General features: G+C 37.5%; 49 protein-coding genes (1 of these 49 running past the window's edge). 14 read left to right on the top strand and 35 right to left on the bottom strand.

Annotated elements, in window-relative coordinates:
• Together argJ and PVV59_RS03510 are read right to left on the bottom strand one after the other, a co-directional pair.
• A protein-coding gene (gene argJ / locus PVV59_RS03515; protein ID WP_273754595.1) for a bifunctional glutamate N-acetyltransferase/amino-acid acetyltransferase ArgJ crosses the window boundary here: on the bottom strand, positions 1-771 show its 5' portion. It extends 462 nt beyond the left edge of the window; 771 of the gene's 1,233 nt are visible here — the first part of the coding sequence; the start codon lies at positions 769-771; its stop codon lies beyond the left edge, outside the window.
• Between the two features lie 127 nt (positions 772-898).
• Positions 899-1,852 carry a peptidylprolyl isomerase gene (locus tag PVV59_RS03510; RefSeq protein WP_273754593.1) on the bottom strand — a complete coding sequence of 318 codons (954 nt, stop codon included), beginning with the start codon at positions 1,850-1,852 and terminating at the stop codon, positions 899-901.
• Positions 1,853-2,283: 431 nt separating this feature from the next.
• On the opposite strand from PVV59_RS03510, the gene secA reads away from it, so the two are divergent.
• From secA to prmC, 4 genes are all read left to right on the top strand, one after another.
• Positions 2,284-5,001, top strand: a complete 2,718-nt coding sequence (gene secA / locus PVV59_RS03505) for a preprotein translocase subunit SecA (protein WP_273754591.1) — start codon at positions 2,284-2,286, stop codon at positions 4,999-5,001.
• 15 nt (positions 5,002-5,016) lie between these two features.
• Entirely contained in the window at positions 5,017-5,436 is a 420-nt protein-coding gene (locus tag PVV59_RS03500) for a Fur family transcriptional regulator (RefSeq protein WP_273754589.1), read from the top strand.
• Between the two features lie 177 nt (positions 5,437-5,613).
• Complete coding sequence (gene prfA, locus PVV59_RS03495) at positions 5,614-6,693, top strand: peptide chain release factor 1 (protein WP_273754588.1); 1,080 nt, start codon at positions 5,614-5,616, stop codon at positions 6,691-6,693.
• Positions 6,690-7,556, top strand: a complete 867-nt coding sequence (prmC, locus tag PVV59_RS03490; RefSeq protein WP_273754587.1) for a peptide chain release factor N(5)-glutamine methyltransferase — start codon at positions 6,690-6,692, stop codon at positions 7,554-7,556. The genes prfA and prmC overlap by 4 nt, the downstream gene beginning before the upstream one ends.
• Here the strand turns inward: prmC and nrdF are convergent.
• From nrdF to nrdH, 4 genes are read right to left on the bottom strand one after another with little or no spacing between them, the layout of a single operon-like run.
• Complete coding sequence (gene nrdF / locus PVV59_RS03485; protein WP_273754586.1) at positions 7,553-8,527, bottom strand: class 1b ribonucleoside-diphosphate reductase subunit beta; 975 nt, start codon at positions 8,525-8,527, stop codon at positions 7,553-7,555. The two genes, prmC and nrdF, sit on opposite strands and share 4 nt — an antisense overlap.
• An 11-nt stretch (positions 8,528-8,538) precedes the next feature.
• Positions 8,539-10,689 carry a class 1b ribonucleoside-diphosphate reductase subunit alpha gene (nrdE, locus tag PVV59_RS03480; protein ID WP_273754585.1) on the bottom strand — a complete coding sequence of 717 codons (2,151 nt, stop codon included), beginning with the start codon at positions 10,687-10,689 and terminating at the stop codon, positions 8,539-8,541.
• Complete coding sequence (gene nrdI, locus PVV59_RS03475; protein WP_273754584.1) at positions 10,671-11,069, bottom strand: class Ib ribonucleoside-diphosphate reductase assembly flavoprotein NrdI; 399 nt, start codon at positions 11,067-11,069, stop codon at positions 10,671-10,673. Before nrdI ends, nrdE begins: the two co-directional genes overlap by 19 nt.
• Entirely contained in the window at positions 11,069-11,293 is a 225-nt protein-coding gene (gene nrdH / locus PVV59_RS03470; RefSeq protein WP_273754583.1) for a glutaredoxin-like protein NrdH, read from the bottom strand. Before nrdH ends, nrdI begins: the two co-directional genes overlap by 1 nt.
• A 688-nt stretch (positions 11,294-11,981) precedes the next feature.
• Here nrdH and PVV59_RS03465 point away from each other — a divergent pair.
• Genes PVV59_RS03465 through PVV59_RS03455 form a run of 3 tightly spaced genes read left to right on the top strand, consistent with a single transcriptional unit; the run spans position 11,982 to position 14,537 of the window.
• Positions 11,982-12,734 carry an ABC transporter ATP-binding protein gene (locus PVV59_RS03465; protein WP_273754582.1) on the top strand — a complete coding sequence of 251 codons (753 nt, stop codon included), beginning with the start codon at positions 11,982-11,984 and terminating at the stop codon, positions 12,732-12,734.
• A 3-nt stretch (positions 12,735-12,737) separates the two neighbouring features.
• Positions 12,738-13,607: a metal ABC transporter permease gene (locus PVV59_RS03460; protein ID WP_273754581.1), complete on the top strand. Its 870-nt coding sequence runs from the start codon at positions 12,738-12,740 to the stop codon at positions 13,605-13,607.
• A 9-nt stretch (positions 13,608-13,616) separates the two neighbouring features.
• Entirely contained in the window at positions 13,617-14,537 is a 921-nt protein-coding gene (locus tag PVV59_RS03455; RefSeq protein WP_273754580.1) for a metal ABC transporter solute-binding protein, Zn/Mn family, read from the top strand.
• Positions 14,538-15,406: 869 nt separating this feature from the next.
• Here the strand turns inward: PVV59_RS03455 and PVV59_RS03450 are convergent.
• From PVV59_RS03450 to PVV59_RS03420, 7 genes are all read right to left on the bottom strand, one after another.
• Complete coding sequence (locus tag PVV59_RS03450; protein WP_273754578.1) at positions 15,407-16,453, bottom strand: sn-glycerol-3-phosphate import ATP-binding protein UgpC; 1,047 nt, start codon at positions 16,451-16,453, stop codon at positions 15,407-15,409.
• Between the two features lie 2 nt (positions 16,454-16,455).
• Positions 16,456-17,307 (bottom strand): sn-glycerol-3-phosphate ABC transporter permease UgpE, encoded by an 852-nt coding sequence (gene ugpE, locus PVV59_RS03445; RefSeq protein ID WP_273754577.1) that lies wholly within the window; start codon positions 17,305-17,307, stop codon positions 16,456-16,458.
• A 24-nt stretch (positions 17,308-17,331) separates the two neighbouring features.
• The gene (ugpA, locus tag PVV59_RS03440; protein ID WP_273754576.1) at positions 17,332-18,216 is read right to left on the bottom strand and encodes a sn-glycerol-3-phosphate ABC transporter permease UgpA; all 885 of its coding nucleotides are present in this window, start codon (positions 18,214-18,216) and stop codon (positions 17,332-17,334) included.
• Between the two features lie 95 nt (positions 18,217-18,311).
• Complete coding sequence (gene ugpB / locus PVV59_RS03435) at positions 18,312-19,646, bottom strand: sn-glycerol-3-phosphate ABC transporter substrate-binding protein UgpB (RefSeq protein WP_273754574.1); 1,335 nt, start codon at positions 19,644-19,646, stop codon at positions 18,312-18,314.
• Positions 19,647-20,636: 990 nt separating this feature from the next.
• Positions 20,637-21,359: a glycerophosphodiester phosphodiesterase family protein gene (locus PVV59_RS03430; RefSeq protein WP_273754573.1), complete on the bottom strand. Its 723-nt coding sequence runs from the start codon at positions 21,357-21,359 to the stop codon at positions 20,637-20,639.
• A 196-nt stretch (positions 21,360-21,555) separates the two neighbouring features.
• The gene (guaA, locus tag PVV59_RS03425) at positions 21,556-23,112 is read right to left on the bottom strand and encodes a glutamine-hydrolyzing GMP synthase (RefSeq protein ID WP_273754571.1); all 1,557 of its coding nucleotides are present in this window, start codon (positions 23,110-23,112) and stop codon (positions 21,556-21,558) included.
• A 132-nt stretch (positions 23,113-23,244) separates the two neighbouring features.
• A complete protein-coding gene (locus tag PVV59_RS03420) occupies positions 23,245-24,531 on the bottom strand; it encodes an RsmB/NOP family class I SAM-dependent RNA methyltransferase (RefSeq protein ID WP_273754569.1) in 1,287 nt (428 codons plus the stop codon).
• Between the two features lie 383 nt (positions 24,532-24,914).
• Here PVV59_RS03420 and PVV59_RS03415 point away from each other — a divergent pair, with 383 nt between their 5' ends.
• Complete coding sequence (locus PVV59_RS03415; RefSeq protein ID WP_273754568.1) at positions 24,915-25,061, top strand: hypothetical protein; 147 nt, start codon at positions 24,915-24,917, stop codon at positions 25,059-25,061.
• A 179-nt stretch (positions 25,062-25,240) separates the two neighbouring features.
• Here the strand turns inward: PVV59_RS03415 and guaB are convergent, their stop codons facing one another.
• The 3 genes from guaB to PVV59_RS03400 form a co-directional block, all read right to left on the bottom strand.
• The gene (gene guaB / locus PVV59_RS03410; RefSeq protein WP_273754566.1) at positions 25,241-26,740 is read right to left on the bottom strand and encodes an IMP dehydrogenase; all 1,500 of its coding nucleotides are present in this window, start codon (positions 26,738-26,740) and stop codon (positions 25,241-25,243) included.
• A gap of 160 nt (positions 26,741-26,900) precedes the next feature.
• Positions 26,901-28,472, bottom strand: coding sequence for a phospholipase D family protein (locus tag PVV59_RS03405; RefSeq protein ID WP_273754565.1), 1,572 nt, complete (start codon positions 28,470-28,472; stop codon positions 26,901-26,903).
• A gap of 345 nt (positions 28,473-28,817) precedes the next feature.
• On the bottom strand, positions 28,818-30,203 hold the full coding sequence (locus tag PVV59_RS03400; RefSeq protein WP_273754564.1) for a sigma-54 dependent transcriptional regulator: 1,386 nt from the start codon (positions 30,201-30,203) through the stop codon (positions 28,818-28,820).
• A gap of 266 nt (positions 30,204-30,469) precedes the next feature.
• Here PVV59_RS03400 and PVV59_RS03395 point away from each other — a divergent pair, with 266 nt between their 5' ends.
• Positions 30,470-30,838, top strand: a complete 369-nt coding sequence (locus tag PVV59_RS03395) for a hypothetical protein (RefSeq protein ID WP_273754563.1) — start codon at positions 30,470-30,472, stop codon at positions 30,836-30,838.
• Between the two features lie 275 nt (positions 30,839-31,113).
• Here the strand turns inward: PVV59_RS03395 and PVV59_RS03390 are convergent, their stop codons facing one another.
• Positions 31,114-32,106 carry an SIS domain-containing protein gene (locus tag PVV59_RS03390; protein WP_273754561.1) on the bottom strand — a complete coding sequence of 331 codons (993 nt, stop codon included), beginning with the start codon at positions 32,104-32,106 and terminating at the stop codon, positions 31,114-31,116.
• A gap of 39 nt (positions 32,107-32,145) precedes the next feature.
• On the bottom strand, positions 32,146-33,036 hold the full coding sequence (locus PVV59_RS03385) for a UTP--glucose-1-phosphate uridylyltransferase (protein WP_273754560.1): 891 nt from the start codon (positions 33,034-33,036) through the stop codon (positions 32,146-32,148).
• 261 nt (positions 33,037-33,297) lie between these two features.
• On the opposite strand from PVV59_RS03385, the gene PVV59_RS03380 reads away from it, so the two are divergent.
• Together PVV59_RS03380 and PVV59_RS03375 are read left to right on the top strand one after the other, a co-directional pair.
• On the top strand, positions 33,298-34,554 hold the full coding sequence (locus PVV59_RS03380; RefSeq protein WP_273754559.1) for a lytic murein transglycosylase: 1,257 nt from the start codon (positions 33,298-33,300) through the stop codon (positions 34,552-34,554).
• Between the two features lie 15 nt (positions 34,555-34,569).
• Positions 34,570-35,646 (top strand): SGNH family hydrolase, encoded by a 1,077-nt coding sequence (locus tag PVV59_RS03375; RefSeq protein ID WP_273754558.1) that lies wholly within the window; start codon positions 34,570-34,572, stop codon positions 35,644-35,646.
• A gap of 164 nt (positions 35,647-35,810) precedes the next feature.
• Here the strand turns inward: PVV59_RS03375 and PVV59_RS03370 are convergent, their stop codons facing one another.
• Positions 35,811-37,835: a M3 family metallopeptidase gene (locus tag PVV59_RS03370; protein ID WP_273754556.1), complete on the bottom strand. Its 2,025-nt coding sequence runs from the start codon at positions 37,833-37,835 to the stop codon at positions 35,811-35,813.
• A gap of 653 nt (positions 37,836-38,488) precedes the next feature.
• Between PVV59_RS03370 and mgtE the strand changes: the two genes are divergently transcribed.
• The 3 genes from mgtE (at position 38,489) to ppa (ending at position 43,598) form a co-directional block, all read left to right on the top strand.
• Positions 38,489-39,865, top strand: a complete 1,377-nt coding sequence (gene mgtE, locus PVV59_RS03365; protein ID WP_273754555.1) for a magnesium transporter — start codon at positions 38,489-38,491, stop codon at positions 39,863-39,865.
• A 1,309-nt stretch (positions 39,866-41,174) separates the two neighbouring features.
• Positions 41,175-43,001: a translational GTPase TypA gene (gene typA, locus PVV59_RS03360; protein ID WP_273754553.1), complete on the top strand. Its 1,827-nt coding sequence runs from the start codon at positions 41,175-41,177 to the stop codon at positions 42,999-43,001.
• Positions 43,002-43,067: 66 nt separating this feature from the next.
• Entirely contained in the window at positions 43,068-43,598 is a 531-nt protein-coding gene (ppa, locus tag PVV59_RS03355; protein WP_273754552.1) for an inorganic diphosphatase, read from the top strand.
• Between the two features lie 52 nt (positions 43,599-43,650).
• On the opposite strand, the gene PVV59_RS03350 is transcribed toward ppa, so the two are convergent.
• The 16 genes from PVV59_RS03350 to PVV59_RS03275 form a co-directional block, all read right to left on the bottom strand.
• A complete protein-coding gene (locus PVV59_RS03350) occupies positions 43,651-43,965 on the bottom strand; it encodes a DUF167 domain-containing protein (RefSeq protein ID WP_273754551.1) in 315 nt (104 codons plus the stop codon).
• A 22-nt stretch (positions 43,966-43,987) separates the two neighbouring features.
• Positions 43,988-44,281 (bottom strand): YggT family protein, encoded by a 294-nt coding sequence (locus PVV59_RS03345; protein ID WP_273754549.1) that lies wholly within the window; start codon positions 44,279-44,281, stop codon positions 43,988-43,990.
• A gap of 327 nt (positions 44,282-44,608) precedes the next feature.
• A complete protein-coding gene (locus tag PVV59_RS03340; RefSeq protein WP_273754548.1) occupies positions 44,609-45,169 on the bottom strand; it encodes an invasion associated locus B family protein in 561 nt (186 codons plus the stop codon).
• A gap of 110 nt (positions 45,170-45,279) precedes the next feature.
• A complete protein-coding gene (locus PVV59_RS03335; RefSeq protein ID WP_273754547.1) occupies positions 45,280-45,801 on the bottom strand; it encodes an RNA pyrophosphohydrolase in 522 nt (173 codons plus the stop codon).
• 40 nt (positions 45,802-45,841) lie between these two features.
• Complete coding sequence (locus PVV59_RS03330; RefSeq protein WP_273754545.1) at positions 45,842-47,152, bottom strand: S41 family peptidase; 1,311 nt, start codon at positions 47,150-47,152, stop codon at positions 45,842-45,844.
• A complete protein-coding gene (locus PVV59_RS03325) occupies positions 47,142-48,422 on the bottom strand; it encodes a murein hydrolase activator EnvC (RefSeq protein ID WP_273754544.1) in 1,281 nt (426 codons plus the stop codon). The genes PVV59_RS03330 and PVV59_RS03325 overlap by 11 nt, the downstream gene beginning before the upstream one ends.
• 99 nt (positions 48,423-48,521) lie before the next feature.
• Complete coding sequence (rlmH, locus tag PVV59_RS03320) at positions 48,522-49,004, bottom strand: 23S rRNA (pseudouridine(1915)-N(3))-methyltransferase RlmH (protein ID WP_273754542.1); 483 nt, start codon at positions 49,002-49,004, stop codon at positions 48,522-48,524.
• Position 49,005: 1 nt separating this feature from the next.
• A complete protein-coding gene (gene rsfS, locus PVV59_RS03315; RefSeq protein ID WP_273754541.1) occupies positions 49,006-49,392 on the bottom strand; it encodes a ribosome silencing factor in 387 nt (128 codons plus the stop codon).
• 120 nt (positions 49,393-49,512) lie between these two features.
• Positions 49,513-50,106, bottom strand: a complete 594-nt coding sequence (locus PVV59_RS03310; protein ID WP_273754539.1) for a nicotinate-nucleotide adenylyltransferase — start codon at positions 50,104-50,106, stop codon at positions 49,513-49,515.
• Between the two features lie 29 nt (positions 50,107-50,135).
• The gene (locus tag PVV59_RS03305; protein WP_273754717.1) at positions 50,136-51,392 is read right to left on the bottom strand and encodes a glutamate-5-semialdehyde dehydrogenase; all 1,257 of its coding nucleotides are present in this window, start codon (positions 51,390-51,392) and stop codon (positions 50,136-50,138) included.
• Positions 51,393-51,437: 45 nt separating this feature from the next.
• Positions 51,438-52,577, bottom strand: coding sequence for a glutamate 5-kinase (proB, locus tag PVV59_RS03300; RefSeq protein WP_273754716.1), 1,140 nt, complete (start codon positions 52,575-52,577; stop codon positions 51,438-51,440).
• Position 52,578: 1 nt separating this feature from the next.
• Positions 52,579-53,604 (bottom strand): GTPase ObgE, encoded by a 1,026-nt coding sequence (obgE, locus tag PVV59_RS03295; RefSeq protein ID WP_273754538.1) that lies wholly within the window; start codon positions 53,602-53,604, stop codon positions 52,579-52,581.
• A gap of 174 nt (positions 53,605-53,778) precedes the next feature.
• Positions 53,779-54,507: an RlmE family RNA methyltransferase gene (locus PVV59_RS03290; RefSeq protein ID WP_273754537.1), complete on the bottom strand. Its 729-nt coding sequence runs from the start codon at positions 54,505-54,507 to the stop codon at positions 53,779-53,781.
• A 29-nt stretch (positions 54,508-54,536) separates the two neighbouring features.
• Positions 54,537-55,847, bottom strand: a complete 1,311-nt coding sequence (locus tag PVV59_RS03285) for a Ppx/GppA phosphatase family protein (protein WP_273754536.1) — start codon at positions 55,845-55,847, stop codon at positions 54,537-54,539.
• 875 nt (positions 55,848-56,722) lie between these two features.
• Positions 56,723-57,325: an invasion associated locus B family protein gene (locus tag PVV59_RS03280; protein ID WP_273754535.1), complete on the bottom strand. Its 603-nt coding sequence runs from the start codon at positions 57,323-57,325 to the stop codon at positions 56,723-56,725.
• Positions 57,322-57,671, bottom strand: a 350-nt coding sequence (locus PVV59_RS03275) for a YadA-like family protein (RefSeq protein ID WP_273754534.1), incomplete at its 5' end; no start/stop codon positions are given. The genes PVV59_RS03275 and PVV59_RS03280, both read right to left, overlap by 4 nt.

Genomic DNA, 57,671 nt, shown 5'->3' with positions numbered 1-57,671 from the left:
TGGATCAGATCGACTTTTAAGGCATGGAAAATGTTCTTTTCCTGTCGCAAATAACATAAGCGTATCTGAAGTTGAAGTATCACTATCAACAGTAATCGAATTGAAAGAACCCTCAACGGCTTCTGATAACATGGATTGAAGCATATCCGAAGAAATAGTCGCATCACTGACCACAAACGAGAGCATTGTCGCCATATCGGGTGCAATCATACCTGCACCTTTTGCAATTCCATGAATGGTAACATTCTCTCCCCCACAAGCAAATTTACGCGTAGAAAGTTTTGGAAATGTGTCGGTTGTCATTATGGCTTTTGCAGCTTCCAACCAATTCCCTTCTTTTGCTGTCTCTGCCATACTTGGTAAAAGACTCACAACAGCCGATGCATCCATTGGCTCACCAATAACACCTGTAGAAGCTATAAAAATTTCATTTTCTCTAACCTTTAAAGTATTCGCTGCTGCACAGATGATTTCATTGGTTGTGTGTCTTCCTTTGCGTCCTGTAAAAGCATTTGCATTTCCAGAATTTACAACAACCCCCCTTGCAACCCCATGGGGAAGAGATGCACGACAATGCTCTACAGGAGCAGATGGACATTTTGAGCGTGTAAAAACACCAGCTACACTTGCCGGCTTATCGAATACAATAAAAAGGAGATCTGTACGATCTTTATATTTAATCCCAGCTTTAGCTGTTGCTATCCGCACACCAGATAGTGGCGGAAGCTCCGACATGTTTTGCGGAGATAACGGAGATATTTTTAAAACCACACTCTGTTTTCCATAAAAAGATAAATGATCATAGATAAGTCGTCTCTCATAAATGACTTCTCAGCTTTTTGAACGACACTCATCACTCAAATCACCCAGCAAAATACTTTCTACCTCTTCTTCCTTATTATTCCGTATCTTCTTCGTCGGATGTCTCATCGGGAAGCAGCGTTCCATTTTGATTAAGCGATTCCATGACTTTTGTAACATTAGGATCAGGATATTTCACATCTATCTTGCTACGCAAATCAACCATTAGTTCTTGATAGCGCTTTTTTATCAACTGTGTACGCAACATCTCTTTAACATCATCAAATGTGGGAGGCTGTTTTACACGACGATCTTCTAATTTAATAATATGCCAACCAAAAGGACTTTCAACGGGTTGTTTCGTGTATTCGCCAACTTTCAAACCAAATGCTGCATCTTCAAAAGGCTTGACCATTTGACCATGGCTAAAATAACCAAGATCGCCCCCAACAGCAGCGGAACCATCTGTTGAACTTTTTTTGGCAATCTCTTCGAAATTTTCGCCTTTATTTAAACGCTTAACGATAGCTTCTGCTTCTTTTCTGGTTTTGACCAAAATATGACGCGCTTTAACTTCATCCTCTTTAGGTAAAGCAGCAATTTCTTGCTTATAAAGATCTTCCAAATCAGTATCCGATATTTTGTCAACAATCATCTGTTTAAAATAAAGCTGTTGAAGCACATTGTCACGCATAACAACCATACGTTTATCATAAGCCTCTGTCTTATCAAGACCTTTGCTTCTTGCCGCTTTTGCAAGTGCCTGCATATCCACATAGGCCTTTAAAACCATGATACGGCGCTGTTCATCAGGAAAACGGGCTAAATTAGGATTTATTTCAAGCGCTAACTCATCCAATTGTCCTGCTGTAATATTATTCCCATCAATAACAGCCATAACATGAGAAGGAGAAACAGCTTTTTCAGAAGCTTTTTCCAAAGTCTTTAAATCATTCGGCGATGAATTCAAACTTTCTGTGGCCCTCACCCCTAAACTTGTACTTGCCAATAAAGCTGATGCTAAAAACAGCGTGATAAAGTTAAATTTCATAAATATACTCCTTAAAAATGCAAGGCAGGTTCAAGATTCCAATTTTCTATACCATAACACTTTAATATTTAAACATAGAGAAATAAATTAGCAATTTATTTTAAAAAATATAAAATTGCTCTTTTATCTCAGTTTTTTCAACCCTATCTAACGCAAATGAAAAACGTGATAATAGAGAAAAATGGCACATTATATCTTAATATCTTAAATTACTTTGAATTGTATCCGTTAAATAACATACCTAAAGTTGACATAGCGCCCTTAGCCTCTTATCTCTACTTTACAGTTTAAAGTGAAAAATTGCACACCGGCAAATATAATGGTACCATCTGCATTTCATGATATCGGAAAACTTAAAGAAAATGTGGAACATGGGGAAATCATATGAATTTCCCAACAAGAATGATAACGATTAAAAGAAAGGGCCAGAGATGGTCAGTTTAGGTGTTTTTGCACGTAAATTTTTTGGTTCAGCTCATGAGAGACGTCTCAAAGCACTCCGCCAAAAAGTTGCACAAATTAATGCTTTGGAAGAACAATTCGTAAAATTAAGCGATGAGCAGCTTTACCAAAAGACAGAAATCTTTCGTAAACGTCTTAGTGAAGGTGAAAGTGTTGATTTACTCTTACCGGAAGCCTTCGCAACGGTTCGCGAAGCTGCAAAACGTGTTTATGATATGCGTCCTTTTGACGTACAACTTATTGGTGGAATGGTCCTTAACGACTGTGGTATAGCGGAAATGCGTACCGGTGAAGGCAAAACATTAATGGCAACGTTGCCAATTTATCTCAATGCATTGGAAGGTAAAGGCGTTCATGTTGTGACAGTAAACGATTATCTCGCTAGTCGTGATGCTGAAACAATGGGAAAAATTTTCGGTTTTCTAGGACTAACAACAGGCGTAATTCTCCATGACCTTGATAGTGATGCCCGTCGAGCAGCCTATGCATGCGACATCACCTATGCAACAAATAATGAATTAGGTTTTGATTATTTGCGTGATAATATGGCCTTTGATCGTAGTCAAATGGTTCAACGGGGGCATCACTATGCAATTGTCGATGAAGTAGATTCGATTCTCATTGATGAAGCACGTACTCCTCTTATCATTTCTGGCCCTCTAGAAGATCGTACTGACTTCTATAACCTTATTGACACATTTATTCCTGCCTTAACTCCAGAAGACTATGAAATAGATGAAAAACAAAAAACAACAACTTTTACTGAAGTTGGTACTGAAAAAATTGAAAAAATGCTCGAACAAGCTGGACATCTTAAAGGTGAAAGTCTTTATGACATAGAAAATGTCGCTATCGTTCATCATATCAATAATGCTCTTAAAGCCCATAAACTGTTTGCTCGCGATAAAGATTACATTGTTCGCAATGATGAAATCGTTATTATTGACGAATTTACAGGGCGAATGATGCCTGGGCGGCGTTATTCTGAAGGACTTCATCAAGCGTTAGAAGCTAAAGAGCATGTTGCTATTCAACCAGAAAATCAAACACTTGCTTCCATTACTTTCCAAAATTATTTCCGTATGTATAGAAAACTTTCTGGAATGACTGGAACAGCCAAAACAGAAGCTGAAGAATTCAGTAATATTTATGGCCTTGAGGTTGTAGAAGTCCCTACAAATTTGCCCATACAACGTATTGATGAAGATGATGAAATTTATCGAACAGCAGAAGAGAAATATCGGGCAATTGTGCGTGATATCCGTCAAGCGCATGAAAAAGGACAACCTATTCTTGTTGGAACAACCTCTATTGAAAAGTCAGAACAATTGGCAGAGCGTTTGCGAAAAGAAGGCATTACCGATTTTAGAGTCTTAAATGCTCGCTATCACGAACAAGAAGCGTACATCATTGCGCAAGCAGGAGTTCCTAGAGCTCTCACCATCGCAACCAACATGGCTGGTCGCGGTACTGATATACAGCTTGGTGGGAATGTTGAGATGCGTATCCGACAAGAATTACAGGATATCCCCGAAGGTCCAGAGCGGACAGCTAAAATTGAAGAAATAAAAAAAGATGTTCAGAAGCTTAAAGACAAAGCTTTAGCGGCTGGTGGTCTTTACGTCATTGCGACGGAACGCCATGAAAGCCGTCGTATTGATAACCAGCTTCGTGGACGTTCTGGTCGCCAAGGTGATCCTGGGCGCTCAAAATTCTTTCTTTCTCTTCAAGATGATCTCATGCGTATCTTCGGCTCCAATCGTATGGATGGAATGCTGCAAAAACTTGGATTGAAAGAAAATGAAGCTATTATCCATCCCTGGATTAATAAAGCCCTTGAAAAAGCACAAAAAAAAGTCGAAGCACGAAACTTTGAAATTCGTAAAAATCTTCTAAAATATGATGATGTCATGAATGATCAACGCAAGGTTATTTTTGAACAGCGTATGGAGATCATGAACACAGACGATTTATCAGACATGATCCATGAAATGCGTGATGAAGTTGTGGAAGATCTTGTAGAAACTTATATTCCATCAGGAACATATTCTGAAAAGTGGAATGTGAAAGCTCTACAAGAGGAAATTCACCAACTCTTCAATCTTGAGCTTCCAATCGAGATATGGGCAAAAGAAGATGGAATTGCCGAAGAACAGATTTTAGAACGCGTATCAAATGCTGTTACCAAACTCGAAAATGAGCGTACTGAACGCTACTCTCCAGAGGTTATGGCTTATTTTCATAAAGCAGTATTGCTCGAAACCATTGACACGTTATGGCGTGAACATCTGGTAAGTTTAGATCATTTGCGTTCTGTTGTTGGTTTTCGTGGTTATGCGCAGCGAGATCCACTCAATGAGTATAAAACAGAATCTTTTGAACTTTTTCAAAGTATGTTGAGAAATTTACGCCGAATCGTTACTTCTAAACTTATGCGCTTTGAAATTATTCAACAACCTACCGAACCGAACATGCTTGAGCAAACTGGTACTGATTCTTCTGTCTTTAATGATCAAAAGCAAGAAAATGGTCCACCTTTATGGGCACGAACACAAGAAAATAGAATTGTTAACCCAAAAGACCGTGATCCCAACGATGTTACTACGTGGGGAAAGGTTGGACGCAATGAACGTTGTCCTTGTGGTTCAGAAAAAAAATACAAACATTGTCATGGTGCCTTCGTTTAAAAAACAATGAAGAAGATGGATAAAAAGCGAAATTATGAGAAGGAGTTACGTGCTGCTGGTCTAAGAGTAACACGTCAAAGGCGCATTATTCTTGATATTTTGGCTGAAACAAATGATCATCCCAACGCATTTGAAATTTTTCAGCGTGCTCACAAAATAGATTCGAGTATTTCGCTTTCAACCGTTTATAGAACCATGAAAACATTAGAAGGGAATGGAACAATTCATCGTCATAGCTTTAGTGGTGGCCCTTCTCGTTTTGAGCAAGCAGATGGCCAACATCATGATCATCTCATTGATGTGGAAACAGGGCAAGTTATCGAATTTCATTCTGATATCATTGAAAAGTTGCAAGAAGAAATTGCTAAATCCCTTGGCTATAATATTATTCATCATCGCCTTGAACTTTATGGGAAAAAAACAACTCTTGAGTAGCTCATCTCGCATGTATCATCAAAAACACGCTTTATGAAAAGCAGATTTTCTACAAGTTTACTCGAAAAATCTATAGTTTTCATTGGCAAGAGAGTTTTTCTGCTTTATTAGCCTCTTTATCTGATTGCTATAAGGCAACCAATTGCTCGTATTACAACAAAATAGGCTAATATTGTCATGGTTTCTTTGCCAAAAGATCGTATGAGACAGCTTGAAAAGCGCTTCGAAATAATTGAAAGCCAAATGGCAAAAAACCCAGATGCTGAAACTTATGTGAAATTAGCTTCTGAGTATGCAGAACTACAGCCAATTGTTTCTTCTATACGAACACTCAGTGCTCTTTATAGAGAAATTACGGATCTCGAGACACTTATCAGTGATAAACTCACAGATACAGAGATGCGTCATCTTGCCCAAGAAGAATTACCATTGTTATGTCAGAAAATAGAACAACTTGAGCAAGAACTCCAGATTCTTCTTTTACCTAAAGACGTTGCTGATGAAAAAAGTGCCATTGTTGAAATTCGCGCAGGAACAGGCGGTTTAGAAGCAGCACTTTTTGCAGGAGATCTTTTCCGTATGTATGAGCGTTATGCCGCTTCCCATAACTGGAAAGTTGAAGTTGTTTCACTTAATGAGGGAGAAGTTGGTGGATATAAAGAAATTATTGCCAGTATTTCAGGGAAAGGCGTTTTTTCTAAACTGAAATTTGAATCAGGCGTTCATCGTGTACAACGCATCCCTGAAACAGAAACCGGTGGACGTATCCATACATCTGCTGCTACCGTTGCTGTCCTTCCAGAGGCTGAAGAAATTGATATTGAAATTCGTCCTGAAGATATCCGCATTGACACCATGCGTGCCTCTGGAGCAGGAGGACAGCATGTCAATACAACGGACTCAGCTGTTCGTATCACGCATATTCCAACAGGGATTATGGTTGTGCAAGCAGAAAAATCACAACACCAAAACCGTGCACGGGCGCTGCAAATTTTACGTGCACGCCTATTTGATATCAAACGACAAAAAGCGGAAAATGAACGTTCCGCTTCCCGTAAAAATCAGGTTGGCTCTGGTGATCGCTCAGAACGTATTCGTACCTATAATTTTCCACAAGGACGTGTCACTGATCACCGTATTAATCTCACTCTCTATAAACTTGACCGCATTCTAGAAGGAGAGCTTGATGAGATTATTCACGCACTCATATCCGATCATCAGACAGCCCTCCTTATGGAAATGGATGATCATGGATGAACGCGTATACTCTCAACAATGTTATCCGACAAACTCAAGAAAAATTGCGCACTCAGGGAGTTTCTGAAGCCAATCTTGAAGCAAAAATACTTGTTGAATGGATCACAAATACAAATGCATCGGATAGAATTCTTCAACCCAATCTCTGTCTGTCTTTTGAACAAATTGCACAATTAGAAAGCGCCATTCAACGACGTATTGCTGCCGAACCTGTCTACCGTATTATAGGAGTAAGAGAATTTTATGGTATATCTTTTACACTCTCTCAAGAAACATTAGAACCACGTCCTGATACAGAAACACTGGTGGATCTTGTTTTACCATTTATCAAAAAACAGAGTGAAAAATCAGAAAAAATAACACTGCTGGATATGGGAACAGGAAGCGGTGCTATTGCTATTGCCATTCTTAAACAAGTTCCCCAATCCTATGCAGTGGCTGTTGATATTTCTGAAAATGCCCTCAAAACAGCGAAAAAAAATGCAGAGAATGCTGATGTTATCAATCGTTTTACACCCCTTCTTAGTGATTGGTTTGATTCTGTTACAGGTCAATTTGATCTTATTGTTTCCAATCCACCCTATATTCCAGAAAAAGATATCCAAAATCTTGCCAAAGAAGTGCGGCTCTATGATCCATTACGCGCACTGATTGGTGGAAAAGATGGCCTTGATTTTTATCGAAGGCTTTCTGATAAAGCCGCAAACTACTTAAAAGCAGAAGGTTATATTGCTGTTGAAATCGGCTCCTCTCAAGAAAAAGAAGTTTGCGACTTATTTGAAAAAAATGGCTTTAAGTGTTTAGAAATGCGCAAAGATTTAAACGGTATACCCCGCGCTCTTCTCTTTGTATACACCCCTTAAAATTCCCAATCATCATCTGTCGTGGCAACTGCCTTGCCAATAACATAAGAGGAACCTGCCCCTGAAAAAAAGTCATGATTTTCATCAGAGTTTGGTGACAAAGAAGCCAAAATAGCCGGATTAACACGGCAAACTTCCGGTGGGAAAAGAGCTTCAAAACCCAGATTCATTAGGGCTTTGTTTGCATTATAATGAAGAAAAATTTTCACATCTTCTGTCAATCCAAGTGCGTCATAAAGATCTTCAGTATATTTACATTCAATATTATAAAGATCAAAGAGCAAGTTAAAAGCAAAGTCTTTAATTTCTTGCTTTTTGTCCTCATCAAGTTTTGCAAACCCTAATTGAAATTTATAGCCTATATAGTAACCATGAACAGCTTCATCACGAATGATAAGCCGAATAAGATCAGCTGTATTTGTTAATTTAGCACGACTGGCCCAATACATAGGCAAATAGAAACCAGAATAGAATAAAAAGCTTTCAAGCAGAGTCGAGGCAATTTTCTTCTTTAGCGGATCATTCCCTTCATAACGTTCAAGTACTAATCTGGCTTTTTTTTGTAAATGAATATTTTCCTCTGACCATCTAAACGCATCATCAACTTCTACCGTTGAACAAAGGGTTGAAAAAATAGAAGAATAAGAACGCGCATGAACTGCTTCCATGAAAGCAATATTGGTCAATACTGCCTCCTCATGCTCTGTGATTGCATCAGTAAGCAATGAAATGGCACCCACAGTATTTTGAATCGTATCTAGAAGTGTTAATCCTGTAAAAACACGAATCGTGAGCTTGCGTTCTTCCTCTGTTAAACTTGACCATGAAGGAATATCATTAGAAAGTGGAACCTTTTCAGGCAACCAAAAGTTTCCAGTTAAGCGGTTCCATACCTCAAGATCCTTCTCATCATGCAACCTATTCCAATTGACAGCGCAAACAACAGGATTTTTAGTTGTAATCTTTGTCATATGATTATCTCCTATAGACTGCATGAAACACAGCCATCCACTTCCGTTCCACTCAATGCCACTTGCCGCAACCGTATATAATAAATGCTCTTTATACCTTTTTTCCAAGCATAAATTTGTGCACGGTTAATATCACGCGTGGTAGCGGTATCTGGAAAAAAGAGCGTTAATGAAAGACCTTGATCAACATGCTGCGTGGCAACAGCATAGGTATCAATAATTTTTTCTGGACCAATCTCATAGGCATCTTGGTAAAAATCCAAATTTGTATTATCCATGTAAGGAGCTGGGTAATAAACGCGCCCAATTTTTCCCTCCTTGCGAATTTCAATCTTCGAAGCAATGGGATGAATAGAAGAGGTCGCGTGATTAATATAGGAAATAGACCCTGTTGGGGGAACAGCTTGCAGGTTGCGATTATAAAGCCCATACTCAATAACTAAATCCTTGAGTTCCTGCCAATCCTTTTGATCTGGTATAGCAATATTATTCCGTGCAAAAAACTCTTGTACAAGTGCAAATTGCGGCTTCCACTCTTTCTCAATATATTTGTCAAAAAAACGACCGTCTGCATAAGCAGACTTTTCAAATCCTGCAAAGGTTTTCTTACGCTCGCGTGCAATTAAATTGGAAGCACGTATTGCATGATAGGTTACCGTATAAAAATATATATTGGTAAAATCAATCGCTTCTGGAGACCCATAATAGATCTTCTCACGTGCTAAAAAACCATGCAAATTCATTTGTCCTAAACCAATCGCGTGGCTTTCAGCATTGCCTTTGGCAATGGAAGGGACACAAGCAATATCGCTCATATCGGAAACAGCAGTAAGAGCACGAACAGCAGCTTCCACTGTTTGCCCAAAATCAGGACTTTTCATTGCTTTAGCAATATTCATGGAACCAAGATTACAAGATATATCACTTCCAACAGTACGATATGTTAAATCTGTCTCTAGTTCACTCGCCTCACTCACCTGTAAAATTTCTGAACATAAATTGCTCATACTTATACGTCCGGCTATCGGATTGGCTCGATTAGCAGTATCCTCAAATAAAATATAAGGATAACCAGACTCAAATTGAATCTCCGCTAAAGTCTGGAAAAAAACACGTGCACTTATTTTCCTTTTGCGAATCCTTGCATCATCAACAAAAGATCGATAATGCTCCGTCAAAGAAATGTCACTAAAGGGTTTGCCTGTTACACGCTCAATATCATAAGATGAAAATAGATACATATCCTCATTATTACGTGCTAACTCAAAGGTAATATCAGGAATGACAACACCAAGTGAAAGCGTTTTAATTCTAACTTTTTCATCAGCATTCTCACGCTTTGTATCCAAAAACTTCATAATATCTAAATGATGTGCATGTAAATAAACAGCACCAGCCCCCTGTCTTGCACCAAGTTGATTGGCATAAGAGAAGGAATCTTCTAAGAGTTTCATCACCGGTAAAACACCGGAAGATTGATTTTCTATTTGCTTAATCGGAGCTCCTGCTTCTCGCAAATTTGTCAAACAAAGTGCTACCCCTCCACCGCGCTTTGAAAGCTGTAAAGCTGAATTAACCGAACGCCCTATCGATTCCATGTTATCTTCAACACGCAACAAAAAACACGACACCAATTCGCCCCGTTGTTTTTTCCCTGCATTCAAAAATGTCGGGGTTGCAGGTTGAAACCGCCCTGTAATAATTTCATCCACAAAACTCTCAGCAAGAGCCTTATCGCCCCTTGCTAAATATAAAGAGACAAGACAGACACGATCTTCATAACGCTCAAGATAGCGCTTCCCATCAAAAGTCTTCAGTGTATAGCTGGTATAATATTTAAACGCACCCAAAAAAGTAGGAAAACGGAACTTAAACGCATAAGCACGTTTAAAAAGCTTTTTGATAAAAGAAAATTCGTAAAGCTCAAACAAATCCTTTTCATAATAACCTTCTTCTATCAAGTAATCTATTTTTTCCTTTAAATTATGAAAAAAAACTGTGTTTTGGTTAACATGCTGAAGAAAATATTGCCGCGCGGCAAGTCTGTCCATATCAAATTGGATATGACCATTTTCATCATACAGATTAAGCATTGCATTCAGTGCATGATAATCGGTGATCTGACCTGATTTCTGCGATTGTTCTATCCCAATTGTTTCCAAAATCTTTCCAATCCCTTTTTTACACAAATAACGTCTTCATCAGTTCCACGTAACTCAAAACGATAAAGGCAAGGCACACAACATTTTTCAGAAATGATCTTGCTTGCTAAATTATAATAGCGACCAAAATTACGATTCCCACCACCAATGACACCACGAATGAATTTGCGGTTCTCACTTTCATTGAGGAAATGAATAACTGCTTTTGGCACAGCTCCTCTGCCTTCACCATCTGCATAAGTCGGAACAGCCAACACATAAGGCTCACCAACCAACACAGATGGTTTTTTCTTATCAATTTTAAAAAGTTTTTGACCAAGCTGTGAAACAAAATGTTCAGTATTACCCGTAGCACTCGAATAATAAACAATAAGTCCCATTAAATACAAAGACCACTAATCATATCTGGTCTAAAACCAGACCAATGATTTTCACCACAAACGACGACAGGAACCTGGCGATACCCCAGAGATTGAACAAAACTATAGGCTTGTTCATCACGGGAAATATCCACAACACGATAATGAATACCTTTTGCATCAAAAGCACGGCGTGTAGCATCACATTGAACACAAGATGGTTTGCTATAGATAGTGATCGACATTTTCTTCAACTTTCACAATTCAAAACAATCAACCCTAAAAGAGTCAATCTAATAGTTTTCTAATAATTTTATAAATACTCAAGAATAACAAACAACAGAAATTGTACGTAAAATGTGTGGTTGTTTTCAAATAGCACACAGATTCCCGAACATAACAGAATCCCTCATCAAATAACTTCAAAGACTATGATGAGAATAAGAGATTATTCCACAACTTAAATGGGATCCCCCAGTTATAAAACAATCTTTTGCTTGGCAAACAATTCCCTCCTGCTGTCTAAAAACTAACGTTCTAAACCGCCGCTTTCAAGAGTTCTGTTTTACTCTTTTACGGCAAAAATCAATTACAAAAATGAAAGGAAATCCTTCCAAAAGAAACACTTCAGCAAGAATATCGCTATACCCTTGCTCAATAATTTTACAATAACATTGGAAATAACTTAGATACCAAACGAAACACACTAATACCCTCTCTTGTGCTTATTTAGAATCACCAATCATTTTGATACTATATATAGTATATACTCTCTCTCTTTCGTCAAGGAGAATTCGACGATTATTTTGAATTGTCCACGATCTTCCCACTAAAATATTCAGCTCTAAAAACTATGTAATAATATAACATTTTATTGACAAACGTTATATTATTACATAGTTTCTAAAATAATAAGCAAAGATGGTATAAGTTATGGAACTGCACTTTAAAAAGACAACACTAGGCTATGGGAATAGAATAGCGATCAAAGGTTTTTCAGCAAAATTAAAAGCGGGTTCACTGGTCGCAATCACAGGTGATAATGGTGCTGGAAAATCAACATTGCTAAAAGCCATCGCTGGGTTGATTAAACCTCTCAAAGGTAAAGTTACAAAGCCGAAAAACAGTCGGACCGCTTATCTTTCTCAGCAGTGTGATATCGATCAAACATTTCCAATTGATGTGAAAACACTTATAAAAACAGGACTATGGTCTTTTTGTGGATTATGGAAAAACCAGCGCCCTTATGAGTCTAAGATTCAGAATGCACTTGAAATGGTTGGGCTCACAGCACTTGCTAGCCGTTCGCTTGAAACATTATCAGGTGGGCAATTACAACGCGCCCTTTTTGCACGTATCATTGTCCAAGATGCTGATATTATATTGCTTGACGAACCTTTCAATGGTATCGATCGCAATACTCAAAAAGACCTTCTTACACTGATCTCGTACTGGCAACAGCAAGGACGCACAGTTCTCACAGCACTCCATGATCCTCTTGTCGTGCGAGAGTTTTTTCCTCAAATGATTCAAATTAATCAACAAAACGCCTTTTATGGAGAAACAACACAGTTTCTCGACAATACCATTCACCACGTTATGCCCCCTCTCACCGCTAACCCTTTATGTATTCGTGCACGAAAGCGCCTCCTTCCTATTAATGATTCTCTCTTTCTTAGGTTATAAGACGTGTATGCATTTTTCCTCGCCCCCTTTGTTGATTTCCACTTTATGCAAAATGCCCTTATCGGCTCTATTCTCCTCTCTATGAGCGCTTGTCCTGTTGGTGTATTTTTAATGCTCCGTGGAATGAGTTTGACAGGAGATGCTATCTCTCATGCCATTCTTCCTGGTGTTGCAACTGCTTTTCTCATTTGCGGCTTTTCACTCATATCTATGACACTTGGGGGTATTTTCGCCGGCCTTATTGTTGCTTTAGCAACCGTTTTAATTTCACGCAATAGCTTTCAGAAAGAAGATGCATCCATGACCGTCTTTTATCTTATTGCACTTGCAGCAGGTGTCATTATTATTTCCCTGAAAGATTCAACCATTGAACTGCTTCATCTCTTATTTGGATCAGTTCTAGCAATTGATACACAAGCTCTTTGGCTGATCACTATCATAATGCTGATCACACTCTGCTGCCTTTTTATTTTTTGGCGTGCGCTTGTCTTAGAAAGCTTTGACCCTCTCTTTTTTAAATCACTTTCTCCATTGAGTAAATATATTCATATTTCATTGCTTGGACTTGTGGTGTTGAATCTGGTTGGAGGCTTTCAGTCGCTTGGAACATTACTTTCCGTTGGTATTATGATGATTCCAGCGATTACAGCCCGTTTTTGGTTTTCACACTTAGTCCCTATTTGCGTGCTTTCCACTCTTTTTGGAATCATTTCTAGCGTATGTGGTCTTCTGCTTTCTTTTCATCTCTCGCTGCCCTCTGGCCCTGCTATCATCATTGCCGCAGGATTTATTTATCTTATTTCCTGCCTTATAAGTCCACGCGGTTTTATTGTAACACGGTTTCCCCACCTTTTTTATACTTCCTCACTTTAAAGAAAAAAGATGCCTAAGTTTACTCAAAAATTTGTTCTGCTGAGTGTTTTATTATTTGCCCTTTCTCCCTTTCCTGCTTCTGCACACAATAAAATAAAAGTTGTTGTAAGCTTTTCTATTCTTGCCGATTTAGTCAAAAATGTAGGAGGCAATAATATCTCTATGACCACTTTTGTAGGACCCAATGCGAATAGCCACACTTATGAACCTACCCCTCATGATGCTCAAGCTCTTAGAAATGCTCAGATTATTTTTATCAATGGACTTCATTTAGAGGGATTCATTGACCGTCTCATCACAGCAAGCGGGACAAGAGCACTCCTTGTCGAGGTTAGTGCTAACATTCCCCCCCTCGAAATGAAAAATCAAGAACATGATGCCCATCACCATCATCACAGCGTTATTGATCCACATGCTTGGCAAACAATTCCCAATGCCGAAATCTATGTGAAGAATATCGCTGTTGCTTTTTGTAAAGTTGACCCACAATCTTGTACTCGATACAATAAAAATGCAGAAACCTACATCAAAAAGCTTAAAACAGTACAAGATGCCCTAAAAATAAAAATTGACACAATCCCTAAAGATAAACGTGTCATTATTACATCTCATGACGCTTTTGGCTATTTTGCCAAAGAATATGGCTTCACTATCTTAGCCCCCCAAAGCGCTTCAACAGAAACTGAAGCAACCGCAGCTGATGTTGCTAAAATTATCAAACAAATTAAAGCAAATAAGGCAGCAGCTTTGTTCGTTGAAAATATCTCTAATCCTCGTCTCATAAAACAAATTTCAAAAGAAACAGGTTTAAAAATTGGTGGAACCCTTTATTCTGATGCATTGTCAAACGAAAATGGCCCTGCTGCAACTTATCTCGATATGATGAAGCATAATGTGAATACTATTATTGATGCCATCACAAAACATTAAAAAATATTTTTATAGAAGAAAACTTATATCCTATAAATGTTCAGGTAAATAAAGTCATAATTGGAGTTATTACTTCATCGTGCCCAAACCGCGAGTATTATTTTTCTATTTTCCAATGTTTCTTTTGCTATAATTCTCAACACTTGAATTAATTCATAGAAAGCATTTTTAATTCTTTCTTAATAGTTTTTTATCCACACGCCAGCCCCGCTTTTGACGCGTAAGCAACTGATTTTGATCGATTCAAGGTAAAGAGATTTGAAATGAGAGAATCTTATGGTATTCGAAATTCTTACTCAATACACAAAACCGTGAATTATGATTATAAATCAATATACTGCCGTTAAGCAAGATGTTCCTATTTTTGTACAAGATATTCAGAACATCGTCGCTTTTTTAGGAATAAAATGAATTTTTTATATCACCCATCAAAGCTAAGATATGGGGGATTTAATGCCACCATTTGTGAGTAATTTTCTCTCTATTATTTTTCTTATTCATTTTTTATAAAAGACATAAATTATCACCTTAGAAAAAATCATAACATATTGTTTTTATAAATAAATTTCATTTAAAAATGAGAGAAAATATGGTTTGTAAACAGTTCTTACCTATTGATGTGTTCTAAAATGAAAAAACTTTATTATATTCAAAATATAATATTCTTCTTATGAATGTAAAAAGATAAAATTTCTTCATATGAGTATTTCGATATTCTCGCTATTATGTAACAATGGATCATTACAAAAACTTTTAATTTTTTAATCTCATCGGTTACACGTTGATTTTATGAATGTAATAGAGAGCGCTAAAAACATAACACTATCATGATGCCGCATAAAAGAAAGTCTTGTCACATCAATTAATGTTTACTTATTCCTTGTGCGCTTTCCAGTGTTTTTGTTAAAGGTATGAAAATCTTGATGAGCTACAGTGAAACTTAGTTTTTGACCATAGTCGTGTGTCAAACGTTCTTTTATTTCAATCGTAAAAATGATATCATTCCAACGTGTTAAAACATGGCAACCTGTTCCGATTGGCTTTATAAGCTCAATTTGTGTGTGGAAAACAGGTCCTTTATCTGGGTGTTCACCCAATAAGATTATTTCAGGTCTGAAAGCTAAAAAATCCGTTTCTTCGCTATAAGAAAATGAATGCCCTAAATGTTGTTCTAAGATATAACGATCAAGAAAATTCATAGGAGGAGAACCAATAAAATCAGCAACAAATATGCTTGCTGGAGTATCGTAAATTTCCATTGGTGTTCCAATTTGCTCGATGGCTCCCTTATTCAAAACGACAATTCTATCGGCTAATGTCATAGCTTCTAGTTGATCATGGGTAACATAGACGCTGGTTGTTCCTAATGAACGCTGTAGCGTTTTTATCTCAATACACATCTGTGCCCGTAATTTTGCATCAAGGTTGGAAAGAGGTTCATCAAAGAGAAAAACACGGGGTTGACGTACAATTACACGTCCCATTGCAACACGCTGGCGTTGTCCTCCTGATAATTGTCGCGGTTTACGATCAAGAAATGGCTCTATCTCCAAAAGCTTTGCAGCATGTGCAATGCGTTTTTTTATTTCTTCTTTAGGCGTTTTACGATTTTTAAGACCATATTCTAGGTTTCCGCGAACTGTCATATGGGGGTAAAGGGCATAATTTTGAAAAACCATCGCAATATCACGATCAGCTGGCTCACGATCATTGATTCGTTCGTTATCAATACACAGTTCACCTGAGGTGACTTGTTCAAGTCCTGCAATAATACGTAACAAAGTTGACTTTCCACATCCTGAAGGACCAACAAGAACAAGAAGTTCTTTATCAGCAACAGTTAAGTTTAAGTCATCAATGACCATAATGCCGTTGTCATACTGTTTTTTTATATTTGATAACTGGATTGTGGCCACAATTACTTCTCCGTTTCAATAAGGCCTTTGATAAAAAGCCGTTGCATGAAGACAATAACAAGAACAGGTGGTACCATGGCAACGACCGATACTGCCATAAGGATATTCCATTGAGGATCATGTTGTAATGATTCAACAATAAGCTGTTTTAAAATAATAAGGATCGTTTGATGATTTTGATCCGTTGTTATGATAAGAGGCCAGAGATATTGTATCCATCCATAAATGAACATAATGATAAATAAAGCAGCGATATTGCTTTTGCTGAGAGGAAGGAGAATATCCTTAAAAAATTTAAATGGTCCTGCACCATCAACGCGTGCTGCCTCTAAGAGTTCATCAGGAACAGTCAAAAAAAACTGGCGAAATAAAAATGTAGCAGTTGCGGATGCAATAAGTGGGATAATCATTCCGCTATAGGTGTCGATCATCCCCAATTTCGCAACAACCTCATAGGTTGGAAGAATACGAACTTCGACAGGTAGCATCAATGTAACAAAAATAAGAGCAAAAGCAGTTTTTCGGAAAGGAAAACGCATGTAGACAATTGCGTAAGCAGACAAAAGTGAAATAATAATTTTGCCAATGCTAATCCCTAGAGCCATAATGAGTGAATTTATTAAGAGTGGCCAGAGGTTAGGGAGACCAAGCTGTGCAAGCCCATCCCCAAAAATTGTTTTATAGTTTTCCAGAGCATATTCCCCAGGTAAAAGAGGAAGTATTCCCGTATTAAATGCCGCTGAACTATGGGTTGATGCAATAATAGCAACATAAACTGGAAAGAAAATAATGATAATACCAACAATGAGAGTGATATGAGTTAGAAATTTAAGAATAGGGCGATTTTCAACCATAATTTTCAGCCAATAATTTATTTTCTAATATTGTACACGACGCTCAATCCAGCGAAACTGGATAAACGTTAAGACAATAACCATCAACATCAATATTGTTGATTGCGCTGCTGATGCACCGATTATTTGATTTTTAAAGCCATCGTCATATATTTTATAGACGAGGGTGTTTGTTGCGCGCGCAGGGCCTCCAGAAGTTGTGTTATCAATAATACCAAAAGTGTCAAACATAACATAATTGATATTGATGATAAGAAGAAAAAATGTTGTTGGTGAAATTTGCGGAAAAACAACAGTCCAAAATCGTTTAAAGGGACCAGCACCATCAATGGCTGCTGCTTCTATTTGAGAACGCGGAATGGACTGAAGACCTGTAAGAAAAAAGAGAAAATTGTAAGAAATTTGTTTCCAGCTAGCCGCAATAACAATCAGAATCATTGCTTGAGTGCCATTAATACGATAATTCCATAGCCCCCCTACTTTCTCGAGAAGAAAAGGAATAATCCCAATGGCGGGATGAAAGATAAACAGCCATAATATACCGGCCAATACTGGAGCAACAGCATAAGGCCAGAGCAAAAGCATTGTATAAGCCTTTTTTGCACGGACGACACGGTCAACACAGACAGCCAAAAGAAGTGATATTGTCATTGAAACGACAGTAACTGAGATGGAAAATACTGCGGTTGTAAGAAGTGATTGCCGATAAGTAGGATCAGAAAGAACGGTTAAATAATTTTCAAGACCAATAAAAGTTGTTGTAAAGCCAAAAGGATCTTCACGCTCAAAGGATGATTTTACAGCTTGAGCAGCAGGCCAAAAGAAAAACAAAAAAGTCACAAGAAGCTGAGGAAAAAGCAATCCGTAAGAAAGGAGACTCTTTTTAAAATATGCGTGTTTTTCTTGCATTCGTAGGGCTCTTTAAATGTAGAGACTTTAAAAAGGTAAACAAAAAGGACTCAACTGTTTTTGTTGAGTCTTTCATATTTAACAAAAAAACGAAATTAATGATTGGATTTTTCAAATTCACGCAAAAGTTTATTTCCACGTTCAACGGCCTCATCTAAACCATCTTTCGGTGTTTTTGAGCCTCTAAGAACAGCTTCCAACTCTTGATCAAGAATGGTACGGATTTGTGGTAAATTACCAAATCTTATCCCTTTCGAGTTAACTGTCGGTGGATTAAGATTGATCTGTTTGATAGCGATATCAGCCCCTGGCGTTTTTTCATAGAAATGTTGTTCTTTGCTCAATTCATAAGTTGCTTTTGTCGTTGGAAGATAACCTGTTTCTTGATGCCACCTTGCTTGGTTTTCCGTTTTTGAAAGAAACTTAAGAAAAGCAGCAGCACCAGCATATTCCTTTGGGTTATGACCCTTCAACACCCAAATAGAAGCTCCCCCAATAACTGAATTTTGCGGTGCGCCTTCTACATCCTTATAATACGGTAGCATACCAACACCCACATTAAACTGAGCTTCAGAAACAATTCCAGCATGTGATCCTGAAGATTGCATAAACATTGCACAGTTTTGTGCCATAAACATTGGTGTTGAATCTAACGCACCTGCAGGGCCACCATAGTGGAAAATACCTTGATCAGACCACCTTTTCAGATCTGTCCACATACGTACTTGTAAAGGTCCATTAAATGTAAGCTCTGAATCAAGCCCTTTGAAGCCATTTTCTTTCGTTCCAAAAGGAACATTATGCAACGCTGAAAAATTTTCTATCCCAATCCATTGTGCTGCATAAGCCATGGTAAACCCACACGTTGCCGCTTTAGCCTCAAGAATTTTTTTAGAAAAATCTTCTATATCTTGCCATGTTTTAGGAGTCCGTTCTGGATCAAGTCCTGCTTTTTTAAAGATATCTTTGTTATAATAAAGGATTGGAGTTGAAATATTGAATGGCATAGAGATCATATGCCCCTGTTCATCGGAGTAATAACCGCTAATAGCAGGAAAATAATCTGTAGGATCGAATTCTTGTTTTGTATCAGCCATAAGTTGATAAAATGGATAGACCGCACCCTTTGCAGCCATCATAGTTCCAGTACCAACATCATAAATTTGGGCAAGCACGGGCTGTTTCTTTCCACGAAACGCTGCAATAAGTGCAACCAATCCCTCTTCATATTCGCCGCGAAATGAAGGCACAACTTTATACTCAGATTGACTTGCATTAAAATCATTAATGAGACTTTCAGTTTGCTTTCCTAATTCACCACTCATAGAGTGCCAAAAGCTGATTTTTGTCTGCGCAAAACTCGCTGTTACTCCTGCTGTGGATATTATGATAGCGACCGTGGCCGCTATGGAAAGATAAAAACGACTCATGGTTCACCCTTTCTGAAGTGATGAAATACAAACTACCCCTGGATTTATAGTATTACACATGAATATGTTATGACAGTTTTATTTCAGAAATATGTCTTTTCATTTAAACAGGAACCACCAAAAGGTCAAATGAATTTGTTTAGATTTATTCTTTTTCTTTTATAAGCCTTCTTATGTATGAACGAAATACGCGTTTATAAGGAGCTAAAAAAGTGAGATAATTTATGACTTAAATAAGTAAGTAAATAGGTAAAAAGGCATAGATCGTAAATGTTATTTAATGACTTTTGGAATATCTATAATATCTGGATTTTCTTTTTTAAAAAAATAATTGTTTATTCTTTTATTATTTGTCTTATAATTTTCGGCTTATAACCTTAAAATGATGTTACGATTGAATTTCACGAAGAGACAAATAGAAATCCTTTTAAAATGAAGAAAATTATTTTGAAACGCTTAAGCGTTTCCTTCCCTGTAATGGAATCATATCCCTCATGCAAAATAAAACGATATTGTATGACCGATTTTCATGCTGTAAAAAAACCTTTTCATACATCTACATTTTATGATAGCTCCTATACAAAATAAGTCATAAAGCCTCTTTGCTAAAGTATATAAGAATTTTTGTATGTCGTCATTTTTACATTTTATAAAAGTGCAAAAGGGCGTCATTATATGATGATTCTAATACTTCAATAAGGCTTTTTTAAGAGAGTTTTAAAAGTATTTTTTCTCAACAGCTTTTTATCACCCCACCAACCCCACTTGTAATATGCAAGTAATATGCAAGCAAATGATTTTAGTTGATTCATTATAAAAAAAATTTTAAGTAAGAAAATCTCTTGATATTAAACGCTCTCACTTAATATAAAAGGTGTTTAACTATCATTAAAAATCAATGTTTTATCATTTTGCAAAAGAAAATACTTCCTGCTTTCTTCCATTACAATGGCTTTATGAAAATACAGGGACTTTATAGAAATATATTTTTTACCTTTGTGCACGCAATTGCAATGCAAGATCAGGTTGATCTGTCGTAATATAATGTACTGGCATATTAAGCCAATGTGATAAACGCGCTTTTCCGTTGATCGTCCATACCCCTACAGTAAAACCAGCTTCAAGAGCCGCTTCAATAAAATCCTGTGAGACAATGGAACCATCTAAACTTAAATCAGAATAACCCAATTGTTTCCATTCAGAAAAATGACGATACATATCACCTTCAAAATGATCAACACATGGGCCAGATGATATTCCTGCTTCAATAAAAGGACGAAGGATCAAAGGATCAAAACTAATGGCAGAAACCCGTTCTGATAAATTTCGACTTCTTATGAGTGCAAGCGCTTTTTGAGATAAGATTGTTTCACGTTCCACTTCACCACATGTTTTGATTTCAAGATGCAAACCAACATTGGTTGGTGCTAAAAGATCAAGTACCTCTTCTAGCAAAGGAGGTGCTTCTTGGCTTCCTTTCACGCAGAGTTGTTTGCGTGTTTCATTATCAATATCGTGAATATATCCTTTTTTGCCAACCAATTGATCTAAACGGAAATCGTGAAAAACAACTACTTCACCACTTTTCAGCAAATGAACATCACATTCAATCTCATCCACTCCTAACGCTATAGCATTACTAAATGCTGAAAAGGTATTTTCAGGATAAAGATGCGCTCCACCACGGTGTGCAACAATTTTTTTCTCAGACATACAAAATTTCACACTTCTCAATTTCAAAGGACAATAGTTTAAATGACATTGGCTCTCAATGATATTAGCGTATAGATTTTCAAAAGGCTTATTCCTATGAACGAGCACAATTATTTTTTAAGATTTTTTCTATATTTTTTTAAATATCAAACCCTCAATCATATCTTATTCTTAAAAAGCTTATCCCTCATTTCAATTATTCCCATTCAATGGTCCCAGGAGGCTTTGAGGTTACATCATAAACAACACGATTAATCCCTCTAACTTCGTTAATAATGCGTGATGCTGTCTTACTTAAAAATGCCATATCATAGGGATAAAAATCAGCGGTCATTCCATCGACAGATGTGACAGCGCGAAGCGCGCAAACAAATTCATATGTGCGACCATCTCCCATCACTCCGACAGTCTGGACAGGAAGAAGAACAGCAAAAGCTTGCCAAATTTCATCATAAAGACCGGCTTTACGAATTTCCTCAAGATAGATAGCATCTGCTTCACGTAAAATTTCTAATTTTTCACGGGTCACAGCCCCTGGACAGCGAATTGCAAGACCGGGTCCTGGAAAAGGATGGCGACCAATAAACTGCTCAGGCAACCCTAACTCTCGTCCTAGCAAGCGAACCTCATCTTTAAAGAGCTCACGCAACGGTTCTACAAGTTTCATATTCATCTGTTCTGGTAACCCCCCCACATTATGATGGCTTTTAATGGTGACCGATTCACCAATAGCAGAAACACTCTCAATAACATCTGGATAAAGTGTTCCTTGTGCTAAAAACTCTGCACCTCCTATTTTTTTAGTTTCTTCTTCAAAAACTTCAATAAAAAGGCGCCCTATCGTCTTGCGCTTTTTTTCTGGATCTATCTCACCTTCTAAAGCATTAAGAAATATATCGGCAGCATCAACGTGAATAAGCTCTATGTTATAGTGATCGCCAAATAATGTAAGAACTTCCTGCGCCTCATTCTTACGCATTAATCCATGGTCAACAAAAATACATGTCAATTGATCTCCTATGGCTTCATGAAGAAGCGCCGCTACAACAGAAGAATCTACTCCCCCTGAAAGACCACAAATCACACGACTTTTCCCGACTTTTTGTCGTATTGCCGCAACAGCCTGCTCACGATAAGAAGCGATTGACCAATTGCCTTTAATTGCAGAAATCTTATGAATAAAATTTTGCAAAAGTTTTGTACCGTCCGGAGTATGGATCACTTCAGGATGAAACTGTACCGCATAAAAATGTCTTTTCTCATCAGCAATAGCCGCATAAGGAGCTCCTTTTGAAGTTCCTATGATACGAAAACCTTCTGGTAAAGCTGCCACACGATCACCGTGACTCATCCATACTTGATAACGAGAACCCTTTTCCCACACTCCATCAAAAAGGGCACTCTCCTCTTGGATTTCCAAAAAAGCACGACCAAATTCACGCTCATGACCAGCTTCAACCTTTCCTCCAAGCTGAACACACATAACTTGCTCCCCATAACAAATACCAAGAATCGGAATACCAGACTCAAAAATTTCTATTGGGGCACGCGGGGATCCTTCATCAATAACGGAATAAGGACTGCCTGATAAAATAATAGCTTGAGGATTTATGCGACGCACAGCTTCTAAAGCCAATTGAAAAGGAACAATTTCACAATATACCCCCATTGCTCGGATCCGTCGCGCAATAAGTTGTGTAACTTGTGAACCAAAGTCAATAATAAGAACAGTGTCTGGATGTGATATGCTCATAAAAAACCAATCAACAATTGTAAAAGAGAACTCATGAGAGTTATGATTTAATCTTTCTCTTTGCACAAGCCTGTTTTCTTAAGAAAAAGATTATTCTCGTAAAATTTATGATAAAAAATGAAAAAATATGGATCAATGTTTTTTTTGTAAGATAGATAAAAAGAACCCATCTGTCTGTGTTTTTGCAGGCGATAACGTCAGTCCATAATTGGAAAAGACTGGTTGTACAGGCGGAGAGCTAAAATGTGTCTGCCAAAGTATCTGCATATCTATTGGAGAAAAATGAGAATGATGTTGAAGAAAATGGGAAATTTGTTCCTCATTTTCATCTGCAAAAAGAGAACAGGTAATGTAGACTAAGCGCCCATTTGGCTTAAGATAATCTATCGCCTCATTCAAAATCGCCCTCTGTTCTGTTTGGCGTTGTTTTACCTGCTCTAATGTTAAACGCCATTTCGCATCTGGACGACGGCGCCATGTTCCTGTCCCACTACAGGGTGCATCTAACAAAACTCTATCCATCTGGCCTATTAAAGACTTCAATTCTTCTTTTTGTACCCGTGTTTGTACATTACGAATACCAGCGCGTCGAAGACGATCAAAAATAGGCGCTAGGCGTGCTTTATCAGAATCATAAGCATAAATTTGCCCACGATTGTTCATATCAGAAGCTAAAGCTAATGTTTTGCCACCAGCACCGGCGCAATAATCTAATACCTGCATGCTTTCTTGCGATTCCACAAGATGGGCAACAATTTGAGATCCTAAATCCTGTATTTCAAAGTGCCCTTTTTGAAAAGCTGGTTCCACTTGAACATTGGGATGGCGATCAAATTTTTCAATCGGAGTAATTCTTAAGGCTTGCCGAAACCATGGCAAAGATTGAATTTTAGTTTTTGATAGCTCTTTCAGCACCTTTTCTGGCGTTGCCTTTAGGCTATTTACCCGTAGATCTAAAGGAGGACGCGTTGCTAGCGCAGCAGCTTCCACGATCCAGTTATCACCAAATAAAGGATAAAGATGGGCTTGGCACCATTGAGGAATATCACCACGAATATAGTCTGGTGCATCCATTAATTGCCGCCTTTGCCAAGATTTGCGCTGTTTATCCCCTAATAACTGCGGTGCAAACCGATCTCCTTCTAACGTACTATCAATTTGCTCCAGCGTCATTTTTCCCGTATCTAATAAGGTAGCAAAAACAATATCCCGAATCTCATCACTCTCCATACGCCATTGTAAAGAATATCGTCGTCTTAAAACATCATAAACGATTGTACCAATGGCGGCACGATCACCTGCTCCAGCAAAGCGATGAGAAAGCCCCCAATCCTTTAAAGCTTCTCCTACGGGACGATGCCTCATTTCTATCTCTTTAAGAACATCTATTGCTGCTTGCAAACGCCCACCTAATCGCATTCATTTCTCCCATTAAAATAATGAAATTCTAAGCCATTTCTGCTCATTGGCTTTTTATCCTTCTAAAATACATAAAATCCTCTTACGCTAAAAAAATACATTGCCATCCATAAAGAACTTCTTTCCACCCATACATTATGAAAAAAACAAACTCCTTGTTATTGCGTAAAATGAAATTTTCTCGACTTATCTAAACAACTGAAAAAATCCGATATCTTCCATCTTAAAATATAATCCTTCTGAAAAAATCTTCTCACAAAATGATATAAGTTTATCTTACTCTCAACAAAAAATTAACTTTTTAAAAAATGCTTGGAACCACTATTTGGTATGACCGTTTTCACTATACTGGCAACTGCCAGATAATTTAAAAGGAGAAAATAATGACTTATAATAATGGAAAAACAACTTCATCTAAAAGTCGCCACAATACAATGCCCTCAAACAATGGAAAGAAATCCGTCCCAAGTGATCAGGCAAACACTCGCCAACGTACGTCAAAGATGGGACGCAAAACAACAAAAAGTTAATTCTAACTTTATATAATTTACTTCACATAGTCTTAACAGAAAGAATTGGAGTTTTAGTCTCTAATTCTTTCCTTTTCTGGATTATTACACCAAATAAAAACCAGAAAAAAGAACCTTCTCTCTTCCTTGATCTCGGAAGATTTTACATCTATGCAATACGACGTTAGGCTCTTATTCCTTCAAACTGGGCCCCGATAGTTTGGACTCTCCCGTGTGATCGAAACATCATGCGTATGGCTTTCATGGAGTCCCGCATTAGTAATACGAACAAACGTTGCTTTTTTACGAAACTCTACGAGATCTTTTGCCCCAACATAGCCCATCGAAGCACGCAGTCCACCAGCAAGCTGATGGAGAACTGATGCTATAGGACCTTTATAGGCCACTTGACCCTCTACACCTTCAGGAACCAACTTCAATTCATCACGAACGTCATCTTGAAAATAGCGATCTGCTGATCCTCGTGCCATAGCACCAACAGATCCCATACCGCGATAGGCTTTAAAAGATCGACCTTGATAAAGATAAACTTCACCAGGACTTTCTTCTGTACCCGCTAAAAGAGAACCGATCATTGCTGCACAAGCCCCCCCCGCTAAAGCTTTAGCAAAATCACCCGATGCTTTGATCCCGCCATCTGCAATGATGGGTATATCCGCTTTTTCAGCAACTTCTGCAGCATTCATAATAGCTGCAAGTTGAGGAACACCAACGCCAGCAACAATACGCGTTGTACAAATAGAGCCAGGACCAATACCAACTTTTACCGCATCTGCACCACTGTCAATCAATGCTTGCGTTGCTTGAGCGGTCGCGACATTCCCAGCAATAACAACTGGAGAGGAAGCCATCTTTTTAATCCGTTCAACAGTTTCTAGCACACGCTGAGAATGTCCATGCGCTGTATCAATCACCAACACATCAACACCTGCATCAATGAGACGTTCAGCACGTTCAATCCCATCATTCCCAACACTACTAGCCGCTGCAACACGCAAGCGCCCTTGAGAATCTTTAGCCGCATTTGGATTTAATTTTGCTTTTTCAATATCCTTCACTGTTATCAGACCGACACAACGATTTTGTTCATCCACAACCAATAATTTTTCAATACGATGATGGTGTAAAAGATATTTTGCTTCATTGAGTTGAACATTTTCACGTACTGTGATCAAATTCTCATGCGTCATTAATTCATAAATTTTTTGTTTTGGATCCGATGCAAAACGAACATCTCTATTGGTCAAAATGCCAACAAGCCGTCCAGCAGTCTCACCTTTAATACTATTTTCAACAACCGGAATACCTGAAATGCCATGAAAGCGCATTAATGTTTTCGCTTCTTCAAGAGTTGCATCGGGTCCAATTGTAACTGGATTAACAACCATACCAGATTCAAACTTTTTTACTTGGCGAACTTCTTCTGCCTGCTCTGCAGGAGACATATTACGATGAATAACCCCAAGACCACCAGCTTGAGCCATAGCAATTGCTAAACGCGATTCTGTTACCGTATCCATTGCAGCGGAAAGTAATGGCAAATTGAGCTTAATATCAGCTGCAATACGCGTCCTAAGATCCACTTGACTAGGCATAACAAGAGAATGACCGGGCTGTAAAAGTACATCATCAAAAGTCAGTGCCAATGCCCCTGTTCCCGTTTCAACAATCTTTGCCATAGCAAAATTCCTTTTATAATAAAATATTATAACAAAACACCGCAAGAAGCTTTAAAATACAACTGCGGTTCTCATAGGGTAGATTGGCAAAAAATTATGCCATGCTACAAACAAAATGAAAAGAAAAATAAATATTTTTTTTAGTGTGGTTTATAAAAAATTACAATTGTGATTCAATCGGTAACCAACTTATTATTTTTGCAAATGCGCGACGCCAAAAATTGCTTTCTGGCTCATAATCAATGCTATATTTTTTTTCATTTTCAATAAAATCCCAATAAATACGATTATCCTTACCAAGACGAAGATGATAGCTCATTTCGCCCGTCGTTTCTTCACAAAACAACAAATCTAGTCTTGCTGTAATGGGAGCACATTCAAAAAGAATGCCCATTTCTGTATTGAGCGCTGCTGATCTGGGATCAAAGTTTAAAGATCCAATAAAAGCTGTTTTACGATCAACTAAAAAAGCTTTGGCATGTAAACTTGCCTTACTCGATCGAAACAATCGTAACCCATGGGGATTGCCTTCTGCTTTTAATTCATAAAGCTTAACACCACTTTTTAACAAAGCCTTACGATACGGTACATAACCACTATGTACTAATGCTACATCGGTCGCGGACAAAGAATTTGTGAGAATTTTGACATCAACACCTTTTGAAACCAAATTACTAAAATTCTGCGTTCCAACTTTACCAGGAACAAAATAAGGTGAAGTAATCTGAACCGTATTTTGGGCATTTCCAATAACCTTTGAAAGGGCCTTCATAAGCCAATTGCTCGCTTTTTTACGTAATGCTTTTTCTGGAGGGTCAGAAAGAACAACAACTTTATCAGCTAAAAATAACCGCTTTCCTGTCTGGATAAAACAATCAAAGTTAATGTGCTCTTTGACATAATCTAAATAAACTTTTGCAACCTTAGAATCCCGAAACTTTCGTAATTTATCCTTCCAATAGCTAAGATCGCTTGCGCCTTTAGGAATAACCAAAGTATGAATTGGCAAAACAACAGCACTATTCCAAAAATCATCAAAAATACTTTCTACCTTTTTAACGGAGGGACCGATTAACATCAAATCTAAATCTCGAAAATGAGATTCTTCAGCAGCATCAAAATAAGAATCTGCAAGATTACGTCCTCCTACAAAAGCAACCCTGCCATCAACAATAAAAGCTTTATTATGCATTCTACGTGTTACAGTAATTGCCCGTAATATAATCTCTAAACCGCGGCGGAAACCACCTTTACGCGATCGCCCTGGATTAAACACTCTCACCTCAATATGAGGATGTTTATCCAGTGCAATATAAGCTGGGTCACGTGCCTGAGCGTTAATATCATCCAACAGCAGTCGCACCCGAACGCCCCGATCAGCAGCCTCAACTATTTCACTTAATAATAAACGCCCCGTTAAATCATCGTCCCAAATATAATACATCAGATCAAGGCTACGCCCCGCTTCTGCCGCACCCATTGAACGAACACAAAACGCATCCAAATTACTGATGATGAGGGAAAGGGCATCTTTATTAACCCCCAGACCATTTTCTTCCTCAGCCAATTGACTAACGATACGATCAAGCTTGGTTTCATCCTTCTGAATAGGCAACGCATAAGAAGACTCTCCCCTAGCACTTTTTACAAAACGCCCATAGGTGTAAATTGTCAACATAGATGCAATAAAAAAAAAGAGAATAAAACCAATAACAATCTGTAAAAGAGTCAAAGAAGATAAACTTTCTATTTTTAAGCTATCGCATCACCCGTGATACGAACTACAATACTTAATCATTTTATTTTAACCGTGTAGCAGATAAAATGCCACTTCTTGCTTAAAAGAGTATAAATTTAATATCCATGACGTAAAAATTTTAGCTACAATATTTAAAAGCTTAAAAAAATATTTCTCAGCTTTAATAAATGTATAAAATGAAACAAACAATAAAATAGTCCAATAAAATTTATAATAAATGATTGTTTTCTTTTAAATGCCCCCCACTAATTTTATCAAAAGCACTTCTATTTTTTTTGAAAATCATGCTTATCATCAAAAGATGATTTATTATGAATTTTACTTTTGATCTTGATTTCTTATGGCTCTCAATTCGTCCATTTTTCTATAAAGTGTAGAGCGACCAATATGAAGGCGGCGTGCAATTTCACTCATATGCCCTTTATAATGTTTAACCGCTTTCTCAATAATATCATGTTCCATCTCTGCAAAAGTACGCACATGCCCATCAGTATTCAAAAATTGTATCGAATCTTGCTCATTATCTTCTTGCATATTACCCTCAATGATATTTGGAACATTCATTAATGAACTTCCCATTAATTGGGGAAAATCTCGAACAGTTAATAACGGTCCTTCACTGAGTAAAATCGCACGAAATAGAAAATTTTCAAGTTCATTTCTATTGCCAGGCCAATCATACTGCATAAGCAAGGAAAGAGCTGATCCTGCTAAACCATGGACATGTGATCGTCCTGTTTCTGTTATGATGCGATCGATCAAGCGTTGTGTGATCTCTGGAAAGTCATCCCTTAATTCTCGTAAAGCGGGAACGCTAATTGATAGATGAGAAAATTGTTCAAACAAACTATGCAAAAAAAAGTTCTCTTTAACCAAATCCTTTAAACGTGATGTTGAAATAGCAATGATCCGAAAAGGAAAAAGTTCTCCTTTTGTATCCCTTTCCCTTTCTTTAAGATAATGAGCAAACCGTTTTTGCTGTATGGGTTCAAGCCGATCAATATCACAAAGGCAAAGTGTCCCATTTTCAAGCGAAGAAATGAGTGGGAGGAATTCTTTAAACCAATGCTGATTTTCTTCTTCTGGATCAACAATCGCTGAACATTGAAAGCGAATAAAAACGCCCTTTGAGAATAAACCTTCATGATGAATAATCCGAGCTAAAGTCTCACGACCTGTTCCAACTTCACCCTCTATCAAAAGATTCTGTGAAGTCGTTGCTGCTGTTCTGGACTGCTCTAAAACAATCTGCATCGCTTTACTTTTTATGCAAAGATCCGAAAAACATAAATGATTCTCTTTCTTTCGCCGAATATCTCGAACCTCATGCTCTAAAGCAGAAATAAGGGCAAGAAGATCCAAGGTAACTCTTACACGTAATAATGTTACTGGATGAATCCAATAATCAATAGCCCCAGCTGTTAAGGCTTTCTGAAGTAAATCCTGATTCTCTTGTTGTGCTATCACAACAATAGGAACAGAAACACCAGCAACTCTAATCATTTTAATCAAATCGCTTACACTCAAATCACTCATAACGACATCAAGGAGTGCAAGCACAATGTTTTTACGTCTGTGTAAAAGATCAATTGTACGGAGGCCATTTTCTGCTTCGATGACACGGTAACCAAAACCTCGGAGCATAGCAGAAAGCTCTATACGTCTTCCATAATCTTCACTCGCAACAAGAATAGGACCAACCATAATGTCAATAATCTCCTTTGAGACTACTCATGAGACTATTCAGCAGCTTAATGTAAAAATTGTTGTAAACCATAAGAAATATTTCACCTCTTGTGTTTCACTTGCACATTTCATTAAGCTGTTAATTAAATACAACATTAAGGCATTTTTTTCTATTTTTTTGCTTTTTCATTGATTTTCATCAAATTTTTCATATTGACTCATGGCTCAATTTAATAATTTTATAAAAAATAGAGAGCAAAATAATCTAAATTAGAGTGAAATAAATGAAACATACCTATCATATTTTATGTCTTACAATCACCGCTTTGCTATTAAGCGCCTGTGGATTTTCGCAATATTATAACCCCAATATGTCAACTGGAATTGATGGAAAATGGGTCGATGAGAATGGTATTATTTCTTCTTTCCACAATGGTGTTTTTGAAACGCGTGCAGCAGATACAGAAGAAAAACTATCAGAAGGAGTATATAATTATCTCAATGCCCAAAATATAGAAATTGAAATACGCTCTATTCTCCGTGGAACAATTTCTAGAGTCAATTGTACAATGTCATATGACGCCACACAACTTCTCTGCACCTCACCTACAGGAGCGCAGTTTTTCCTTAAGCGGAAATCTTCAACAAAGTAAAAGTAAAGCTTCTCTTAACCTAAGAACAGATGGAGCACATGCATCAAACAGGAGGTGATCCTTTCTCCTCCTGATAGAAAATCCCCTCCAAAATATGCAAAGAGACTGATATAATCTCTGTCTGTAGAGTTTTCTAAACATGAAAAATGCGTAAAATAATCATTCTTTTTTTCACAAAAGATCAGCAAAAAGCCCCTTCACAATAAAATTATAACTTTGTATCGTTCCATCTATTTTAGCCTAAAATAACATTTTATCTGATAGGAAACTTTAATCTAAGCAGCACCAATGCGCAAAAGATCATGAAAATGAACAATTCCTATCGGTTTTTTATCTTCAACCACGAAAAATGCACCAATATGATGATCATTAATAAAAGCCATTGCTGCACCAACAAGTGTATTTGGCTTTACAACTTTAGGCGCTTTGGTCATCACCTCATCAACATTAAATTTTGATAAATTAAAATGAATATTCCGAGCAAGATCACCATCAGTCACAATTCCAATGAGTTCACCTTTTGAGTTGATAACACCAACACAACCAAAATGTTTTTCTACCAAAACATTCATAGCTTCAGTCATAGCTGTCCCCTGCATAACCAAAGGAATACAATCACCCTTGTGCATAATATCACACACGTATTTAAGGCTTGCACCAAGAGAACCACCAGGATGATATATTTTGAAATCGGTTTTGGTAAAACCGCGCATTTCTAAAAGAGAAACTGCTAATGCATCTCCCATTGCCAATTGCATAATTGTTGAAGTTGTAGGAGCTAAACCATGAGGGCAAGCCTCTTCTATCTTTGGTAATAAGAGAACAATATCAGCTTGTCGTCCTAATACAGAGAGCTCACTTGATGTCATGGCAATCAGAGGAATACGAAAACGGGCTGCATAACTCATAATGCCACTTAATTCTTGCGTTTCACCAGACCATGATAAAGCAAGAATAACATCATCAGATCCAATCATACCAAGATCACCGTGATTGGCTTCTGCAGCATGAACAAAAAAAGCAGGTGTTCCAGTTGAAGCTAAGGTTGCTGCAATTTTTGTCCCGATATGACCACTTTTTCCAAGACCCGTAATAACCACATGTCCAGGAGCATTTCTAATGGTTTGAACAGCTGCTTCAAAAGAAGATGAAAGACTGCCAAGAAGAGCTGCTTCAAGTGCTTCAAGCCCTTGCTTTTCACTGGCAAATGTTTTAAGCGCTGATGCGACAGCCCCCTGCAAAGCCCTATGAGGAAATGGTATTGTCATAATCAAATTCAATCAATAAAATTAAATGAGAGATCTACATCATTGTTCAACTTTAATAGTTTCTAGTAAATTTTTCAATGAGGCAGAAACATGGCTGTGCATATCAGCACGTGCCAAAGAAAAAGCAACGTTAGCTTCAATAAAACCAGCTTTAGAACCGCAATCAAAAGTGCGCCCGTCTAATTGAAAACCCCAAAAATCCTGTTCGTTTGAAAGCCTTATCATCGCATCTGTTAGTTGAATTTCATTTCCTGCTCCTCGTTCTTGAGTGGAAAGAATATTAAAAATTTCTGGCTGCAAAATATAACGTCCATTGATGTATAAATTTGATGGTGCCGTTCCAAGCGCTGGTTTTTCTACCATTTTTGTAATTTCAAAACCATTGGCAATCTGTTTGCCTTTCCCCACAATACCATATTTATGGGTTTCTCTAGGAGAGCATTCCTGAACTGCTATAATATTTCCACCCCCCGTTCTTTCATAAAGGTTCATCATCTCAGAAAGACACCCCTTTTTTGCTTGTATCAACATATCAGGTAATAACAAAGCAAAAGGTTCGCCCGCAACCAATTCACGCGCGCACCAAAGCGCATGCCCTAACCCCAGAGGTTTCTGTTGCCGCGTAAAAGAAGTTGTCCCTGGCAACGGCTGTAAACGGTATAAATGCGCCAAATCTTCTTTTTTTCCACATTCAGCAAGCGTTGTATATAATTCAACTTGCGCATCAAAATAATCCTCAATGACTGCTTTGTTGCGTCCAGTCACAAAAATAAAATGCTCAATGCCAGCCTCCCGCGCCTCATCCACAACATATTGAATAACAGGCTTATCAACAACTGTTAGCATTTCTTTAGGAACCGTTTTTGTTGCAGGAAGAAAACGCGTACCAAGACCTGCTACGGGGAATACTGCTTTCCGAATTTTATGCAAATTCACCCTCCTCAATGAATTCATATAACCTTCTTATTTATCATATATTTTTACGAAATGGTAAAAAAGATATCTTATTGTTTTGATTATCCTTATAATGGGCAATCAAAAATATAAAAGAGAATATGAGAATTTATTGAAAGGATTAAACAAATTATTTGTTGCAGTTTTTTCCTTTTCTTGATCATGTTATCAATTAAACTAAATACAAAATAAAGTTATTGCACATCTAATAAATTGAATATTAATGGGGATTTCAAAATGCAAAAAACAGAATTGAAGACTTTTTCTTTTTTAGAGGTGTCAATAAATCGGAGAATGCTTATCACCGGCTTTCTCGTTATTTTGCTTGCTTTTTTAATGTTTTTTGCATCCTTTGCATATGCTGATAGCGGATTTAAGCACTGGATTAAAGAATTTAAAAAGACAGCTATTGCTCACAATATTACCCCCTCTACGTTTCATATGGCTTTTAAAGGTGTTAATATTATTGATCCAAAAGTTTTAAAAAGTGCCGCCTATCAACCGGAATTTGTTGCACCCTCATGGAATTATTTCGATAATCGTGTCCATGATATCGCAATTGTCGAAGGACGGCGCCAAGCAAAAAAATGGAATAAATGGCTTCTTCAAATTGAAGAACGTTTTGGTGTTGACCGCAATATTCTGCTTGCTATTTGGTCAATGGAAAGCAATTACGGGAAAATTTTAGCCAATAAAAGTGTCATGCGTGATACCATTCGCTCGCTTGCAACCTTAGCCTACGCCGATAAAAAACGTGCAAAATATGCCCATACACAACTGATTGCTGCTATGAAAATTCTACAAAATGGTGAAATTAAACGCTCTCAACTTACTGGATCTTGGGCTGGTGCTTTGGGACATACCCAATTTATTCCGAGCAGTTATCTCACCTATGCTGTTGATATGGACAAAGACGGGCGGCGTGATATCTGGACCTCTGTTCCAGATGCTTTGGCTACTGCTGCTAATCTTCTCCACAAAAATGGCTGGCAACCACACCTTATTTGGGGAGCAGAGGTGAAAGTTCCCCAAGGGAAAAATCTTCCCAGTGGCTGGTATTCCTTTGAAAAATGGAAAAAATTAGGTGTAAAATACGCCAATGGGCATCCTCTTCCTCCATTAGTTGAACAAGCAATATTAAAATATCCAGATGGAGCCAAAGGACCTATATTCTTAGTCACAAAAAATTTCTTTGTTCTAAAACGTTATAATAATGCAGATCGTTATGCTTTTGCTGTTGCCCTTCTTGCTGATCGTATTGCTGGACATCCTGGATTAGTCAATGATTGGCAAAGACCTTTTCAACCCCTTACCTTCCAAGAATGCAAAGAATTGCAATCCCGCTTAAGTGCACTGGGCTATTATAAAGGAAATATTGATGGAAAAATCGGAACTGCCTCCCGCAAAGCAATTAAAGCTTTTCAGCTCCATCACGGTTTAAAAACAAATGGATATCCATCATCTCAAGTGCTTTTTCTCCTTCGTAAACAATAATGGAGCGTTAAGATTTTGTCTCTTTTTCGTCCGATATACTTGATGTTTTTGCTGTTTTTACTTTCTATTGTGGGGATCATACAGCCCTCCCCAAGTCAAGCAACCAACTTCTTCAAATGGTTGTCACAACAAAACAAACAGACACAACAATCTCCGCAAATTATAGAACAAAGAATAGACAAGCCGAGAAGAAAAATCGTAACACAAAAAAACATACCAAAACTGAAAAATGAGAATGCAAAGCGCATTCTTGTCATAGGAGATTTTGCAGCTTCTGCTGTTGCCGATGCCCTTAAGAAGTTTTTTGCCGATAATAGCAATACCGTTATCATGAATAATACAATGCCGGCTTCCGGTCTCGTGCGAACAGATTATTATTCTTGGCAAAGCAATATTTCTAAACTTATTGAACAAAATAACCCCGATGTTATTATCATGATGATCGGTGCAAATGATAATCAACCCATCAAAGACTCTTATAGCATCATTAACACAGATCAGTTAGAATGGATGCGCATCTACAAACAAAGAATTACCGAAATTACTGAAAATCTTCATTCCTCTGGAAAATCATGGATATGGATAGGTCAGCCTTCTTTTGGAAATGATACTTTGACACAAAAAATGAAAATTTTTAATGCGCTCTACAAACAAGAAACAGAAGCAGCAGGAGGATATTTTCTCGATATCTGGAGTGGCTTTAGTGATGCAGAAGGGAATTTTTCTTTTTCAGGCTATGATATCCATGGAAAAATAGCCAAATTACGCACCAATAATGGCATGCATTTCACCGCTGAAGGAAAGGAAAAACTTGTCTCTTATTTAGAAAAACCATTGAAAAATATTTTAAATTTTCCTGTCTTTTCTCATGACGGATCATCCTCAACGGATCAAACTATTCAAAAGCTTATACAAGAATCAGAGAAACAAGAGTCAAGTGAGATGATGCGTCAACCTCCGATGAGCCTCGATGATATCGTACAACAAAATACCCACCTTTTAGGCAGAAGAAAATCAAGTTTTATAAAAAAATCATGGTTTCCGCTAAATGGGCATCAAAAAGATCGCGCTGATAATTTTTCTTCCCCATAATGTCTGTTTAAAATACAAAATCTCATTTTCCCCATAAAACGAAAAGAGAATAAGATAAAAAATACTGTTACAGACCCATAAATTGAAGAGAAGATTTTCATAAATCGCAACTGCATCTTTCGAATAATATGAAAACGGCATGGTATTAACCATGTCGTTATAGCTTATAGTCCACGTTTATTCATCATTGCCTCTGGTAAAGGCATCCGTCCCCGAAAAGCTTTATACAGTTCCTCTGGATCGCGGCTTCCCCCAGCAGAATAAATAAAACGCTTTAAAAGATCAGCAAGCTCTGAATTAAAGACATCACCGGTTTCTTCAAACGCTTGAAAAGCATCAGCATCAAGTACTTCCGACCACATATAAGAATAGTATCCAGCAGCATAACCATCCCCCGCAAACACATGCATAAAATGTGAAGGACGATGACGCATAATAATTGTATCGGGCATTTGCAACTTTTCTAATTCTTTATGTTCAAAAATTGTTGGATCCGTGACTGTTTCTCCTTGGTGAAAAGCCATATCCACGAGAGCTGATGAGATAAACTCAACCGCAGAAAATCCCGCATTAAATGTCTGCGCCGTTAAAACTTTATCGATTAACTCTTGGGACATTGGATGTCCTGTTTTTGTATGTATAGCATAAGATTTTAATATCTCTGGTACGGTTAACCAATGTTCATAAAGTTGAGAGGGAAGTTCAACAAAATCACGTGAAACAGATGTTCCCGCTACAGAGGGCCATGTGACATCCGAAAGCAAACCATGCAATGCATGCCCAAATTCATGGAAAAGTGTCCGTGCATCATCAAGTGATAAAAGTGCCACCTCCCCTTTAGAGGGTTTAGCAAAATTACAAATATTGTAGATGATTGGTTTTTGACCACCATCCAATTTATGCTGTGATTGCAATTGGCTCATCCATGCACCAGAACGTTTTGAAGAACGTGCAAAATAATCACCAATGAAATGCCCAAGTAAACTTCCATCAGACTTCTTTACTTCCCACAAACGTGCATCAGGATGCCAAAGTGCAACAGCGTTTTTTTCTTCAAAGGTAATACCAAAGAGTTTTTCTGCTACCCCAAAAGCCGCTTTAATCATACGATCAAGTTGAAAATAATATTTAATTTCAGCGCTATCGAAAGAAAGTTTTTCAGTGCGGAGCTTTTCAGCATAATAACGCCAATCCCAAGCCGCTAAAGATTCATTGCTGCCCAAATTGTTGGCAAAATTTTGTAATTCAATTTGCTCAGCAGAAGCCTTCGCTCTTGCGCGCTCCCATACAGGCATAAGCAAATCCATTACGGAATCAACACTTTTAGCCATGGTATTATCGAGTTTCAAATCTGCGAAAGATTTATATCCCAATAATTTAGCTTGCTCATCTCGAAGCGCAACAATCTCTAAAATAATGGTTCGATTATCATTCTTGTTATTATTTTCGCCACGTTTAGCCCAAGCTTGGAATGCAACCTCACGCAAATCACGACGATCAGAGAATTTTAAAAAAGGTTCAACAATCGAGCGTGCTAGTGTTAATGCATAAGCTTCTTCATGGCCTCTTTCGCAGGCAATTTCCTTCATTGAAGCAATGAGATCTTCCGGTAAACCAGATAAGTCTGTTTGTTTTAAAAATAGAATCCATTCAGCTTCATCGTTTAAGACATTCTGCCCAAAAGTAGTATTTAAAAAAGCAAGTCTTTCATTAATTTTTACAAGCCGTTTCTGAGCTTTATCATCTAGTTTTGCACCATGGCAAACAAACTTTTTCCACCATAATTCAAGAACGCGTGTTGTTTCACTCTCAAATATACCCTGCTGCGACTGTTGATAAAGTGTATCTATTTTTGCAAATATCCGCGCGTCCATCATCATTTTTGAAGAATAACGGGAAAGTTTTACAACAAACTCTTGTTCGAGCTGTTGAATCAATGCATTCGTATGAGCACTGGCGCGCAGGAAAAATATTGAACAGACACGATCAAGCGCTTTGCCACAAAGCTCAAAAGGTTGCAAAAAATTCTCAAGCGTTGGTGAATCTTGCACCATCGCAATCGCCTCTAATTCTTCTTCGGCTTCTTGAAATGCCTGTTCAAAAGCAGATTTGAAATCTTCATCTCTTATAGAAGAAAAATCAGGAAGTCCTGAAAATCCTTTCCAATCCAGCGCTGCTGATTTTATCATAATACTTTATGTCTCCATTATAAATTTAAGCTGCAACAATTATCTTTACGACACAAATTAATAATATACTAAGACTATTTCATACCTTTCAAAGCTCTATTGAATCAGGAATATCTTTAGCTTCATGAAATCAATAAAAATAAGAATTTTTACACTTACCAAATGAACTCTTTGATTTATATGATAATTTATTGTTTTTTTATCTTGAATAAGAAACTCGAATATCATAGGTTTTTTTCATTTTAAACCATATGATATCGAAGCAATAAAGATTATTTGCTCGCGCATCATAAATGAAATTGCCTGTTGATAAAAACACTTGAAGAAAGGCTTCATCTCTATTGTTTACAAAACATTTCTGTAGATTCTTTAAAAAATCGCAAAGCTGTACTAAAGAAATGATGGTAAAAATGAGATCTGATTTTTGCATTTATGCCTTCATATTATCCTGAAATTAAGCTGTATTCTTGCTTTCAGTAATTTAAGAAATTTGTTTATAACTTACAATTTATCCTTGACTTTACTTAAAATATTAACAATTGGAAGTACGGTTGGGGAGGTTTTTTTCGAATCTTCCGTAAACTTTTATTATTTTTTATCTCGTCATCTTATCTAGATTTATAACTCTCCAATTTTTCAGGAGGTATTTTATCATGACTGAAATCAAAACGACCATCGACTTCAAAAATTTTTCTCCTGAAGCTCTCGCTGAAAAATTAAAAAATCTGCATTTTGCTGACTCTATTGATATTATCAATGACCTTGATATCATGGAACGTGTAACTATTCTTAGTCTTCTGCCTCTTGAGTATGTTATCGAACTTTTTGATAAACCAGAGCTTGAACAGCCTGTTGCTATTTTAGAACTTCTACCCATAAATCGTGCTGTTGAAATTCTTGATGGCATGTCTGCAGATGCTGCTGCAGATGTCTTTCAAGAAATGGATAAAGAAACCCGCACACGGCTTTACGCCTTGCTTAAACCCTTAACGCGTGCTGAACTTAAAAAACTTACCAGTTATCCTGATCATACAGCAGGAGCACTGATGACAACAGAGTTTATAGCGGTTCCTTCAAACTGGACCATACAAAAAACTTTGGATCACATTCGTGAGGTCGAGCGAACGCGTGAAACAGTTTATACCAGCTATGTGATTGACCCCAAAAAAGGAACTCTTCTCAAAGCTGTTTCACTGCGTAACCTTATTCTTGCCTCACCTGATGAACAAATTCTTAATGTCCCTACCCATGACTCGCCCATTACAATATCGCCCTTCACACATCATGAAGATATTGCGCGCCTTTTCCAGCGCCATGACCTTCTCTCTGTGCCCGTCGTTGATGAAAATAATCATGTCATTGGCATTGTAACTGTTGACGACGTGCTTGATACTATGGTCGATGAAATGAATGAAGATGCCTATAAATTTGGAGGTATGGAAGCGCTTAATAAGCCTTATATGCAAATCAAGTTTCCTGAAATGATGAAAAAACGTGGCGGCTGGCTCGCTTTACTCTTTATCGGCGAAATGCTAACTGCAAGCGCTATGCAACATTTCGAAACAGAGCTTGAAAAAGCAATTATTCTTACATTGTTTATTCCTCTCATTATGAGCTCAGGAGGAAATTCCGGTTCACAAGCGACCTCCCTTATTATCCGTGCACTGGCTTTACGTGAACTCACGTTGAAAGACTGGTGGAAAGTTATTATTCGTGAAATTCCAACAGGACTATCCCTTGGTCTTTTACTTGGAATTATTGGTATTACACGCATCGCTCTTTGGCAACAACTCGGTATCTATGACTATGGACAACATTGGATCGCTGTTTCGACAACGGTAGGTGCAACTTTAGTCGGTATCGTTACCTTTGGTTCCCTCTCTGGATCTATGTTGCCCTTTATCCTTAAAGGTTTAAAATTTGATCCAGCAAGCGCTTCTGCGCCTTTTGTGGCAACTTTAGTTGATGTCATGGGCATTGTCATCTATTTTTCTGTAGCATCCCTCATTTTGTCAGGAACTCTTCTTTAAGCATGTGATGTAAAAACACACCCTTATGGAAAGATCTTCTCATATCGTTTCAGATCTTTCCATAAGAGAAGAAGTCCTATTATTTGTTTTCTAGTGCAATCATTTATTTCACGGATAATATATTGTTTATAATGATAATTCTTCGTTTTTGTATTCGAATAATAGCTCCAAATACCGTAAAGTTACCTTAATTATAAATCTTCTTATTCTCATATTGTATCAATTAAAGTCATCTTCTTGCCTGTTACAAGCGTGATGGATGTGTGGATGAAAATGAGTCAAGAAAGGAGTAAAATACTTCTTATGTCCTCTCTCAAATGCAAAAGCTATCGCAATATTGATAGCTAAGAGAACAATAATAGAGGTGATCAACGGGCTTTATACGCTTCACAAGGGCGTTTATAATACGCCATTAACATATATAGCATTCATTGGTCTCATCATGAAATGGATGAGTGATATTAAGGTATCTCTCTTTAAAAGAAGATATAAGTGTGCGATAATACGTGTATTCTTTTTCAATTGTTCTATTTGCATGAGACATATCATTCTATAAAGTATGATAAGCAAAAATATAGGCAATATATCAATCCCAATGGTTTAAAATAAATTTTTTGGATGCTTTTGAAATCATAAATGTGAATTAAAATAACGGTAAAGAGAAGAATTTTTCTTTTATATTTTCATATTATTTTCTAAATAAGGCTGTATTTCCCTTTCATAAATAGATCAAACAGATCATAACTCTTCCTCTAAACTGGCATATAAAAATTAGAACTTCTTATAAAGTTCTTAATTGTCCCAATATTTATCTCAAATATGATTTATCTCAAATATGCAGTTGCATTAAATCTGAATGTTGATTAACAAACTCCAGAAGAAGCAAAAACTTTATTGGGAATAATGATGTCATAAAATTATCAATAGATTTAAAGATATTCTCGGATTTTTATCAATCTCTTTGCAAAACAAAAAGTATGACACAGCTAGCTTTACGTTTACTTATTCTTTAAAAGCCGTTTCCATAAATTCCTTGTGTCATATCAATAAAGATCCAATTGACGGTAATTTATGGACAATTCTTGGCTCAAGAATAAAACACTCAACATCCTATCGTTCTTTTACGAAGTTCCAACAATTGAGGCTTCATAGCGCATTAAAGACTTGGATAAATCGTTTTGTCATAAAAATATGGTCTCTATCTTCCAAAATTACAAAAAAACATGTAAAAGGTTTTTTTAACAGTCAGGCAAAGAATGTAAAAACTTTGCCTCAAATGAAATTTCATTAAACGAAAAGAAGAAAATTTATGCAATTGCGTAACATTGCCATCATTGCCCACGTTGACCATGGGAAAACAACGCTTGTAGACGGACTACTCAAGCAATCAGGAAACTTCCGTGATAATCAGCGTACAAGCGAACGTATGATGGATTCAAACGATATTGAAAAAGAACGGGGAATTACAATTCTAGCGAAAGTGACATCTGTTGTTTGGAAAGATACCCGAATTAATATTGTTGATACACCAGGACATGCCGATTTTGGTGGAGAAGTTGAACGTATTCTAAATATGGTTGATGGTGCCATCGTACTTGTTGATGCTGCTGAAGGACCCATGCCACAAACAAAATTTGTCGTTGGTAAAGCATTAAAAGTAGGATTGCGTCCTATTGTTGCTATTAATAAAATTGATCGACCTGATGCACGCGTTGATGAAGTCATTAATGAGGTCTTTGACCTTTTTGCCGCTCTTGATGCAACCGACGAACAGCTTGATTTTCCCATTCTTTACGGTTCAGGACGCGATGGATGGATGGCTGAAGCCCCAGAGGGACCTCAAGATCAAGGACTCAGTCCTTTATTTGATCTTGTAATACGGCATGTTCCTTCTCCTCGTGTCGCAGAAGGACCATTCCGTATGATTGGGACTATTCTTGAAGCAGATCCGTTTTTGGGACGAATTATTACAGGCCGTATTCATTCCGGCTCTCTAAAACCTAATCAAAATGTTAAAGTTCTTGAGCAAGATGGAAAACTTCTAGAAACTGGGCGTATCTCAAAAATTTTGGCATTTCGTGGTCTAGAACGGCAACCTATTGAAGAAGGAAGTGCTGGTGATATTGTTGCGATTGCAGGTCTACAAAAAGGTACCGTTGCGGATACTTTTTGTGATCCGGCTGTCAATGCCCCCCTTACTGCCCAGCCCATTGATCCTCCTACTGTTACGATGAGTTTTCTTGTCAACGATAGTCCCCTTGCAGGAACGGAAGGAGATAAAGTAACAAGCCGTGTTATCCGTGACCGTTTGTTAAAAGAAGCAGAAGGCAATGTCGCGCTTAAAATTGAAGAATCAGCTGATAAAGATTCTTTCTACGTTTCAGGGCGAGGAGAATTACAACTTGCTGTTCTCATTGAAAACATGCGCCGTGAAGGATTTGAGCTTAGTGTTTCACGTCCACGTGTTGTAATGCAAAAGGGTGAAAATGGAATAACTCTTGAGCCAATAGAAGAAGTTGTTATCGATGTTGATGAAGAATATTCTGGTACTGTTGTGCAAAAAATGTCTGAACGTAAAGGTGAAATGGTGGAATTACGTCCTTCTGGAGGGAGTCGTGTCCGACTTGTTTTTTATGCCCCCACCCGTGGACTCATTGGTTATCAATCTGAACTTTTAACCGACACCCGTGGTACAGCTATTATGAATCGCCTTTTCCATGCTTATGAACCTTATAAAGGGGACATTGCTGGTCGTGTTAATGGTGTTATGATTTCAAATGATAACGGAGAATCTGTCGCTTATGCTCTTTTTAATCTTGAAGATCGTGGACCTATGATCATTGATGCGGGTGTAAAAGTTTATCAAGGGATGATTATTGGCATCCACTCACGCGATAACGATTTAGAAGTTAATGTGTTAAAAGGAAAAAAACTCACCAATATGCGCGCTTCTGGAAAAGATGAAGCCGTAAAGTTAACACCTCCCCTTAAAATGACATTAGAACGTGCCCTATCGTGGATACAAGATGATGAACTTGTGGAGGTCACTCCTAAAAATATTCGTCTCCGCAAACTTTATCTTGATCCTAATGAACGTAAACGTTTTGAAAAAACACGTGCATCAATTTCAAGATAATTGCATAATCTCTTTGGTAAAGTATTTGATTGTAAGCCTCACTTTAATCCCAGAAAGGATGTCTCTATGAATATTAAGGAAATACCCGTAGGTAAAAACCCACCAGAAGATATTAATGTTATTGTGGAAGTCTCTCTTGGTGGTCAACCAATAAAATATGAGATGGATAAAAAGTCGGGCGCATTATTCGTTGACCGTTTTCTTCATACATCAATGGTTTATCCTGGAAATTATGGTTTTGTCCCTCATACGCTTTCAGATGATGGTGATCCTATTGATGTCCTTATCTGTAATACCCGTCCACTTATGCCTGGTTGTGTGATCAATGTTCGCCCTATCGGGGCTCTAATGATGGAAGATGATGGTGGGAAAGATGAAAAAATTATTGCCATTCCCACACCAAAATTAACAAAACGTTATATCAATATTCATGACTATACAGACCTGCCTGAAATTACACTCAAACAAATTGAACATTTCTTTAAGCATTATAAAGATTTAGAACCTGGAAAATGGGCAAAAATTGAAGGGTGGCGTGATAAAAACTTTGCACATGAACTCATTAAGCAAGCTGTTAAGCGCAATAAAGAAATGTAACAACTTTAATCAAGTAAAGCCTATTTTTTAATAGGCTTTATTATATTATTTTTTAGGAGACACAATCTCTAAAGGATTGCCATGTCTGCTCTAGCTCTTCTAAATGCGTTGAAAAATAAAGCTGTTTATAGCGAGATGTTGCGCCGCTTTTCAGAGAAATAGAAGAAGATGGAATTTTCCACTGCTTCGCAAGAAATTTAATGAGAGCTTTATTTGCTTTTCCATCTTCAGGAACAGCACGAAGGCGTATAACCAGATATTGTTTCTCACCATCTCTACATTCAATCCCTATTATTTTGTCAACGGATGACTTGGGAATGAGATATACAAACAAAATCAAGTTATTTTTATCAACTTGATAAAACATGTATTTACCTCAAATTATATTTCTATAAATACATATTTACGTAAGCGCGCCACATAAAATTACGAATAAAATAAATAATAACGAACACCACAATAGGCGAAATATCAATTGTTCCCAAATTTGGTAAAATCCGCCGGATAGGGTTTAGAATGGGATTTGTAAGGCGATATAGAAAGTTTCCTACCAAAACAACAAAGCGATTGCGCGGATTTATGATATTAAAGACATAAAGCCAAGAAAAAATGACACTAGCGATTAAAATATAAATATAAAGATTAAAAATCAAATCAAGCGTTTGAAGCAATGCATAAACCATGCATTATCCCTTTCAATCAAGGCAGAAAAGCGTATAGAAAGCTTTTATAAAATGAATCTGTATATTGAATAATAGTTTTATACTCCAAAATCTCATGAATAAAAAACTAAACAGTCCAGATTCTTGATCTCTCTATTTGATAATGATTACCCAAGAAAACAACTATTAAAATTAAAAATAGTGCTATGAAAATAGAAGAAACAGAAAATAATCTGAAAACTTTAAAAGCAGTGAATTATAGAGCCAATATTAAATCTCATTGCTTTAATAATCAATCTATATGCACAAACTAAAAGCGGCTTTAAAAGGCCGCTTTTAGTTTTAAAATTACTTCTGCAAAGCAGTCAAACGATTAAGGGCATTACTAAAACCATTTAGCTGAACAAACAAATCATTCAAAGGTGGTTCACCAGCAGCAGCAATTGTCATCGCTAACTTTAATTGTTTTCCAGCACGTAAAGCTGCTACGTGATTTTTATCAAAAACGACTGGAACCATACAACCTGCTGGCACACAAGTCCGGATACCGGTCTCAATAACAGCTTTTCCCTCATCGACTTGTAAACGAACAGGCTTAGAAACCAAAATGCCAAAAGGAACTGTTAAATTACCCGATAGAGCACCCTCATCATTAAGAATGAGGGTCATAGCCACAACAACACGTCCCTGCTCATTTACTTCTTGACGGTGCATAAAGCAAACTTTTTTCCCTTCTTGTAATCCACAGTTAATGGCCCACAAGCCATAGGTTTCAGTCAAAGAAGAAGCTCCATTTGGCAATGTCGCTGCTGTCTCTTTTGCTGCAGAAGGCTTTGAATTTGTTGCAAAAACAACAGATGGAATACTCAAGAGAGTACAAACTATCAGTAAATTAAATAACTTTTTCATTTTATATTCCTGTTCTTTACATAAAGAAAAACATGTTTATCATCTTATAAATAATATACATCATATAAAGCAATCTTTATAAAAAAAGCTTTCTCATAGTCATATAGCTTTTATAATGATCCAAAGCTACCTCGAAATTCGCTGACAACTCTCATATAAACATGCTTTTTAAAAGGAACAGCAATCGAAGGAAGGACTTCTAGATCAATCCATTTCCATTGATCGAATTCCGCTTTATTGCCATCTGGTGGAGGATTAATCACGATTTCAGAAAGCTCTCCCGTAAACTGGAAAGCAAACCATTTCTGCGTTTGACCACGATATTTATTGCTTAATGTGCACGCAACAAGTTCTTGTGGAAAATCATAATGACACCAATTTTGTGCTTCTTTAATCAACTTTACAGATCGAATACCCGTTTCTTCATAAAGTTCTCGATATGCTGCATCTAATGGTTTTTCATCCTCATCAATTCCTCCTTGAGGAAGCTGCCAACGATAAGATCCGTCAATATCTGCATGAGCTGGCGTCATTAAACGACGGCCAACCCAAACTTTACCTTCATGATTAAAGACAACAATTCCAACACATTTGCGATAAGGAAGAGTCTTCAAGTTAACATCTGCATCCATTTATATTCCTCAAAAGCACGCAAGCTATCGGTATCATTTCTCACTTTAATATATCCTTATTGGGATCTGGAGGAAATGCCGCATTTGCCATCTCACCCCGTAACAGTTTATAAGCCTCGTTCAATTGAATATCATCCTTAGGGTCTTTCGGAACAAAAGCAGCTGAACCAGATCCTTTATTGCTTTCTCGTTTTCCTTTGATATGCCCTTTTAACGCAGACTCACCAACTTTTACATCATAACCCTTATACTTTTCAGGAAGTGGTTGCTCTACAATAATATCAGGTGTAATTCCTGTTCCTTGAATAGAAGTACCAGATGGCGTGTAATAAAGTGCTGTTGTTAAACGTAAAGCGCCATTTTCACCCAAAGGAATAATCGTTTGAACAGATCCTTTACCAAAAGACTGCGTCCCTAAAATTGTTGCACGACGATGATCTTGTAAGGCACCTGCAACAATTTCAGAAGCACTTGCCGAACCACCATTAATAAGCACAATGAGTGGTTTTCCATTGGTAACATCTCCAGGCTTGGCATCAAATCTCGTTACATCACTCTTTTTACGTCCACGAGTCGACACAATCTCACCTTTATTGAGAAAAGCACTCGCAACATTAACAGCTTGATCTAAAAGTCCACCAGGATTAAGCCGCAAATCAAGGACATAACCTTTTAGTTTATCTTCAGGAATTTTAGATTGAATATCTTTAATCGCTGCCAGAAGATTGCCCAATGTCTGCTCAGAAAACTGGATAACTCTTAAATATCCAATATCACCCTCAACGCGATATTTCACCGCTTTTACCTTGATAATATCACGAACAATCTTAACTTCAAATGGCTTATCAACGCCAGAACGAATAATTGTCAAAGTAATTGGCGTTCCAGGAGCCCCTCGCATCTTATTAACAGCTTCATTCAATGTTTGACCATTTGTTTGTACATCGTCAATTTTTGAAATCAAATCTCCTGCTAAAATACCTGCTTTTGAAGCGGGAGTATCATCCATCGGCGAAACAACTTTAATTAAGTTCTTTTCCATAGTGACCTCAATACCAAGACCTCCGAATTCTCCTTTCGTAGAATCCCGCATATCTTTAGCTTCTTCAGCATTCAAATAAGATGAATGGGGATCTAGTGATGTAAGCATACCATTGATAGCATTTTCAATAAGCTTTTTGTCATCTGGAACTGTGACGTATTGCTTACGCACGCGCTCAAAAACATCGCCAAATATGGCCAACTTTTTATATGCGTTATCTTCATTATTCGCAGCAACAGACTGCACCATAATCATTGAACAGGCGCCGAGAAATACCCCAGCGACCAAAAGAATAACTTTACGAATCATTTTGGTTCCTTCTCATTTTTTCAGTCTGCCACCAAGGAGTTGGATTTACAGGCTTTCCCTGCTTTCTAAACTCAATGTAAAGCATTGGAGCAGCTTTTCCTATATCCAATGCAACACTATTTGCAATAAATTGCATCCCCATCATACCCAGAGGCTCGCCTGAAAGAACAAACTGCCCCTGTTTTACATTAATTTTCGACATTCCGGTAAGAATGATATGATAACCATTTCCAACATTGAGAATGATTAACTGTCCGTAAGAACGAAACGGTCCAGCAAAAGCAACAAAAGCATCCGCAGGTGCTATAACAATAGCCCCTGACTCTGTTTCTATCGTCTCACCAAAACGCGTAATCTGCGAATTCTTATGAGAATATCGAATTCTTTTTCCTAAAACAGGAAAAAGTAAAGAACCTTTTCGGCTTTCAAAATTGGACTGCTCTAGCAATTGTAAACTTTTCCGTATCTGTATTGATGAATCAGAACTAAGTTTTGACTGACGGTCAAGCTCTAAAATCAATTCTTCCAAAGACTGCGCTTTTTTAGCAAGAGCAATATTTTTTTGCTGCTGTTCTGTAAGTTCTTTTTCTGATTTTTTTTGTAGTTTGTTTTTCTTATCTAATAAAAGCTCTAGACGTTTTCGCTGCTCTGCTTGACTTTGCAATTTTGTCTTTAACGCCGTATATTCTGTAGTAATGGAATGACTTAAATTGGTCAATTCCTTGAGTTTCTCTGTTAAATCTCGTGTTTTCTCTTGCATCTGAGGAATGACAGTCCCTAATAAAACAGAACTGCGTACAGAAGCCAATACATCCTCTGGCTGTATCATAAGAGCTGGAGGTGGATTCAAGCCCATACGTTCTAAAATTGCAAGAACTTCTGCAAATTCAGCGCGACGACTTTTTAAATTTTGATAGACTTGTACCCGCTTTCCTATCATTTTTTTAAGCTTTTCTTCTCTTTCAGCAATATCATCTGCAACCTTACGTTCTTCTTGAGCGGCTTTTATGAGTGCATCACTCAAAACACGTTGATCTTTTTTTAAATGCTCAACCTGACGCATAAGAAAAACAACACGCTCACGCGAAAGTGAAATATTTTGGCGAATTTCTCCCAATTCTTTATGTGCTTCTGTACTATTCATTGTATCTTCCGCATGTGATACAGAAAAGTAAAAAAACATACTCAAGAGCAGAATGACAAATATCACGCATTCCCCATATAAATATTGCATCTTTCTATGAAGAAGCTCTTTTATTTGCCTAACCATGACACCTCATCGTATACACGAGAGATGTTTTATAAATGGTGTCGGCTAAAACTATATTAATAAATATATAAATAAGTGCTAAAAATTGAACAAAAATATTTAAAAACGATGATATGGATGATGATTTGCAATTGTTACAGCGCGATACAGTTGTTCTGTAAGGAGAATACGTGCAATTTGATGTGGCCATGTCATAAAACCAAAAGATAGCAGAAAATCAGCACGATTCCTTATTTGTTCATTATGCCCATCAGGTCCCCCCAAAGCAATGATGATATCTCGAATACCTTCATCACGATAACACCCTAATTTTTCAGCAAAAGCAGCTGAAGAAATCGACTCTCCACGCTCATCCAACACAATTAATCGACATTTTTCAGGCAAAAATTCAATAAGTCTTCTTCCCTCTTCTTCCATACGTTGACATGCTGTTTGAGCACGACTTTCTGGTATCTCCTGTAACTTTTTTAAATGAAATCCTACAGCTCCAGAACTTTTAGAAAAACGATCCAAATAATGCTGAACTAATTTTTGCTCCGCTCCACTTTTCATACGACCAACCGCAAAAATAGAAATTTGCATTTTAATGATCTCCGAAGAGAACCGATGTTGTATTATTTAAATCAGGGGCCATCCATATTTTTTCTAAATTATAAAAAAGACGAATTTCTGGACGAAAAAGGTGAATGATAATATCACCCGTATCAATCAATACCCAATCACCTCCAGAAAGCCCTTCTACACGCGCAAGCTTCTGCCCACTGTCTTTCCAAGTGCGTAACAAATGATCAGCAATAGAAGATACATGACGCTGTGAATTTGCCGAAGCTATGACCATATAATCAGCTAAAGATGACTTTCCTTGAATATCAATAGCAACAATATCTTCTGCTTTTGTATCTTCTAAACTCTTGAGAATAATTTCAAGACTCTCCTTAACAGAAATAACTTTTTTTTCTATTAAAGGCATAAGATTGTAAGAGTGGTTTTGTACAACGTTTTTCAGCTCTATATTCCTTCTCTTATTATTGTAGTAATTGTAGTATGTAAAAAAGCTTTCTCTAAAAAGAAGCAGAATCTTATAAATTATTCAAGAAAAATCATCCTTCTTCAAACGAAGCTTTGTTGAAGATTGAAAAGATAAAGGTCCATGCAAATATGTCCAAACTGGTGGCTTTATAAAAGGTAATCGGTCACTTTTCCTCTCATCCAAACGAAACTGGCGATAAATGTGTGCCATAGGAGAAAAGAGAGCTGCCTTATTGCCTAAAGGACGGTCAATAATTGCAATAGGAAGCATAGAGACAATATCACGCCATCGATACCAATGATGAATCGTTGTAAAACTATCTCCCCCTATAATCCATACAAAATTTACGCCACTGTAATGGGTTAGAATATGAAAAATCGTATCTATTGATACTTTGCTTCCTATAGCCTGCTCAAAACCTGTTAAGCGAATTTTTGGATGATCAATAAGTTTAGAACTTAATCGCATTCTCTCCTCTAAAGAAAGTAACTGTGTACAATCCTTTAAAGGATTTCCTGGACTAACCATCCACCATAACTGATCTAGATGCAAACGCCGAATAGCAGTTTTTGCAACAAGAAGATGCCCCGCATGCGGTGGATTAAAGGAACCACCAAAAAGACCCACAATATTGGATCTTTCAACATGTGGCATACGATTTTTCCATGGAAAAAATGGTTTTTTCAAGCTCTAATCTGACCATTTCCTTTAACATGATATTGAAATGATGTTAGCTGTTCAATACCTATAGGACCACGTGCATGTATTTTTCCTGTTGCGATACCAATTTCCATTCCAAAACCAAATTCACCTCCATCAGCAAATTGTGTGGACGCATTGTGCAATAAAATAGCTGAATCCAAATGACTAAAAAAATTCTTCACCACTTCCATATCCTCAGCAATAATCGATTCCGTATGTCCTGAGGAATAACGCTTAATATGAGCAATGGCTCCCTCAACTCCCTCAACTGTTTTAACAGAAAGAATAGCATCAAGATATTCATGTGACCAGTCTTCTTCAGAGGCTAGTTTTACATTTGGTAGAAGAAACGCAATATCCTCTGTAGCACGTATTTCACAGCCCTTCTCCTGTAAAGCAGTCAAAACTGGAAGAAATTTTTTTAATGCCTTGTTGTCAATGAGAACTGTCTCAACAGCACCACATATCCCTGTCCGCCGCAATTTCGCATTTAAAACAATATTGCGTGCCATATCCAAGTCGGCCGATTTATCAATATAAATATGACAAAGCCCCTCTAAATGGGCAAAAATTGGAACACGTGCATCAGATTGAACGCGCGCAACAAGACTCTTTCCCCCACGTGGCACGATCACATCAATCGCTCCATCCAATCCTTTAAGCATTTCCTCAACAGCAGCGCGGTCTGTCGTTTCAACCATTTGAATTGCACCTTTTGGTAAATCAGAGCGTTCTAAACCTTTTACCAACGCACAATGAAGAGCATGTGAAGAATGAAAACTATCCGAACCACCACGCAAAATCGCAGCATTGCCCGCTTTTAAACACAAAGAGCTCGCGTCAATTGTAACATTTGGACGGCTTTCATAAATAATGCCAATCACACCAAGAGGTGTCCGTACACGACTTATATGAAGTCCATTGGGGCGTGTCCATGCACTCATGACCTGTCCAACAGGATCAGATAAACGAGCAACTTGGCGAACACTGTCTATCATTGCACCCAAACGCAATTCATCTAATTTAAGCCGATCAACCATTGCAGCTTTCAAATTATTCTGAGCAGCCTTCTCTAAATCCAGACAATTTGCTCGTAAAATTTCATCTGAATAAGCCTCTAGACTTAAAGCAATCATTTCCAACGCATTGTTCTTTTGCTCAGAAGAAGCAACAGCCAATGCTGTAGCGGCATAGCGTGCTTTTTGCCCCATATCTTTCATTTGTTTTTCTAAAGTCATCGTATCATTCACTCTACCAAAATAATAAAACAAAAGTAACTTTTTTTAAACAGAATTGGTCAAGCAGCGTAAAATCATATCATTACGATGTACCATAGCAGAGCGTGCCTCATACCCAAGAATAGATTCTATTTCTTCGCTTTTACATCCTATAATGCGTACAGCTTCATCTTTGCCATAGCTTACAAGTCCACGCCCAATCTCAACCCCATTTGTATCAACAATTGCAACCGTATCCCCACGATGGAAATTTCCCTCAACAGCAATAACCCCTGCTGCTAATAATGATTTTCCTGATTCAAGAGCCTTAATGGCCCCTTGATCAATCGTCAAAATACCTGACGGATCTAAATGACCAGAAATCCATATTTTCCAAGCACTAACAGATTTTTCACTGGCCGCAAAAAAACTCTTGCGTTCGCCTCTATCAATTGCCGCCAGAGGATTCATACGTTTACCTGAAGTAATAATCATCGCCGTTCCAGCAGCATTCGCTATCTTTCCAGCATCAAGCTTGGTCTTCATTCCTCCCCTTGAAAACTCTGAAACAGCAACATCTGCCATTTTTTCGATATCATGTGTAATGGACGCCACAAAAGGTATAAATTCAGCCGTCGGATCACAATGGGGGGACTTAGTATAAAGACCATCAATATCAGATAAAAGTATTAAAAGATCTGCCCCCATCATTGTTGCCACACGTGCAGCTAAACGATCATTATCACCATAACGAATTTCATTTGTTGCAACAGTATCATTTTCATTAATAACGGGCACTGCTCCAAAATGCAAAAGCATATTAATCGTCGCACGTGCATTGAGATAACGCCTTCGCTCTTCCGTATCAAATAAAGTGAGTAAAATTTGACCTGTTTTGAGCCCATGTTGTGCAAGCGCATCCCCATAGGTTTTCGCTAATTCAATTTGTCCCAAAGCAGCACATGCCTGACTTTCTTCCAATTTCAAAGCTCCTTTGGGAAGTTGTAGCAATGTTCTTCCTAAAGCAATAGCGCCTGAAGACACCAATAATATCTCTACACCTTTTTTATGCAATTCAACGACATCACTGATCAAGCTCTTAAGCCACTCAACGCGTAAACCCATCTGAGGATCAACCAAAAGTGCAGATCCAATCTTGACCACGATACGTTTATAATGTGTGAGTTTTTGCAATCCAACAGCCATCTCAATCAATCCTGCTATCCCCACCTGTCTCCTCTTTGCGTGACTTTTCAATAATGTGAGTACCAGCACGCAGCACATTTTCTAAACCTTCGCGACTAACCGCAGAAAACATCATAACAGGCTGTTCCGTTACTCTCTGCAAAGCCTCCTGTTTTGTTTTACGTTCTTCAACCGTGAGAGTATCTATCTGGCTTAAAGCAACAATTTCAGTCTTATCACTTAGATTATTTCCATATGCCTCAAGTTCATGACGCACAATTTGATATGCTTTTGCAACATCTTCTTCCTGAGCAGAAATCAAATGAAGGAGTACTCGACAACGCTCCACATGTCCTAAAAAACGGTCTCCAATTCCAACCCCTTCATGGGCTCCTTCAATTAACCCCGGAATATCAGCCAAAACAAATTCACGACCATCAATACGTACAACACCAAGATGAGGATGAAGAGTGGTAAAAGGATAATCTGCAACTTTTGGTTTTGCAGCTGTTACAGAAGCTAAAAAAGTTGATTTTCCGGCATTGGGTAAACCAATAAGCCCTGCATCAGCAATTAACTTCAAACGAAGCCATATTGCACGCTCTTCTCCAACTAACCCAGGATTTGCACGACGTGGTGCCCGATTTGTCGATGTTGTAAAATGAAGATTACCAAAACCGCCATTCCCTCCTTTTGCAAGGCAATAGCGCTGCCCTACTTGTGTCAAATCACAGATTAACGTTGTATTATCTTCTTCAAAAATTTGCGTCCCAACTGGAACTTTAAGGATGACATCATCACCCTTTTCACCAGTCATATTACGCCCTTTACCATGACCTCCTGTCTTTGCTTTAAAATGTTGTTGGTAACGATAATCAATCAGCGTATTAAGCCCATCAACAACAAGAGCCCAAACATCACCACCCCGTCCTCCGTTCCCTCCATCAGGCCCCCCAAATTCTATGAATTTTTCACGACGAAATGATACTGCTCCAGAACCTCCATTACCAGAACGGATATAAACTTTAGCTTGATCAAGAAATTTCATTGGAAGCACTCACTGAGGAATCAATCTCTCTATCTCTATAGGCAATACATTAATTTTACCAATTTTGCATCATTGATAACAGAAAAACTATCACTATCGCTGATAACTCTTTGAGAAAAAATTATCCCCATTTAAAGAAGTTAAGTAAAGTTTAAGCCTTCTTAAAAGAAGGCGCTATACTGATATTTTTGTTTTTCTCTTAAATTCAAGCGCTAGAAGATAAAGCTCTACTGATTCTGATCGACTTGCGGGTGGTTTAACATGATAAACTTTTTTAAAATGCTGTTTTAGTATTGCAAGAAGAGTGTTTTCTGCCCCTCCTTGAAAAGCCTTTGCTAAAAAATGTCCCCCAGGCTTGAGAACCGAAAGAGCAAAATCAGCTGCAACTTCACATAAATAAATCGTTCTTAAATGATCTGTCTGACGATGACCTGTTGTTGGCGCTGCCATATCAGAAAGAACCACATCCGGTTTTGTCCCTAAAGTTTCAATTAATTTCTGCGGTGCATCTGCATGTAAAAAATCCATTTCTAACATTGCAACTCTAGGCAATGGATCCACATGCAAATAATCAATACCAACAACACTAGGTTTTTCATCACTTGACCCTACGATACGCTCCGCTACCTGACACCATCCCCCTGGTGCTGCCCCTAGATCAATAATCTTTTGACCTTTTTTCAGAAATTTATAACGCTCATTAATTTCAATGAGTTTATAAGCTGCGCGCGAACGATAGCCATCTACTTTGGATTGATGAACATAAGGATCATTCAAATGCCTCTCTAACCATCGCCGTGACGACGCTTTAATGGTTCCAGCTTTCTTTTTTACGCGCTGATATAATTCATGTGACCCTGAACCTCCATAGCCACCCATTGGGGGTTTTGTTGTTTTTTTCATCGTTATTCATTGTCTCCACATTTAATTTTCTAACGCTTAAAATCTCTACTCTTTCTACGACGACACCATACACCATCGCGTAACATCAGCTCTATCAAAATTCCTTCCCTTAATCCACGATCAGCAACTCTTAAACGCTGACTTGGCCAAACCTCTCGAATAACATCTAAAATTGCACACCCAGCTAAGATTAAATCAGCTCTCTCTCGCCCAATAAAAGGATTTATGCTTCGTTTTTCTATATCCCATGACAATAAGCGTTTTGTCATAAGAGTAATGTCTGCATCATCCATCCAAATGCCATCCACTTTTCTCCTATCATAACGCTCTAAATTCAGATACATCCCTGCTAAAGTCGTAACCGTACCGGAAGTTCCCAAAAGATGAAATTTTGATCCTTGCGCTAGCTCTCCTAATTTATGACGATCTGAAAAATTGTTTAATAACCCTCGCACATAACTTTTCATTTTTTCAAAATCATCTAAACTAATATTATTCCCTCCAAAACGTTCAGCAAGCGTAACAACACCAACAGGAAGAGAAGTCCAAGCGGTAATTTGCCCCGCTAAACGAAAAGAACGCTTTTGAGAAACATCAAGAAGCACAATTTCTGATGATCCACCTCCTATATCAAAAAGTACAATTGCCTCAGTATTTGATTCAACAAGTGTACTACATCCTGTAACAGCAAAACGTGCTTCTGTTTGCCGATCAACAATTTCCAATTCAAGACCTGTCTCATCCAAAACACGCTGAATAAAATGTCTACCATTTTTTGCTGAACGGCAAGCCTCCGTTGCAATCAAGCGATAACGCTTAATATGCCTTTGCTTTAGCTTTAAATGACAAATCTTTAATGCTTCGATAGCACGATCCATAGCTTGTGTATTAAGAAAACCATTATTTATTAAACCTTCTCCCAATCTTACAATACGAGAAAAAGCATCAACAACACGAAAATATCCAGGTTTACTAGGAGATGCGATAAGAAGACGACAATTATTCGTTCCTAAATCAAGAGCCGCATAAAGAGGTGGAGATTTTACTTGAGAGAACCGTCGAAGAAAAGGCGCTTTGATTTTTTTTGTTTTTTGAGCACCTATCATTGTCTGACGATGAAGCTCAAAAGCTGTCTCCGGTTGAATCAAAATCCGTTTCTGTTTACAATATCCTTTTCTCTGTTGTCTCTTTATATCAACAAAGATAGAGCATGTCTCTGTTCGTGACAATGTAGAACGGTTATTTTTATTATTCCCACACTGATCATACAACTGTTTTTCTTCGGTATTGTATGATTCTCCTTGCTTTGACTCTTTTAAACCATAATTTAACGGGGTCATTTCTCTTATCCCTTGAGCGTTTCCCCCAATAAATAAACGCGAAAAATCTTCTGCTCATTCCTAAATAAAGCAACAATGCGGCATCAAATGATAAAATACAAAAAAAACTCCTTTTTTCTATCATTGCAATTTTCTACGCTCGTATCATTCAAAATTTTGTATAATCTTTTGGCTTTTTCCGTGAAGTCTTACTTCTCTTTGTGAACTTAAAACTATAAATTAATCGTTTACGTTTACATCAATTTTGTAAATTGTGCTATTTTGATATCATTTAGACGAAGTATACTTCTATTGTAACAAACCAGCACTATCATACTCTTTGCTAACGCTTAAGGTTGTAACAACCTATATACATTGATATAGTTTATAAAAAATTCTTTTTTCAACCGCGTTATCCACACATAAGCCTCTTTTATATATGCAACACAATGACTTTGATTATGCTGAAATAAAAGCTTCAGAGTCCTACAAAACGCAATTACGATAGCCGTTATCTCGTGGATACAAAGAAAAACTATCGTTTAAAAAATTCTCTAGAATTATAAATTTACTTGTTATTATAACATTTCAATTGAAAAGTATTAATGCTTAATCAGACCACTCTCAAAAGCCATATGAAACTTAAAAAAGAGCTTAACCACCTCCTTATTGATAAGGAAGACATATTTTTATTTATTTAAAATTAAGTCTTTCTCATAACTTTTTATTGCTAACAACTAACATACTCATTCTCTAAGATTTGTGAAAAACTTTAACCTAATTTTCTATTATATTGCATAAAACTTCTTACTTATTGCACCTTATAATTTACATTCAAAAATATAACACAACGATTTGTAAAAAATAACTTTTGTTATAAAGTTTTCGATGAGTTTCTAAGGACGCAAAGAATTAAGTGCTGCGTTTAACCCTTTAAATGGTACAGTAAAAGAAAATACCTTTCCCTCTTTAAGTTTATAGGAAATACGTACTTTATTGTCCTGCTCTATTTGTTTAGTAAGAATTGGCCCTACAGGTGATTGTGCCAAACAAACTGTTTCATTACACTGCGTATAATGAATAAGAACAGGTTTTTTTACTCCTTTCACAAACATTTGAATCGGAACATTTATATCAGAATTTGGCAATGTTCGAAAAAGCATCACTGCTTGTCCATTTGTCGTAGAAACAAGAGACCAACTAAAAATAGTGTTCCCTTCCTGATCATGGACAGTCTGTGTCACATTACATATACCTTGCTTAAGTTTAAGCTTTTGTTTTTCATCACAAATTAAAGTCCAGTCATAAAACTGCATAATAATTCGACGTGTTTCACCTGGTTGTCCCCTAGGTATCGATAAATGCGGTGGATGAATTGTATAAACGCCATTATTCTCATTAGCAAAGACTCCGCCCTTGCCTAGTAAGGCAAGAGCAAACAGAATCTTCACTAACACTCTTCTTTTTTTCATAATAATAATAATTTTTTCTATTATCATCTCAACCTCAGAGTTATCCCCGCGCCTATGCCCCAATGGCCTCCAGCACTTGTAATCGATACATTCGAGCGAATATTTCCATCTTCAGAGGTATAACCCGCTCCAATAGCAAAGGCAGATTGGCTTCGCCACAAACCACTACCAAATGAGACGCTTAAAGATCCTGGTATATCATAGTAACGTAAATTCGATACAGCTAAACCAATAGCTGCAGCCTGCCTTGCCTCTTTCCGGACGTCCTCAACTGCATAATTTAATGTTTCAAACTTCATATCTGTATAGGCTTTGGACTCATTAACACCATTGCTTACTATATCATTCACACGATCATCCGTATATTTCTTCG

It is taken from the genome of Bartonella sp. MM73XJBT.G (assembly GCF_028618435.1).
Classification (GTDB): Bacteria; Pseudomonadota; Alphaproteobacteria; order Rhizobiales; family Rhizobiaceae; genus Bartonella.
Note: the sequence above shows the minus strand (reverse complement) of the source record. Positions and strands in the feature narration are given on the sequence as shown.

What these genes read in the sequence shown, in the direction of transcription:
- PVV59_RS03510 (WP_273754593.1), bottom strand. Translation starts at nt 1,852, where the DNA reads ATGAAATTTAACTTTATCACGCTGTTTTTAGCATCAGCTTTATTGGCA.
- secA (WP_273754591.1), top strand. Translation starts at nt 2,284, where the DNA reads ATGGTCAGTTTAGGTGTTTTTGCACGTAAATTTTTTGGTTCAGCTCAT.
- PVV59_RS03500 (WP_273754589.1), top strand. Translation starts at nt 5,017, where the DNA reads ATGGATAAAAAGCGAAATTATGAGAAGGAGTTACGTGCTGCTGGTCTA.
- prfA (WP_273754588.1), top strand. Translation starts at nt 5,614, where the DNA reads ATGGTTTCTTTGCCAAAAGATCGTATGAGACAGCTTGAAAAGCGCTTC.
- prmC (WP_273754587.1), top strand. Translation starts at nt 6,690, where the DNA reads ATGAACGCGTATACTCTCAACAATGTTATCCGACAAACTCAAGAAAAA.
- nrdF (WP_273754586.1), bottom strand. Translation starts at nt 8,527, where the DNA reads ATGACAAAGATTACAACTAAAAATCCTGTTGTTTGCGCTGTCAATTGG.
- nrdI (WP_273754584.1), bottom strand. Translation starts at nt 11,069, where the DNA reads ATGGGACTTATTGTTTATTATTCGAGTGCTACGGGTAATACTGAACAT.
- nrdH (WP_273754583.1), bottom strand. Translation starts at nt 11,293, where the DNA reads ATGTCGATCACTATCTATAGCAAACCATCTTGTGTTCAATGTGATGCT.
- PVV59_RS03465 (WP_273754582.1), top strand. Translation starts at nt 11,982, where the DNA reads ATGGAACTGCACTTTAAAAAGACAACACTAGGCTATGGGAATAGAATA.
- PVV59_RS03455 (WP_273754580.1), top strand. Translation starts at nt 13,617, where the DNA reads ATGCCTAAGTTTACTCAAAAATTTGTTCTGCTGAGTGTTTTATTATTT.
- ugpE (WP_273754577.1), bottom strand. Translation starts at nt 17,307, where the DNA reads ATGGTTGAAAATCGCCCTATTCTTAAATTTCTAACTCATATCACTCTC.
- ugpA (WP_273754576.1), bottom strand. Translation starts at nt 18,216, where the DNA reads ATGCAAGAAAAACACGCATATTTTAAAAAGAGTCTCCTTTCTTACGGA.
- ugpB (WP_273754574.1), bottom strand. Translation starts at nt 19,646, where the DNA reads ATGAGTCGTTTTTATCTTTCCATAGCGGCCACGGTCGCTATCATAATA.
- PVV59_RS03430 (WP_273754573.1), bottom strand. Translation starts at nt 21,359, where the DNA reads ATGTCTGAGAAAAAAATTGTTGCACACCGTGGTGGAGCGCATCTTTAT.
- guaA (WP_273754571.1), bottom strand. Translation starts at nt 23,112, where the DNA reads ATGAGCATATCACATCCAGACACTGTTCTTATTATTGACTTTGGTTCA.
- PVV59_RS03420 (WP_273754569.1), bottom strand. Translation starts at nt 24,531, where the DNA reads ATGCGATTAGGTGGGCGTTTGCAAGCAGCAATAGATGTTCTTAAAGAG.
- PVV59_RS03415 (WP_273754568.1), top strand. Translation starts at nt 24,915, where the DNA reads ATGACTTATAATAATGGAAAAACAACTTCATCTAAAAGTCGCCACAAT.
- guaB (WP_273754566.1), bottom strand. Translation starts at nt 26,740, where the DNA reads ATGGCAAAGATTGTTGAAACGGGAACAGGGGCATTGGCACTGACTTTT.
- PVV59_RS03400 (WP_273754564.1), bottom strand. Translation starts at nt 30,203, where the DNA reads ATGGTTGGTCCTATTCTTGTTGCGAGTGAAGATTATGGAAGACGTATA.
- PVV59_RS03395 (WP_273754563.1), top strand. Translation starts at nt 30,470, where the DNA reads ATGAAACATACCTATCATATTTTATGTCTTACAATCACCGCTTTGCTA.
- PVV59_RS03390 (WP_273754561.1), bottom strand. Translation starts at nt 32,106, where the DNA reads ATGACAATACCATTTCCTCATAGGGCTTTGCAGGGGGCTGTCGCATCA.
- PVV59_RS03380 (WP_273754559.1), top strand. Translation starts at nt 33,298, where the DNA reads ATGCAAAAAACAGAATTGAAGACTTTTTCTTTTTTAGAGGTGTCAATA.
- PVV59_RS03370 (WP_273754556.1), bottom strand. Translation starts at nt 37,835, where the DNA reads ATGATAAAATCAGCAGCGCTGGATTGGAAAGGATTTTCAGGACTTCCT.
- mgtE (WP_273754555.1), top strand. Translation starts at nt 38,489, where the DNA reads ATGACTGAAATCAAAACGACCATCGACTTCAAAAATTTTTCTCCTGAA.
- typA (WP_273754553.1), top strand. Translation starts at nt 41,175, where the DNA reads ATGCAATTGCGTAACATTGCCATCATTGCCCACGTTGACCATGGGAAA.
- ppa (WP_273754552.1), top strand. Translation starts at nt 43,068, where the DNA reads ATGAATATTAAGGAAATACCCGTAGGTAAAAACCCACCAGAAGATATT.
- PVV59_RS03350 (WP_273754551.1), bottom strand. Translation starts at nt 43,965, where the DNA reads ATGTTTTATCAAGTTGATAAAAATAACTTGATTTTGTTTGTATATCTC.
- PVV59_RS03345 (WP_273754549.1), bottom strand. Translation starts at nt 44,281, where the DNA reads ATGGTTTATGCATTGCTTCAAACGCTTGATTTGATTTTTAATCTTTAT.
- PVV59_RS03340 (WP_273754548.1), bottom strand. Translation starts at nt 45,169, where the DNA reads ATGAAAAAGTTATTTAATTTACTGATAGTTTGTACTCTCTTGAGTATT.
- PVV59_RS03335 (WP_273754547.1), bottom strand. Translation starts at nt 45,801, where the DNA reads ATGGATGCAGATGTTAACTTGAAGACTCTTCCTTATCGCAAATGTGTT.
- PVV59_RS03330 (WP_273754545.1), bottom strand. Translation starts at nt 47,152, where the DNA reads ATGATTCGTAAAGTTATTCTTTTGGTCGCTGGGGTATTTCTCGGCGCC.
- PVV59_RS03325 (WP_273754544.1), bottom strand. Translation starts at nt 48,422, where the DNA reads ATGGTTAGGCAAATAAAAGAGCTTCTTCATAGAAAGATGCAATATTTA.
- rlmH (WP_273754542.1), bottom strand. Translation starts at nt 49,004, where the DNA reads ATGCAAATTTCTATTTTTGCGGTTGGTCGTATGAAAAGTGGAGCGGAG.
- rsfS (WP_273754541.1), bottom strand. Translation starts at nt 49,392, where the DNA reads ATGCCTTTAATAGAAAAAAAAGTTATTTCTGTTAAGGAGAGTCTTGAA.
- PVV59_RS03310 (WP_273754539.1), bottom strand. Translation starts at nt 50,106, where the DNA reads ATGCCACATGTTGAAAGATCCAATATTGTGGGTCTTTTTGGTGGTTCC.
- PVV59_RS03305 (WP_273754717.1), bottom strand. Translation starts at nt 51,392, where the DNA reads ATGACTTTAGAAAAACAAATGAAAGATATGGGGCAAAAAGCACGCTAT.
- proB (WP_273754716.1), bottom strand. Translation starts at nt 52,577, where the DNA reads ATGGCTGTTGGATTGCAAAAACTCACACATTATAAACGTATCGTGGTC.
- obgE (WP_273754538.1), bottom strand. Translation starts at nt 53,604, where the DNA reads ATGAAATTTCTTGATCAAGCTAAAGTTTATATCCGTTCTGGTAATGGA.
- PVV59_RS03290 (WP_273754537.1), bottom strand. Translation starts at nt 54,507, where the DNA reads ATGAAAAAAACAACAAAACCCCCAATGGGTGGCTATGGAGGTTCAGGG.
- PVV59_RS03285 (WP_273754536.1), bottom strand. Translation starts at nt 55,847, where the DNA reads ATGACCCCGTTAAATTATGGTTTAAAAGAGTCAAAGCAAGGAGAATCA.
- PVV59_RS03280 (WP_273754535.1), bottom strand. Translation starts at nt 57,325, where the DNA reads ATGATAATAGAAAAAATTATTATTATTATGAAAAAAAGAAGAGTGTTA.